General features: G+C 28.3%; 56 protein-coding genes (1 of these 56 cut by a window edge). 47 read left to right on the top strand and 9 right to left on the bottom strand.

What is annotated here, in order from left to right; all coding sequences use genetic code 11:
- The 3 genes from BR69_RS0117920 to katG all read left to right on the top strand — a co-directional run.
- Nucleotides 1-203, top strand: the end of a protein-coding gene (locus tag BR69_RS0117920; protein WP_027634439.1) for a helix-turn-helix transcriptional regulator. 760 nt of this gene lie to the left of the window's left edge; only the last 203 of its 963 coding nucleotides appear in the window; its start codon lies beyond the left edge, outside the window; its stop codon occupies nt 201-203.
- A 96-nt stretch (nt 204-299) separates the two neighbouring features.
- Nucleotides 300-929, top strand: coding sequence for a type 1 glutamine amidotransferase family protein (locus BR69_RS0117915; protein ID WP_027634438.1), 630 nt, complete (start codon nt 300-302; stop codon nt 927-929).
- Nucleotides 930-1127: 198 nt separating this feature from the next.
- Complete coding sequence (katG, locus tag BR69_RS0117910) at nt 1128-3323, top strand: catalase/peroxidase HPI (RefSeq protein WP_027634437.1); 2196 nt, start codon at nt 1128-1130, stop codon at nt 3321-3323.
- A 204-nt stretch (nt 3324-3527) separates the two neighbouring features.
- Here the strand turns inward: katG and BR69_RS22510 are convergent, their stop codons facing one another.
- The gene (locus BR69_RS22510; RefSeq protein ID WP_479723103.1) at nt 3528-3713 is read right to left on the bottom strand and encodes an IS3 family transposase; all 186 of its coding nucleotides are present in this window, start codon (nt 3711-3713) and stop codon (nt 3528-3530) included.
- A gap of 116 nt (nt 3714-3829) precedes the next feature.
- Between BR69_RS22510 and BR69_RS22505 the strand changes: the two genes are divergently transcribed.
- The 4 genes from BR69_RS22505 (at nt 3830) to BR69_RS0117890 (ending at nt 7039) form a co-directional block, all read left to right on the top strand.
- Nucleotides 3830-3946, top strand: a complete 117-nt coding sequence (locus tag BR69_RS22505) for a DUF6273 domain-containing protein (RefSeq protein WP_423219693.1) — start codon at nt 3830-3832, stop codon at nt 3944-3946.
- Between the two features lie 153 nt (nt 3947-4099).
- On the top strand, nt 4100-4576 hold the full coding sequence (locus BR69_RS0117905; protein WP_027634436.1) for a pyridoxamine 5'-phosphate oxidase family protein: 477 nt from the start codon (nt 4100-4102) through the stop codon (nt 4574-4576).
- 763 nt (nt 4577-5339) lie between these two features.
- On the top strand, nt 5340-6350 hold the full coding sequence (locus tag BR69_RS0117895) for a GNAT family N-acetyltransferase family protein (RefSeq protein ID WP_027634435.1): 1011 nt from the start codon (nt 5340-5342) through the stop codon (nt 6348-6350).
- Nucleotides 6351-6481: 131 nt separating this feature from the next.
- Nucleotides 6482-7039, top strand: a complete 558-nt coding sequence (locus BR69_RS0117890; protein ID WP_027634434.1) for a DUF1697 domain-containing protein — start codon at nt 6482-6484, stop codon at nt 7037-7039.
- A gap of 456 nt (nt 7040-7495) precedes the next feature.
- Here BR69_RS0117890 and BR69_RS0117880 read toward each other — a convergent pair whose 3' ends face one another.
- The gene (locus BR69_RS0117880) at nt 7496-7837 is read right to left on the bottom strand and encodes a winged helix-turn-helix transcriptional regulator (RefSeq protein WP_027634433.1); all 342 of its coding nucleotides are present in this window, start codon (nt 7835-7837) and stop codon (nt 7496-7498) included.
- Nucleotides 7838-8265: 428 nt separating this feature from the next.
- Between BR69_RS0117880 and BR69_RS0117875 the strand changes: the two genes are divergently transcribed.
- The 6 genes from BR69_RS0117875 (at nt 8266) to BR69_RS0117850 (ending at nt 13237) form a co-directional block, all read left to right on the top strand.
- Nucleotides 8266-9111, top strand: a complete 846-nt coding sequence (locus tag BR69_RS0117875) for an aldo/keto reductase (protein ID WP_027634432.1) — start codon at nt 8266-8268, stop codon at nt 9109-9111.
- A 493-nt stretch (nt 9112-9604) separates the two neighbouring features.
- On the top strand, nt 9605-10357 hold the full coding sequence (locus BR69_RS0117870; protein ID WP_027634431.1) for a GNAT family N-acetyltransferase: 753 nt from the start codon (nt 9605-9607) through the stop codon (nt 10355-10357).
- Nucleotides 10358-10634: 277 nt separating this feature from the next.
- Nucleotides 10635-11096, top strand: a complete 462-nt coding sequence (locus BR69_RS0117865) for a GNAT family N-acetyltransferase (RefSeq protein WP_027634430.1) — start codon at nt 10635-10637, stop codon at nt 11094-11096.
- Between the two features lie 363 nt (nt 11097-11459).
- Nucleotides 11460-12221: an endonuclease/exonuclease/phosphatase family protein gene (locus BR69_RS0117860; RefSeq protein WP_027634429.1), complete on the top strand. Its 762-nt coding sequence runs from the start codon at nt 11460-11462 to the stop codon at nt 12219-12221.
- Nucleotides 12222-12501: 280 nt separating this feature from the next.
- A complete protein-coding gene (locus BR69_RS22015; RefSeq protein ID WP_150112296.1) occupies nt 12502-12666 on the top strand; it encodes a hypothetical protein in 165 nt (54 codons plus the stop codon).
- A gap of 1 nt (nt 12667) precedes the next feature.
- Nucleotides 12668-13237 (top strand): ATPase, encoded by a 570-nt coding sequence (locus tag BR69_RS0117850; protein WP_027634428.1) that lies wholly within the window; start codon nt 12668-12670, stop codon nt 13235-13237.
- Between the two features lie 277 nt (nt 13238-13514).
- On the opposite strand, the gene BR69_RS0117845 is transcribed toward BR69_RS0117850, so the two are convergent.
- Nucleotides 13515-14912, bottom strand: coding sequence for a DUF4317 domain-containing protein (locus tag BR69_RS0117845; protein ID WP_027634427.1), 1398 nt, complete (start codon nt 14910-14912; stop codon nt 13515-13517).
- A 451-nt stretch (nt 14913-15363) separates the two neighbouring features.
- On the opposite strand from BR69_RS0117845, the gene BR69_RS0117840 reads away from it, so the two are divergent.
- Nucleotides 15364-16710, top strand: a complete 1347-nt coding sequence (locus tag BR69_RS0117840) for an FAD-binding oxidoreductase (protein WP_027634426.1) — start codon at nt 15364-15366, stop codon at nt 16708-16710.
- Between the two features lie 185 nt (nt 16711-16895).
- Here BR69_RS0117840 and BR69_RS0117835 read toward each other — a convergent pair whose 3' ends face one another.
- Nucleotides 16896-17447 (bottom strand): helix-turn-helix domain-containing protein, encoded by a 552-nt coding sequence (locus BR69_RS0117835; RefSeq protein ID WP_027634425.1) that lies wholly within the window; start codon nt 17445-17447, stop codon nt 16896-16898.
- A gap of 226 nt (nt 17448-17673) precedes the next feature.
- Here BR69_RS0117835 and BR69_RS0117830 point away from each other — a divergent pair, with 226 nt between their 5' ends.
- From BR69_RS0117830 to BR69_RS20805, 15 genes are all read left to right on the top strand, one after another.
- Complete coding sequence (locus BR69_RS0117830; RefSeq protein WP_027634424.1) at nt 17674-18261, top strand: hydrolase; 588 nt, start codon at nt 17674-17676, stop codon at nt 18259-18261.
- Between the two features lie 339 nt (nt 18262-18600).
- Entirely contained in the window at nt 18601-19749 is a 1149-nt protein-coding gene (locus tag BR69_RS0117825; RefSeq protein ID WP_027634423.1) for a hypothetical protein, read from the top strand.
- A 155-nt stretch (nt 19750-19904) separates the two neighbouring features.
- The gene (locus BR69_RS0117820; protein WP_027634422.1) at nt 19905-21317 is read left to right on the top strand and encodes a L,D-transpeptidase family protein; all 1413 of its coding nucleotides are present in this window, start codon (nt 19905-19907) and stop codon (nt 21315-21317) included.
- 509 nt (nt 21318-21826) lie between these two features.
- The gene (locus BR69_RS0117815) at nt 21827-22162 is read left to right on the top strand and encodes a rubredoxin-like domain-containing protein (protein ID WP_027634421.1); all 336 of its coding nucleotides are present in this window, start codon (nt 21827-21829) and stop codon (nt 22160-22162) included.
- Between the two features lie 377 nt (nt 22163-22539).
- Nucleotides 22540-23004 (top strand): VOC family protein, encoded by a 465-nt coding sequence (locus BR69_RS0117810; RefSeq protein ID WP_027634420.1) that lies wholly within the window; start codon nt 22540-22542, stop codon nt 23002-23004.
- A 488-nt stretch (nt 23005-23492) separates the two neighbouring features.
- Nucleotides 23493-23726: a hypothetical protein gene (locus BR69_RS0117800; RefSeq protein WP_027634418.1), complete on the top strand. Its 234-nt coding sequence runs from the start codon at nt 23493-23495 to the stop codon at nt 23724-23726.
- A 118-nt stretch (nt 23727-23844) separates the two neighbouring features.
- Complete coding sequence (locus tag BR69_RS0117795) at nt 23845-24216, top strand: YybH family protein (RefSeq protein ID WP_027634417.1); 372 nt, start codon at nt 23845-23847, stop codon at nt 24214-24216.
- Nucleotides 24217-24248: 32 nt separating this feature from the next.
- Entirely contained in the window at nt 24249-24758 is a 510-nt protein-coding gene (locus BR69_RS21285; protein ID WP_051623675.1) for a GNAT family N-acetyltransferase, read from the top strand.
- A gap of 158 nt (nt 24759-24916) precedes the next feature.
- Nucleotides 24917-25162, top strand: coding sequence for a hypothetical protein (locus tag BR69_RS21280; RefSeq protein ID WP_051623674.1), 246 nt, complete (start codon nt 24917-24919; stop codon nt 25160-25162).
- A 24-nt stretch (nt 25163-25186) separates the two neighbouring features.
- Nucleotides 25187-25504, top strand: coding sequence for a GNAT family N-acetyltransferase (locus tag BR69_RS20810; RefSeq protein ID WP_051623673.1), 318 nt, complete (start codon nt 25187-25189; stop codon nt 25502-25504).
- Nucleotides 25505-25539: 35 nt separating this feature from the next.
- Nucleotides 25540-26121 carry a GNAT family N-acetyltransferase gene (locus BR69_RS0117780; protein ID WP_341349683.1) on the top strand — a complete coding sequence of 194 codons (582 nt, stop codon included), beginning with the start codon at nt 25540-25542 and terminating at the stop codon, nt 26119-26121.
- Nucleotides 26122-26244: 123 nt separating this feature from the next.
- On the top strand, nt 26245-26583 hold the full coding sequence (locus BR69_RS0117775; protein ID WP_034850102.1) for a hypothetical protein: 339 nt from the start codon (nt 26245-26247) through the stop codon (nt 26581-26583).
- A 203-nt stretch (nt 26584-26786) separates the two neighbouring features.
- Nucleotides 26787-27284: an NUDIX hydrolase gene (locus tag BR69_RS0117765; protein WP_027634414.1), complete on the top strand. Its 498-nt coding sequence runs from the start codon at nt 26787-26789 to the stop codon at nt 27282-27284.
- A 93-nt stretch (nt 27285-27377) separates the two neighbouring features.
- A complete protein-coding gene (locus BR69_RS0117760; RefSeq protein ID WP_027634413.1) occupies nt 27378-28007 on the top strand; it encodes an HD domain-containing protein in 630 nt (209 codons plus the stop codon).
- 142 nt (nt 28008-28149) lie between these two features.
- Nucleotides 28150-28380 carry a hypothetical protein gene (locus BR69_RS20805; protein WP_242840716.1) on the top strand — a complete coding sequence of 77 codons (231 nt, stop codon included), beginning with the start codon at nt 28150-28152 and terminating at the stop codon, nt 28378-28380.
- A 298-nt stretch (nt 28381-28678) separates the two neighbouring features.
- On the opposite strand, the gene BR69_RS21930 is transcribed toward BR69_RS20805, so the two are convergent.
- Nucleotides 28679-28840 (bottom strand): hypothetical protein, encoded by a 162-nt coding sequence (locus BR69_RS21930; protein ID WP_162472306.1) that lies wholly within the window; start codon nt 28838-28840, stop codon nt 28679-28681.
- 379 nt (nt 28841-29219) lie between these two features.
- Here BR69_RS21930 and BR69_RS0117745 point away from each other — a divergent pair, with 379 nt between their 5' ends.
- The 12 genes from BR69_RS0117745 (at nt 29220) to BR69_RS0117680 (ending at nt 42392) form a co-directional block, all read left to right on the top strand.
- Nucleotides 29220-30038 (top strand): MerR family transcriptional regulator, encoded by an 819-nt coding sequence (locus tag BR69_RS0117745; RefSeq protein ID WP_027634411.1) that lies wholly within the window; start codon nt 29220-29222, stop codon nt 30036-30038.
- Nucleotides 30039-30105: 67 nt separating this feature from the next.
- Nucleotides 30106-30573 (top strand): SAM-dependent methyltransferase, encoded by a 468-nt coding sequence (locus tag BR69_RS0117740; protein WP_027634410.1) that lies wholly within the window; start codon nt 30106-30108, stop codon nt 30571-30573.
- A gap of 661 nt (nt 30574-31234) precedes the next feature.
- Nucleotides 31235-32044: a class I SAM-dependent methyltransferase gene (locus tag BR69_RS0117735; RefSeq protein WP_027634409.1), complete on the top strand. Its 810-nt coding sequence runs from the start codon at nt 31235-31237 to the stop codon at nt 32042-32044.
- Nucleotides 32045-32295: 251 nt separating this feature from the next.
- The gene (locus BR69_RS0117725) at nt 32296-32832 is read left to right on the top strand and encodes a GNAT family N-acetyltransferase (RefSeq protein WP_027634408.1); all 537 of its coding nucleotides are present in this window, start codon (nt 32296-32298) and stop codon (nt 32830-32832) included.
- Nucleotides 32833-33001: 169 nt separating this feature from the next.
- A complete protein-coding gene (locus tag BR69_RS0117720) occupies nt 33002-33700 on the top strand; it encodes a response regulator transcription factor (RefSeq protein ID WP_027634407.1) in 699 nt (232 codons plus the stop codon).
- Nucleotides 33675-34688 carry a sensor histidine kinase gene (locus tag BR69_RS0117715; RefSeq protein ID WP_027634406.1) on the top strand — a complete coding sequence of 338 codons (1014 nt, stop codon included), beginning with the start codon at nt 33675-33677 and terminating at the stop codon, nt 34686-34688. The genes BR69_RS0117720 and BR69_RS0117715 overlap by 26 nt, the downstream gene beginning before the upstream one ends.
- 141 nt (nt 34689-34829) lie before the next feature.
- Nucleotides 34830-35585, top strand: a complete 756-nt coding sequence (locus tag BR69_RS0117710; protein ID WP_027634405.1) for an ABC transporter ATP-binding protein — start codon at nt 34830-34832, stop codon at nt 35583-35585.
- The gene (locus BR69_RS0117705) at nt 35585-37660 is read left to right on the top strand and encodes an ABC transporter permease (protein WP_027634404.1); all 2076 of its coding nucleotides are present in this window, start codon (nt 35585-35587) and stop codon (nt 37658-37660) included. The genes BR69_RS0117710 and BR69_RS0117705 overlap by 1 nt, the downstream gene beginning before the upstream one ends.
- 515 nt (nt 37661-38175) lie before the next feature.
- The gene (locus tag BR69_RS21890; RefSeq protein WP_160169964.1) at nt 38176-38328 is read left to right on the top strand and encodes a hypothetical protein; all 153 of its coding nucleotides are present in this window, start codon (nt 38176-38178) and stop codon (nt 38326-38328) included.
- A 97-nt stretch (nt 38329-38425) separates the two neighbouring features.
- Nucleotides 38426-38815 (top strand): hypothetical protein, encoded by a 390-nt coding sequence (locus BR69_RS0117695; RefSeq protein WP_027634403.1) that lies wholly within the window; start codon nt 38426-38428, stop codon nt 38813-38815.
- Between the two features lie 560 nt (nt 38816-39375).
- Entirely contained in the window at nt 39376-40539 is a 1164-nt protein-coding gene (locus tag BR69_RS0117690) for an NERD domain-containing protein (protein ID WP_027634402.1), read from the top strand.
- Nucleotides 40540-41507: 968 nt separating this feature from the next.
- Complete coding sequence (locus BR69_RS0117680) at nt 41508-42392, top strand: hypothetical protein (RefSeq protein WP_027634400.1); 885 nt, start codon at nt 41508-41510, stop codon at nt 42390-42392.
- 234 nt (nt 42393-42626) lie between these two features.
- On the opposite strand, the gene BR69_RS0117675 is transcribed toward BR69_RS0117680, so the two are convergent.
- Entirely contained in the window at nt 42627-43862 is a 1236-nt protein-coding gene (locus BR69_RS0117675; RefSeq protein ID WP_084315566.1) for an alpha/beta hydrolase, read from the bottom strand.
- Between the two features lie 358 nt (nt 43863-44220).
- Between BR69_RS0117675 and BR69_RS0117670 the strand changes: the two genes are divergently transcribed.
- Nucleotides 44221-44880 (top strand): CatB-related O-acetyltransferase, encoded by a 660-nt coding sequence (locus BR69_RS0117670; RefSeq protein WP_027634398.1) that lies wholly within the window; start codon nt 44221-44223, stop codon nt 44878-44880.
- A 180-nt stretch (nt 44881-45060) separates the two neighbouring features.
- On the opposite strand, the gene BR69_RS0117665 is transcribed toward BR69_RS0117670, so the two are convergent.
- Nucleotides 45061-46251 (bottom strand): coenzyme F420-0:L-glutamate ligase, encoded by a 1191-nt coding sequence (locus BR69_RS0117665; RefSeq protein ID WP_027634397.1) that lies wholly within the window; start codon nt 46249-46251, stop codon nt 45061-45063.
- 317 nt (nt 46252-46568) lie between these two features.
- On the opposite strand from BR69_RS0117665, the gene BR69_RS0117660 reads away from it, so the two are divergent.
- The 3 genes from BR69_RS0117660 to BR69_RS0117650 all read left to right on the top strand — a co-directional run bounded on the left by BR69_RS0117660 (nt 46569) and on the right by BR69_RS0117650 (nt 51107).
- On the top strand, nt 46569-47453 hold the full coding sequence (locus BR69_RS0117660) for a LysR family transcriptional regulator (RefSeq protein WP_027634396.1): 885 nt from the start codon (nt 46569-46571) through the stop codon (nt 47451-47453).
- Nucleotides 47454-47853: 400 nt separating this feature from the next.
- Nucleotides 47854-49497, top strand: coding sequence for an ABC transporter ATP-binding protein (locus tag BR69_RS0117655; RefSeq protein ID WP_027634395.1), 1644 nt, complete (start codon nt 47854-47856; stop codon nt 49495-49497).
- Complete coding sequence (locus BR69_RS0117650) at nt 49494-51107, top strand: ABC transporter ATP-binding protein (RefSeq protein WP_027634394.1); 1614 nt, start codon at nt 49494-49496, stop codon at nt 51105-51107. The genes BR69_RS0117655 and BR69_RS0117650 overlap by 4 nt, the downstream gene beginning before the upstream one ends.
- A 132-nt stretch (nt 51108-51239) precedes the next feature.
- On the opposite strand, the gene BR69_RS0117645 is transcribed toward BR69_RS0117650, so the two are convergent.
- Both BR69_RS0117645 and BR69_RS0117640 read right to left on the bottom strand, forming a co-directional pair.
- Complete coding sequence (locus tag BR69_RS0117645) at nt 51240-52964, bottom strand: ABC transporter ATP-binding protein (RefSeq protein WP_027634393.1); 1725 nt, start codon at nt 52962-52964, stop codon at nt 51240-51242.
- Nucleotides 52965-53482: 518 nt separating this feature from the next.
- Nucleotides 53483-54352 carry a methionyl aminopeptidase gene (locus BR69_RS0117640; protein WP_027634392.1) on the bottom strand — a complete coding sequence of 290 codons (870 nt, stop codon included), beginning with the start codon at nt 54350-54352 and terminating at the stop codon, nt 53483-53485.
- 844 nt (nt 54353-55196) lie between these two features.
- On the opposite strand from BR69_RS0117640, the gene BR69_RS0117630 reads away from it, so the two are divergent.
- Together BR69_RS0117630 and BR69_RS0117625 are read left to right on the top strand one after the other, a co-directional pair.
- Nucleotides 55197-55472: a CD3324 family protein gene (locus BR69_RS0117630; RefSeq protein WP_027634391.1), complete on the top strand. Its 276-nt coding sequence runs from the start codon at nt 55197-55199 to the stop codon at nt 55470-55472.
- Between the two features lie 570 nt (nt 55473-56042).
- Nucleotides 56043-57599, top strand: coding sequence for an ABC-F family ATP-binding cassette domain-containing protein (locus BR69_RS0117625; protein ID WP_027634390.1), 1557 nt, complete (start codon nt 56043-56045; stop codon nt 57597-57599).
- The last annotated feature ends 72 nt before the right edge of the window (nt 57600-57671 follow it).

Raw genomic sequence — 57671 nt, 5'->3', positions numbered from 1 at the left:
GCCAACATTGGTTTTTAGGACATTATCTTAAAGAGCGAACTTCAAATCAAGCTATATTTCTACTTGAAGAGGAAATGATTTACACATATGTACCATCTTTACTTTTACCATATGGTAAATCTATTCAAGTAATTAAACCATTAAGTTTAAAGAAAAAAATTATTGAAACTTTACTAGGATTAATTAAATATTATAAAGTTTAACAACTTCACTGACCAAAACTGTCAGTGAAGTTGTTTTATAATAAGTTAAGTAAAAAGCAAAGTTATTTTAAATAAGATATAAAAGGAGCGTATATTATGAATACAAAAAAAGTTTATCTTTATGTTTTTGATACTATGTCAGACTGGGAAATAGGTTATTTAACTGCAGAGTTAAACTCAGGAAGATATTTTAAAAAAGGGGTACAACCTATACAAGTAATTACAGTAGGAAATAATAAAAGTCCTATTACCACAATGGGAGGGCTAAAAGTATTACCAGAAACTTCTCTTGATGAATGTAATCTTAAAACTAAAGATGTTCTAGTTCTACCAGGTGGATTTACATGGACAGAATCAATCCATGATACTATATTAGAAAAAACTGAAAAAGCATTAATGCAAGGTTCTGTAGTTGCAGCTATTTGCGGAGCAACAGTAGGACTTGCAAAGAGAGGATTGTTAAACTCTAGAAGCCATACAAGTAATGATTTAGAATATCTTAAAATGGTAGTACCTAATTATATTGGACAAAAATATTATAAGTTTGAATCGACAGTGACAGATGAGAACTTAATTACTGCATCTGGAATAGCACCATTAGAATTTACTATGCAAGTATTAAAAGTGTTAGATGTATTTAAATCAGAAACATTACAGGCTTGGTTTAATGTCTATAAAATTCAAGAGCCAAAATATTTCTTTGAATTAATGGATTCAATAAAATAAATTGGGAAGAAATTAAAAGAAAATCAATTTAACAAAACTCACAAAATATCATTTGCTAATTTACTCATAGTACTAGTTATATATTTATATAATTTACTGTAATAGTATTTATATGAGAAAGATTACATTATCCACATGTACACATATATTAAGTAGGTGTGCAGGTAGGTAAAGAAGTAGAGTAAGGAGAATGATGTTATGTTAGAAGGGAAATGTCCAATGACAGGAAGAGTAAGCAAAGGAATTGCAGGTGGAGGGACAACTAATGAGTATTGGTGGCCAAATCAACTTAAGCTTAATGTTCTTCGTCAAAACTCAGAACTAAGCAATCCTATGTCTAAGGGTTTTAACTATGCTGAAGAATTTAAAAAATTAGATTATTATGAATTAAAGAGTGATTTATATAAGTTGATGACAGATTCTAAGGAATGGTGGCCTGCTGATTATGGTCACTATGGACCATTCTTTATTCGTATGGCTTGGCATAGTGCTGGAACTTATAGAATTGGTGATGGTAGAGGAGGTGGAGGGCAAGGATTGCAACGGTTTCCACCACTTAATAGCTGGCCAGATAATATAAATTTAGATAAAGCACGTCGTTTACTTTGGCCAATTAAAAAGAAATATGGAAATAAAATATCGTGGGCTGACCTTATGATATTGACAGGTAACTGTGCATTAGAATCTATGGGATTAAAGACAATTGGTTTTGGTGGTGGCAGAGTGGATGTTTGGGAACCACAGGAGGATATTTATTGGGGTAGTGAAAAAAAATGGCTTGGAGATGAGCGTGATAAAGATCATAAAAAACTTGAAAATCCTCTTGCTGCTGTGCAAATGGGCTTAATTTATGTAAACCCAGAGGGACCAAATGGAAACCCTGACCCTAAGGCATCAGTCAATGATGTAAGGGAAACATTCTCTCGTATGGCAATGAATGATGAGGAAACTGTTGCTCTTATAGCAGGTGGACATACTTTTGGTAAATGTCATGGAGCTGCATCACCGACTTATGTTGGACCAGAGCCAGAAGCTGCGCCTATTGAACAGCAAGGGATGGGTTGGAAAAATAGCTATAAAGCTGGTAAGGGTCCAGATACCATAAGTAGTGGGCTTGAAGGTGCATGGAAAGCAGAGCCTACAAAGTGGACAATGGGTTACTTAAAAACCTTATTTAAATATGAGTGGGAATTAGTTAAAAGTCCTGCAGGAGCATATCAGTGGTTAGCTAAAGATGTAGATGAAGAGGATATGGTTGTTGATGCTTATGATCCATTAAAAAAGCATAGACCTATGATGACCACAGCAGATTTAGCACTTATTAATGATCCTATTTACAAATCAATAGCAAAGAAGTATCTAGAAAATCCAAAAAAATTTGCTGAGGATTTTGCCAAAGCTTGGTTTAAATTAACCCATAGGGATATGGGGCCAATATCAAGATATCTCGGACCAGAAGTTCCAAAAGAAAGCTTTATTTGGCAAGATCCAGTGCCAAAAGCTAATTATAAATTGATTAATAAAAAGAATATTTCAGAGCTTAAGAAAAAGATTTTAACTTCAGGCTTGTCAATATCAGAACTTGTTGTAACAGCTTGGGAATCTGCATCAACATTTCGTGGTTCAGATAAGCGTGGAGGGGCAAATGGGGCAAGAATACGGCTAGAGCCACAAATACAATGGCAAATTAATGAGCCGGAAAGGCTTAGCAAGGTGTTAAATGCCCTAGAAAGAATTCAAATGAGTTTTAATAGTTCACATTCAAAGGAGAAAAAGATCTCTTTAGCTGATATTATTGTATTAGGTGGATGTGTTGGTATTGAACAAGCTGCGAAAAATGCAGGGTACAACATTATTGTTCCTTTTACTCCAGGACGAACTGATGCAACACAAGAGGAAACTGATATAGGAGCATTTAGTGTTCTTGAACCTAAGGTAGATGGATTTAGAAACTATATAAAAGATGAATATGCAGTAACATCAGATGAAATGCTAATTGATAGAGCACAATTATTAACACTAACTATTCCAGAAATGACAGTATTAATTGGTGGTATGCGTGTGTTAAATACTAATTATAAACAATCAAAGGATGGGGTGTTTACAAAGAGAGAAGAATGCCTTACAAATGATTTCTTTGTAAATCTTCTTGATATTAATACACTGTGGAAAGTGTTACCTGAAAATAAGGAAAAATTTATAGGGTTTGATAGAGAAACAGGGAGTAAGAAGTGGACAGCAACAAGAGTTGATCTTATATTTGGATCAAATTCACAACTTCGCGCAGTTGCGGAGGTATATGCATCTAATGGCAATGGGGAAAAGTTCATAGAAGATTTTGTAGCTGCTTGGAATAAAGTAATGAATGCAGACCGTTTTGATGTTGAAGGATAATTGAAAATAAGAGATAATACGTAGAATATAAAGTTCCTCTGCCATAAGTTATAATGTGGTTGAGGAATTTTTCTATTTCAATGATTTACCAAGTAATTTATGTGAGATATAATTATATATAATAATTATTAATCAATTCATAGAAAATATAAATTAATTATGTACTCAAATATAGCAAGTCTTGCAGCATCATAATCAAAACACTTAATAATATGCTCTTCTATTTTCTTTTTTAGATGATGGAGACCTGTACTTTTTTATTGTTATAGATTTTATCCCTAATTTATTCATCAAACGTTGAGTTTCCTTTATGCTAATAGTTATCCTTTTTGCTTTTAGATCTTTATTTATCTTAGTTACTCCATAACGGTTTTTGATGTCTTTATGGATTTTTAGTATTTCTTTCTAAATATTTTGATTTTCTAATTCTCTATTATTAGGTTTCTTATGCAGATATTTATAGTAAGAACTTCTTGATTACCTATTACAAAGAAAGAAGTGTTTAAATGGAAGATATTATAGAACAACGTCCTTACCATGATGCTTATAAAGATATAACATGGGATGACTTATCGTTAAGAAAATATCTTAAGGGTGAATTTTATGACAATTTCAACATGTAAAAGCCGTGTACATCTTCGGGACTGACGGTAATATAGGTATCCAAGACAACAATATATTGAAAGGCAAAATCAGCGATGGCAAATATACAGGCGGCATTGGTACCGCTTTGTGGCTAAAGCTGGAATAATATATTTAAAAGGAGAGATTTTAAAATGATTAAATACGAAAACGCTATGAAACTTATGGAGGAACGTTGTGGAAATGGTAAAGAAGAAGTTATTGCCCTTGCCACAATATCACTATCCCCGAACGCTGCCGGTAATCCCCGCCCTGCTGTCCGCATGGTTTGCGCTTATTATGAAGACGGCGTATTTTATGTTTCTACGGACGCAAAAAAAAATAAAATGCTGCAAATTGAGAAGAACAACGAGGTTTCCGTTGGTGGGTTAGGTTGGTACGCTTTCCAAGGTACGGCTGAAAATCTCGGTTGGGTCAAGGACGAGAAGAATGCGGAAATCAGAGGGAAATTTAAAAAAATTTTTGATTGGTTCGATGAAGTTGGCGACGAAGACAATCCGAACTCAATCGTTCTGCGTATCTCCCTCACAGAGGGTACGGTTACTGACAACGAAAAAAAATACGGTGAATGTCAGTATGAAATTGATTTTATCAATAAAACGGCGAAATAAATCCGTGAAAAATAAGCAGTTTCTAACTTTAGAGCCTATAAAAAAAGTAAGAGATTCATCAAGAAAATATACAATGTCAGAAGATATATATAATGTACTTAGGAATTATTTTAGTTTAGATTGCGCTTGAGCATAAAAGCCGTGTTAGTAGATGATATAAAAGATATATATGATGCTTTAGCTATATTGCTTGTGTTTACTACTATATTAGCGAATAATAGTGAAAAAAGAGCTAGTGATATCCTTGATAGACTTTAATGTTTCAATGACATTATATATGTTTATTTGCATGATATTGCTATATTTTATAGCATCATACTTTGTATTAGCATATAAGCTATATAAACATCATAAAGCAATTAAAAAAGAACTTAATAAATTTAAGTAAGGTATATTAAAAATATACCTTCTTATTTTAGTTGAAGAAATATTAAATAAAACAAAAAGAGGATAAGAGGAGTTACCTAAAAATCGCACTTGATACCGATACAGAGAACCGTACCACAAGTAAATGAGGTTTATAGTATTAGGTATTCATATAACTTGCCTAAGGCTATTTTTATTAATAAGAATAATGAAATCTAAAAGCGTTTTAGTGGCATATATTCTGTACTTTCCTCTACAAACCAATATCCATTTTGCTGTATGTTCTCATTACAATCCCATGTGGTAAAAAACAATAATGAATTGTTGTTTGCATAGTTAATAGTAATTTGTTATGTTAAAATATGTAATATAATGTAAATTTGATTTGGAGGTAGAAATGAGCAAATATGAATTCAGATTAATTACTATTGATGATATATCTGGAATGGTTGATTTGCTAATAGATAGGCAAAATTTTGAGAGTAAAGTGTTTCCATTATTGAGGAACAGTTGCCTTAATACAAAATATATCACTGATTCACTTGAAAAATTGTTTACTAGTAGTAAAGTTATTGGGATAGGATCATTTGATAATGGTAAACTAGTAGGCTATATAATGGGAGAGGTAAAGAGTGATAATAGAAGAGGTAGGTATGTATGGATACCGTATGAGGGAATTGCAATCAGATTAGATCAATCCTCTGAGCTTATAAGGAATCTCTATGCGAAGGTCGCTATTTTATGGCTTGAACAAGGTTGCTTTATGCACTATACTATAATACCTCTTGGAAACCAGGTATATTATGAGGCCTTCTTAAAATTAAGCTTTTTTATTCAGCAAGTACATGGTGTAATGAACATAGAGGAATACAAGCCTTTTGAAAATGTATCTGATGCAGAGATTAGAGTTGCTAATAAAATGGATAGTGAAACAATGGGGAATATGTCCACTATAATCCAATCGTATCAAAATTCATCACCTTCCTTTGCACCTGCTTTACCTGAAGTAGTAACAGACATAAAGAACGGGTATAAGTGTGCTGTAGAGGATAATGACGCAATAATCTTTATTGCGGAAAAAGAATTGAAGGGGTTAGGATTTCAAGCATATTGGCCTATTACCCCAGATTTAATGGTACCTGATAATGGGGTGGAGTTGAGTATTGCGGGCACTTACTATTCCCAAATGGGAAATGGGGTTGGTAAAAAATTAATGAACGAAGGCTATAGGATTATGAAAGAAAAAGGGTATAACAGTATAATAGCAGATTGGAGAATAACCAACCTTACTTCCTCAACATTTTGGCCCAAGTGTGGATTTAAACCAATAGCTTACAGAATGGCTAGATGCATTGACAGTAATTTAGCATGGGCAAACTTTAACAACCCCAGTGTTAAGCAGTTGTAGCAAATTCATTTAACTGATTTTTATCATTTGTCACTGTTACGATGAACTGTATCATAAATAAATGCAGTTAAAAAAACTAGTGATAAAAATTATAAAGTGGATTAAATAAAAAAATTAAAAGGGGTAAATGGATGATTTATGTTGCTTTACTAAGAGGAATAAATGTTGGAGGAAAAAATAAAATCCATATGAAGCTTCTAAAAGAAACTTTTGTACGAATAGGTATGGAATCTGTTACAACATATATTAATTCTGGCAATGTGATTTTTAGAGATATGAAACATACAAAGTTAGAAATTACAACATTTATCCAAGAAGCTATATTTAGGGATTTTCAGTTAAAGATTAAAGTGTTGGTCCATAATATAAATGATTTTGAGAATATGATGAAAATCATTCCAGATAGCTGGAAAAATGATGAAAGCATGAGAAGTGACGTACTATTTTTATGGGAAGAAATCCATAGGGAGACATTGCTTGCTGAATTAAAAATTAAGCCTCAAATAGATACAGTTATCTATGTATCAGGAGCTATTTTATGGGCTGTTGATAAAGGAAATATTACAAAAAGTGGTTTGCAGAAGCTGGTGGGAACTTCCTTATATAAAAATATGACAGTGAGAAATGTCAATACTACTCGTAAAATATATGAAATTATGAAAGAGTTACATGAGATTTACTCAAAATAATAACAATGGTTTTGATTTACTAGACTCTTATAATGAACAAGAGGAGATTATTTTAGCATTTGAAGAACTTCATATAGTATAGATAATAGACTAATTAACTCACAAAAGAAATAATAAAAAACCTCACTTACTATCAATACAGGGAACTGTACTATAAATTAAGTAGATATTATGAACCCTAAAGAATCTTATCTAGATATGTTAGATTGGATCGTATCATAAATAAGCACAATTTATAATGAAATTGGATAGGGGAAGATAGAATAATATATAAATAATTTATATAAAATAATTATAAAGAAGTTAAACATATTAATTAAAGAAGCTAAATAAAAAAGTAGGCTTTCATAAAAGTTTAATACAAGAAAATAAAAGAAAAACTCCTATGTATGATGTGATTACATAGGAATTTTTAAGTTTTAATGAAAATCCAATGAAGAAGAAACATTAAGTATATTACTTACAACTACCATCTAAATCAGGATAATATTTAATAGACCAAGCTTCAAATTCTTTAATAAGTTTAGTAATTTCCTTCCCTTTATCAGTTAGATGATATTCAACTTTAGGTGGAATTTCAGCATATATTACCTTACCTATTAATCCATCTCTTTCTAATTCTTTTAAGTTTTCATTTAAAATTTTCTGGCTTATGCCTGTAACAATTCTTTGAAGCTCTAAAAATCTTTTAGGCTCATTATATAAACTACATAATAGAAGAGCTTTCCATTTACCACGTATAAAATCCATCGCAAAATCTAATAAACAAACATATTCTTTGTTATTGAAAGAAATCATAAAATTACCTACTTTCAAATATTTTTACATAAGACATTATACTAAAGTTATTAATATAAATAAAGAATAGGTATTATTTACATTAACAACTTATTTCCTATGTAAATAAGTTATTATAATAATTCTTACCTTTAGGTAAGACATCTAACTTAAAAGTGCGTACTTGTTAACTAGTATAGGTATTTATATAATGGGGACATAAGTGGGGAAATAAAGAAACACACATAAGTAGATTCAATATGAAGGTGGTTGCTTTTAATGGAAGTCCCAAAAAGAGGGGAATACATATAAATCAATAGAGCGTGTAGCAAAAGAATTAGAGAAAGAAGATGTTAAAGCACCAAAAAGAGAGAATAAGAATTTCATGAATTTCATAAGGTAAATATATTAATAAAAATAATTAAATGTTTGCAAGGAGAAGGATTAATATGATAAATAATATGAATAGTACAATTACTTTAAATAATGGTATTGAGATGCCAAGATTAGGACTTGGAGTTTTCAGAGTAGAGGATAGTTCAGAATTAATAAATGCAGTTAAAGTGGCAATAAAAAATGGATATCGAAGCATTGATGGTGCAGCTATATATGGAAATGAAGAAGCTATGGGAGAAGGAATAAGAGAAGGTATAAAGGAGGCAGGGATTTCAAGAGAGGACTTATTTATAACTTCTAAGGTTTGGAATGCTGATTTAGGATATGAATCAACTATAGCAGCTTATGAAGCAAGCTTAAATAGATTAGGTGTAGATTATTTAGATTTATATCTTATTCATTGGCCAGTAGAAGGAAAATATAAAGAAGCTTGGAAAGCATTAGAATATTTATATAAAGAAGGTCGTGTTAGAGCTATAGGGGTAAGCAATTTTCAGGTTCATCATCTTCAGGATTTATTAGGAGATGCTGAAGTAAAACCTGTTATAAATCAAATAGAATTACATCCTTACTTAAGTCAGAAAAATGTTAGAGAATTTTGTGAAGAAAATCATATTCAAGTTGAAGCATGGTCACCTTTAATGGCTGGTAATGGATTATTAGAGAATGAGATATTAAAAGAAATAGCTAAAAAGTATAATAAAACAGTAGCTCAGATAGTTCTACGTTGGGATTTACAAGGTCAAGTAGTAACTATTCCTAAATCTACAAATGAGAGAAGGTTAATTGAAAATATAGATATATTTGATTTTAATCTAAATAAGGTTGATATTGATAAGATAGATAGCTTAAATCAAGATTTAAGAGTAGGACCAGATCCAGATAATTTTGATTTTTAATTTATATTTTATTTTAGTAAGCTTAATCAGGATATACTGGAAGTGGCAAAGGTACTTCATATATTAAATGGTGATTTCATTATGCAGGACTTTGAAAAAATGGACGTATAAATGAAGAGTTTAGATATGTTCCATTTAAGGAATTAATGTGCTAGGAAGAAGCAAATGAGCTACTACAAGATTTTCTACAGTATGGGATAGGAGATTTACAGTATGAAATGTTAATTGATAAACTTAGAATAGAGCAATAGAGATTATTATATAAATTATATATGTTCTTAAAAGTTAAAGAACTAAATAGAAAACCACGACTAAAGTCGTGGTTTTCTTGATTTTAGGGATAATAGGTTATATTACTATAAACAAATATAGGTGAATGACATTTAGGCTCTCAATCCATTAATTGATTTATGTGTAAAATAATAGTAAAATCAAAGAGACTCATAAATATATTAAAATGGGTATCATAATTAAAGATTGAAGGTGAAAAAGTATGTACACGAAAACTGAAATAATTAGTATGGCAAAAAAGCAATTAGCTCTTGATTATAATTGTAAACCCTTAGACTTTGAAAAAGAGGGAAATACAATTACGGAAAATAAATGCCTAGAAGGTAGTCGTATATATGAAAGTGATGGATGTTTTCTAAAGATAATCAGTATAGGGGGACGTGCGGTAATCTTTGCCGATGAAAAAATAAGACCTTGGGTTGAAGAGAAAATTTTAAATCAGAATGCCAGCTGGTTATTTGACTATGGTAATCTTAGAGCTATAGATAATAAATTAAAAGAATTTGGGCATGAAATTGATGAGATGCCTCATTTTTATCTACCGAATCCAGTTGTTTGTGATGTAAAGCCCATTACGACAATAAAATGGTTTGAACAGCAAGATATCTTACAATTTAAGGGTGATAGAAGATTTAATGAAGCTTTCATTTTTAGTGATAATTACGCGGATGTTCTTGGTGTTGCTGCTTTTGATGGTGATATTATAATGGGGATGGCAGGAGCTAGTGAAGATAGTAAAAACTTATATCAAGTTGGTATTAATGTGTTGCCTGAATATAGAGGAAAAGGTATTGGCACAAATCTAGTTGCACTATTAAAACAGGAAATATTAAAGCGTGAAAAGGTACCTTTTTATGGAACTTCAGTATCTCATATAATTTCTAAGAATATTGCTATAAATGCTGGTTTTTTTCCAGCATGGGCAGAAGTGTATTCAAAAAAGTTAAAGGATTAAGTCTAATAATCTATTGGAATCCTATAAGGAAGTTACATTGAAAGATGAATTTAAAATTGATTATTTATTAATGTATCTTTTACTTTAAGAAACTTTATTGCCTTAGGAAGAGTTAATTTCTAGACTTTAGAAGGCTTTTACATTTAACTCTTAGAAATAGTTTATGCAATAATCATATGTCCTTTAAGAAATAACTTACAAAAAGATCTATGTTATACATAGAATATAAATATTTATATAAGGTACTTAATGGCTAAAACTCATGGTGGGAGGTAATATGATATATATTGAAAAAGCAAGAATTGAAGATGCTGAGAAAATTGTTGAAATTAAAAAGCTTGCATATAGTGATGAGGATATTAGATTTGGAGGTGGGGGAGGAGAAAATTTAAAATACATTGGAGATATAGGTTTTATTTCATGGTGTATGAATAGATATCTTCTTTATAAGATAATGTTAGATGGAATTATAATTGGAACATCCTGGTTAGATCATGAAACTGATGATAGACCTAACCATTTCGAGTTACAGGATTTTTGTATAAATCCTGAATACCATAATAAAGGGTATGGAAGTAAAGCTATTGAACTTATGGAAAATATACATAAAAATATTAACCTATGGTCACTTAATACACCGGTTTTTAGTGTTAGGAATCAATATCTATATGAGAAAATGGGATATAAAAAAATTGGGCAAACTAAGGACAAAGTATTCTATGAAAAAACTATAGAATGATGAGTATTATTGAAAAATGATTATGTAACTAAGGATTTTTTATTAAAGATAAAATATACCAAGGGAAGTGTAAGAAACTATTGAAGGAATATGGATCAGAAATAAACAAATATAAAGATAAAAAAGAAAAATAGATTTAAGCTACTACTTTTGTAATGGGTAATAGTTTTTTATGTAAAAAACAATATAGAAAAGTTTATTATCTTTTCTGTAAGTAATGGAAACTTTAAAATACTATTAAGAACATAATACATTTGTCATATAAAATACGATGTATTTGAGTTGTTTTTAAAATTAATATTATCTTTAATGAAGAGAGTTGTATGAGGTAAATGTATTAAATTAATAATTTAGGAGGAGAATATGAAAATCGCAACATATAATATTTGGAACTCCCAAAATGGAATGCCTGAAAGAGAAAATCAAATAATTGACGAAATAAACTCCTTGGATTCGGATGTTATTGTTTTACAAGAAGTAAGAAACAGAACCTTCAATGAAAAATTATTAGAATATACTGATTACAACAATTACTGTTTTGCTCCTCACAATGATGATGAAGAGGGTTTGGCAGTTTATAGTAAATATCCTATTATGTATTCTAAATACATTGACTATGCATTGATTGTTATTGTTGAACATATGGATAATTTGATTCTTTTTGTTAATGTACATTTACCATGGGATAGTATTATAGAAAAAGAAAAATGTATAGTGAATGTCATTAAAGAGATTTCAACTATCTCATCGGATTATAAATTTATTCTGGGAGACTTTAATTGTTCTGAAACATCCAGTATTCATCAATATTTATCGGGTAATAGAAGTTTAAAGGAAACAGAAGCTAGGCCATATTGGACTGATCTTGCGATGGTGGCCGAGGAGTCATTGGGTATAAAAAAAGAGATGACCTTGGATTTGATTAATAATCCTCGCTGGAAGGGAAAAAGTACAACAGATATTAGCTCAAGGGTTGATTGTATTTTTATACATGAGTGTTTTCCAAGACCAAATCCAGCATTGAAAACTTTGCGATATTTCGGAAAAGAGGTTAATGAAAAATCGCACATGTGTGCCAGTGATCACTATGGGGTATTTGTAAATCTTCAAATGCCATATGATTAAAATAAGGTTAGAATATATATAGCATAGATGCTATATATATTCTTAGGACATGATAGTAATAATTTTGATTATAGTAAACTTAGGGATATAGATAATAAATTAAGGGAGTTTGGTCATGCAATTGATGAAATGCCTCACTTTTATCTACCTAATCCTGTTCATGGTGAAGTGCATCTGTGGAGAACCCAAATTAGCAGGTAATTCAAAAGGGAGTAGGTTTATTATTTGATGAATTCGGTATATAATATTATATAAATAACTTTTTTAGGAGATAATTTATATGGAGAACAAGAATATTAATTTATACGATATTTTTAGAAGATATTCTTATAATGACATTATGAAATTACTTGAAAGCTCAAAAAGCAAAGAAGAACAAGATTTTTATGCGAATTTATCCAACATCATATTACAAAGAGAACAAATGAAAGTTATAGGTAAGTAGTATGAGAAATTATACTATATTTGCAGGGGTTAATGGAGCAGGAAAAACTTCTATATATCAATCTATTTATTATAATGAGAATATAGATGAGAAAAGAATAAACACTGATGAAATGGTTGCAAAAATAGGTTCTTGGCAAGATAATGATATTCAAATTAAATGTGCAAGAGAAGCTGTAAAATTAATAAAAAAATATATACTTGAAGGGATATCATTTAATCAAGAAACTACTTTATCAGGGAAGAGTATAATTAGTAATATAAAAATGGCAAAAGAGAAAGGATTTTATGTTACTATGAATTATATAGGGGTAGAAAGTGTTGACATTGCTAAAGAAAGAGTTTCAATACGAGTGAGCAAAGGTGGTCATGGAATATCAGATGAGGCTATAGAAAGAAGATATGGAGATTCATTAGCAAATTTGAATAGAGTAATAGGTATTTGTGATAAAATTAATATATATGATAATACGGAAATGTTCAAGTTAGTAATGGTTATTAACAATAGAGAAGTAATTTGGGAATATATGAATATTCCTAATTGGTTAAATATAGATTTATATAATAAGTAGTAAAAGTTCAGCAAACTTTACTGCTTATTTTTTATGTGAAAATTAATTAGAACTTGAAATTAAAAGATTATTCATTATATTGTATATGGGAAAATATAAAATTTTTACTTATGGTAAGGAGAACCATATCATAAGTGAATATAATTAAAAGCATAATTAACTGATACGTAAAAGTCAAAATCATTATATAGATATAATTTTAATAAACGAGAAAAAGTAAAGAAAATAGCAACTTTTAAAAAGAAAGTTTGCTATTTTCTTTATTAATTTATATACATTAAATTAAATCATCTAAGCCATTAACTGTAGTTTGTTCATCCTCATTAATAGGAATAACTATGCACTTTTGTCCATCAATTATTTGAGATTTTATTTGAGGTATTTTTTCAGGTTTTACTTGAAGTATAACGTCATAGTTAGGATTAACCTCATTATCTTCTAAATTTGTATCCTGAACTTCATTCGAGCTTGTTTCTAAAGTTTCTTCTAAATCAGTTTTTGAAGCTTCCTCTAAGTTAATATCTTCATTTTCTTCTAAGATTACATTGTCATCATTAGTTTCTGCAGGCAACTGGGTTTCATCGTCTACAGCACTCTCTTGTTTAATTTGTTCAAGTCTAGTTTGAAGTACTTCTACTTGTTTTAGAAGATGCTCTTCCTTTTTTCTTTGCTCATTTGCTTTAAGTGCTTTTGGGTCAATTAAGTTTTCAGCTAAAGGAAGATCATCACCAAAGTTTTCTACATAGGATTTTTCAATCTTAGTAGCAATTTCTTCGGGAACTCCGCTTTCTATTAAAAGGTTTTGTATATCCTTATTTGTTAAGCTTATAGGTTCACAATCTGTATCATCATACATAGAGTTGTATTCATCTATCATATTATTTAGATTTTCTTGTATTTCCATAAAAGTTTTATCAGCCTTATTTTCATCAGTACTAAAGGAGTCCTTAATAATTGATTGGAACGTCTCTTTTTGTACAGTAGCAGTTTGTCTTGAATAACAACCTAAAGCATTTTCCATTAATTCAGGATGGGTATCCTTTGCATTTTTTGTGTAATACATAATAGAGTTAACATCTGAACTACGGTCAATAAAAGCAGGAAATACAAATCCATTAGTTGGGGGATCCACCACCCAATCTCTAATACGTGCTTTTATCTTATTTTCTTCTTCAAAGTATCTAAGACCAGGACCAGAAAGAGAAACAGGGCATATAGCACATAGTACATATTCATATACTTCTTCAGATTCATCTATCTTTGAATTATCCTTAGTTTTAGTAATAACATCATAAGCATCATGAAAAATAAGTATTAAAAAGTTACCAGTATAATCATAATTATTTATAATCAATTCATAGAAATCATCAAGAAGAGCATCATCCTTTAATTGGCTATTTTTAAGCTGCATAAGGGAGACTTGTCTTTCATTTATAAGGTCTTCATTAGTTGGAAAGTTAAGTTCTAAAATATTATTTCCAATAGTTCCGGACAGTACTTTTTTAGCGATTTCTAAGTATTTAAAGTATTCATCCTCATCTAAATTTAGAAAGGTTTCTCTAAATTTTAAAATAGTATGTTTTTCTCCATTAACATAGCATCCGCACATCTTTGTGAAGGTGCAATGATCTTTCTTTAGACGTTTTTTTAACTCAAGTATATCTTTTTTTCTCATATAACCTCCTCAAGTTAGTATTTAATTAATATATTATCATTATTTAAGTATAGTATCTTTTTTATATTAATCAAAGGTTTTATTTAAGGTAATTTAAAGAGATAGTGTTCTTTCCACCATCTGAAGGTTAGAAGAGTTAATCTAGAGGTGTTAAAGTTTATAGCCATCAGATAAAGAGAGAAAGATAATAAATTTCAATAGAAAGTATTAGTATATATAAATAGGCGCATAGGTGAAGTCTTATGAGAAATGAGGAGAGAAAATAAAAAAATATACTTTTTTAAGAGCAGATTTAAATAAGTTAAAAATTATTTTATGTCATAAAAGTTTAAGTTAATCAGAATATATATGACCATATAATAGGAGAAAGCAATTCTTATATCCTCATATATTAATAGTAGTAGATAGATTTATTGTAAATCAGAATATTCTACTACAAAGGATGAGAATCATGGAATTAACTAAGGATTTGTGCTTTAATGGTGAAATTGTAACCCCTAATGACATGGAATATGAAGAAGATAGACAAATATGGAATAGGGCAATACAAAGGTATCCAATAGCTATATTATATTGTACTGGAGTAGAGGATGTTATAAGTGCCTTAAGGTTTTGTATTATAAAAAAACTTAAGTTTCGAATAAGGTCTGGCGGACACAATTATGAAGGTTATTCAATTGGAAATAATCTTATAGTAATTGATGTAAGCAGAATGAATAAAATAATGATAAATGAATCTAAAAGTACAGTAAGAATACAATCAGGAGTAGAAAATAGTGAACTCTATGAATATTTAGGTACAAGAGGATATCCTTTTCCAGGAGGGACTTGTCCAACTGTTGGAGTAGCTGGATATACCCTAGGTGGGGGATGGGGCTTATCTTGTAGATTATTTGGATTAGGTTTAGATAATGTGCTAGAATTTCAGATGGTAAATTATAAAGGGAAAATAATTACTGCAAATAGAGATTGTAATAGTGATTTATTCTGGGCATTAAGAGGTGGTGGAGGAGGAAACTTTGGAATAGTTACTTCATTAACCTTTAGATTACCACCTAAATTAAATAGGGTAACTTTTTTCACAATATATTATCAAAACACAACTGCTTTAGAGCAAGCAAATCTCATGGATGTCTTTCAAAATTTATATGAAACCCTAGATAGACGTGTAAATATGAGAGCCAGTTTTTATAATGCTGAGGATGAAGGGGTGGCGGCATTCTTTATAGGAATATTTTATGGAGATATAGAAGAACTGAAGGAGATATTAGAACCATTACTAGTAATACCAAAGGCTGAAGCTGAATTTGAATATACAACTTTCCTAAATGCTATAAAGCAGGTTGAAGCCATATATCCAGATAGTCAAAAATTTAAATCTACAGGTGGCTTTGCATATAGAATATATTCAAAGTGTGAGTTGTTAGAATTAGCTTTATCTATTCAAAGGAGACCTATAGGGTCAGTTTATGCCGCAGTTACTTTTTATGGATTAGGTGGGGCAGTAAAAGATAAAGGAAAGCATGAAACAGCTTTTTATTATAGAGATTCTAATTATATTATAGGAATACAATCAGTATGGGAAAACTCAGCTTATGCTGAAGATAATAGAGCATGGGTGGCTAGTAGATTAGATTATATAAAAACCATAACAAAAGGATTTTTTGTTAATTTCCCATACAGTCCATTAAGAAATTATGAAAGAGAATATTATGGTGGAAATGCATGTAGGTTACAATGTATAAGAGAAAAATATGATCCATTTAATGTGTTTAATTATCCACAATCAATAAAATAAGAATTTAATTTTAGGTGAGTTCTTATAAGAAAATATATATTAAGAAGATAATTTTTGTATTGTATGCAGAGATTATCTTCTTTATTTTGAAAATTTTCATAGTATCTTGGCATAGATTACATACATATTTAAGTTAGTAAAAATCAAATTAAAATTTAAAACTTAATAATAATCCTGTCTAATTACTAGACAGGATAAAAGTTTGTTACTGTAGCTTTTAAGGTATCACTTCCATTATTAGAATATATATGCTGATTAGAAGGGGAGAAGCATATAGAATCGTTAGGATTCAATTTATAAATTTTATTGTTTACTTCTAGTGTTAATTCTCCCTCTAACACCATAATATATTCCTGGGATTTTTCAGAGTGACCTAATGATGTATATGAATGACCTTCATCAAGTTCAATTTGAAAAAGTTCAAAATTACGGTATGGTGTACTAGTGTAGTAACAATATACCCTATAATGACCTTCATCACTTAACTGCACTTCAATATCACTCTTCTTTATAATAGAAGTTTCTTCTTCCTTTTGTTCAAGTAATGAGGTATAAGGAACTTTTAACCCATTGGCTATTTTCCATAAAGTATTTATAGTGGGGTTAGTACTACCTTTCTCAATCTGAGATAGCATGACTTTACTTATATCAGACAATTCAGCAAGCTGACCCAAACTTAAATTTCGTTCAGTACGTAGTCTCTTTAAGTTTTCTGAAATAATAAAATTTATATTCATTTAATGGGTAACCTCCTATAAGTGTATTGACAATTATAATTAACAAAAGTAAAATAAGATTAACGTTAAATATATTTAACGTTCGTAAAATATTATATAGTAATTACTTAAAATATACAAGAAAAATGAAAAATTTATTGTTACATTGAAGGATAGCATGATACAGTATTTAACTAAAAAGTTATTCTAATATTATATGTTTTAATTTTTAAAGGAGGATATTCTTATGATAACAAGACAAGAAGCATTGAACTTACTTACTGAATATAATAAAGAGGCATTTCATATACAACACGCCTTAACAGTTGAAGGTACTATGAAGTATTTTGCAGAAAAACTTGGATATGGAGATGAGGCTGAGTTTTGGGCTATGGTTGGATTACTACATGACTTAGATTTTGAAATGTATCCAGAAGAGCATTGTACTAAAACTCAAGAAATTATGAGAGCAAAAGGAATTGATGAAAGACTAATAAGAGCAGCAGCTAGCCATGGACATGGACTTTGCAAAGGAGATCAACCTAAGCCAGAGCATGAGATGGAAAAGGTATTATTTGCTACAGATGAGCTTACAGGACTTATTGGAGCAGCTGCAAGAATGCGCCCGTCTAAAAGTGTTATGGATATGGAACTTTCAAGTCTTAAGAAAAAATTTAAGGATAAGAAGTTTGCAGCTGGATGTTCACGAGATGTAATTAGGCAAGGAGCAGATATGCTCCAGTGGGAATTAGATAAGTTATTTGAAGAAACGATTTTAGCTATGCGTTCATGTGAGGAATATGTTAATAATGAAATGGAGAGCTATAATAACTAGAATGAACTTCTAGATACTAGTTATATAAACATAAAACAAGACTATCTTAAAAATAATTTTTATTTTAAGATAGTCTTGTTTTTTAAATAGATAATCTAATGGAAATAATAAAACTTATTAAATGAGATTTCTACCTCTAAGTAGAATTTTATCAAAACATGTGGTGAATACACTGATTTATTATATTGATATAAGTCAACTGTTTTAGTAATATATTACCAAAGAATGTTAATTTAGTTTAAGATATAATAACTTTTACTTTAATGTAAGTGTTAAATTTAAAAAATAAATAGTGAAAGATAATTTTATTTTCTTTAAAAAAGTCTAGGGGGGATAAAAATGTTAACAAAGTTAATTTCAAAAGTTTGTCCAATCTTTATGGTTCCTGAAAATAATCCAGTTAATGAGAAAAAGTATTTAGGAGATAAAAAGAATGATCCTTCAATTTATGAGGATAAAAATAATAAATATATTTATCCACTAGTTACCTTTAAGGATGATCAAGTAATAATTGAAAAACTTTGTTTAATAGATTTTAAGGGAGATAATATTTATAAAGGAATAGAATTACAGCAAGTAAAGCAGGGGGACATTATATACTACATTGTACTTATGGGAAGATGGGATGAGGAATCAGATATTTACTATACAAAAGGGGTAAACCTTGATGAAAATAAATACAAGTCATTACTTAATAAAGTAACATTATATGAATCTGACTCTATAAATGTAGAATTTTATGTGAATGAAAAAGGAATAGATGTATATCTATCTTTAAGGGATAAGGAAAATAGACTTATAGAGTTTAAAATAAAGGAAAATAAGAGGAAAGTAGATAGTTTTGGACTTATAGCGCCAGTAGGAATTATGAGTAATAATCCAGATAAGTTTCCTATTATATATCTAAGAAAGTTTAATATGGTGGAGCAGAAGGGGACAGATATATTTGTAAAAGTAGATGGAAAGAATTTGGATCCTATTAAGCTTTTTCCTTTATGTAATTTTAAAAAGGTTTATTTAGCTAGGTATTCTTATTTTAATAATATTAAAGAGCTAAATCATAACTTTAAAGGTATCATGGAACCGATAGAAATTAATAATGATGTAGATGAAATAAATATAAATCAGTGTATTTATTCAATTAATATGAATAATGGACATCCTGAAATAAAGTATGTAAAAAGAGTTAGTAATAATAGTGAGATGAGGATAACTTTTTCTCCATCTATACCAGATATTATTTCACTAAAGGATAATTCAGAAGTAAGAGGACATTTTTCAGTATCAGATGATGAAGTTAGAGGCATTATGGGAGGAGTTTATTTATTAAAGAGAAATAAGGATTCAATTAATTTTCAGATTAACCCCCAAAAGGGATGGCAACCAATGCCAGGTAAGCTGTGGATGAAGACTTACTTATGGAATTGTGATATAAAAATCCTAGATGAAAAATTACAAGTAGAATCAAAGTGGAGTCGTATAAGTTAGTTTAACTATTTAATTTGGGATAGTATGAGCTATTAACTTATCAAATGATAAAAATGAAAGAGCATAATTGCTCTTTTTTAGTTTTAAAATCAAAAACAGCAACATATTATAGATTAGTTACTATGCTTGCATTTTTGATGAAAGGTTAGAATGATATGAGAAATATTAATATAAAAAAGTTCTTTAAAACTAGGATTATGGGAAATATTATTATTTTACTAGCTTCAATTGTATTGATATATTTACTTATCTCAATATATTTTACTAAGTATTACTTCTTTAATACCGTAATCAATGGTGTTAATGTTTCATTAAAAGCACATGATGATGTAGAGGATAAAATTAAAAGTTATATTAAGGATTATAAGTTACAGTTAATAGAAAGAGATGAGGAAGTAGAAGAAATAATAGGACAAGATGTTCAGCTAAGATTCAATGAAAAAAGTAGTATTTCTAAGATTTATGAAAGTAAAAACTCATTTAAATGGATAAGTTCATTATTTAAGAAAGAAAAATATTATATAGAGGATTTATTTGATTATAATAAGGAGACCTTAAAAAAGAAAATAAATGAATTAAATTGTTTAAATAAAGAGGTTATAGAACCTAAGAATGTAAACTTTAAATATTCCAATGGTTCCTATGAAGTGGTCAAAGAAGTATATGGAAATAAGGTAAACAAAGATAAGTTAAAGGAAAATATAGAAAGTAGTATTTTAAGAGGGGAAACAAAGTTAGATTTAAATAAGAATCTTTGTTATGAAGATCCTAAGTATACCTTGGAGTCTCATAAAACTCTTGAAACTAAGAACTTACTAAATAAATATATAAAGACAAGGCTAATCTATGTGTTTGGAGAGGAAGATGAAGGGTTAGATAAAAATGAAATATTAGATGGAAATATAATAAATCAGTGGCTTACTGTTGATGAAGAATTAGAAGTAGTAATTAATGAAAAAGCAGTTTTAGGATATGTAGAAGAACTAAGTAAAAAGTATAACACAGTTGGTATAGTGAGAAATTTTAAAACAGCTTTAGGCAAAATGTTAGAAATTAAAGGTGGATTTTATGGGTGGAAAATTAATATTAGTGATGAAAAAAAAGAGCTATTAAAAAATATAAAACAAGGTGAAGTCATTGAGAGAGAGCCTATATATATTCAAAAAGCTATAACTAGAGGAAAAGACGATATAGGTATTACCTATGTAGAGATTAATGTAACAAGACAACATTTATGGTTTTATAAAGAAGGAAGAGTTATAGCTCAAGGAGCTGTGGTAACAGGGAATCCTAATAGAGGAAATTCTACAAATCTTGGAGTTTATATGCTTAACTATAAACAGAAGGGTGCCACCTTAAGGGGAGCGAATTATGAATCAGAAGTTACTTATTGGATGCCTTTTAATGGAAATATAGGTATACATGATGCAAGTTGGAGATATTCCTTTGGTGGGAAGATCTATAAGAGTAATGGAACTCATGGGTGCGTAAATACCCCATTATATTTAGCTAAAACAATTTTTGAGAATATTGAAGATGGAACTCCTGTTATTTGTTATGAAGAATAGTTACATGATTAAAATATATCCTTAGAAATAATTTGGATAATTATATGATGTTCAAATTCAAGTGTTTATTCTAGAAGATTCCGCAGAATTATTTTTATAGTCCATAGTGGGTTAGTATCTGTGTATATTTTTGTTTATTGAGTGAATAATAACACAGAATAATACACTATTGATTTTTATATTTTTTATTAGTTCAATTTTATTTTATCTGATGGTTATAAGCTGTAACATCTCCATCCTCGTGTAAGGTTTGGGATGGCAGTTGCTATGCCCCTAGATTAACGCATCTAACTTCAGGTGGTGGAAAGAATACCACATGAAGGAAGATTCGTTCTATAATCAGTCTTTAGCTTAATTTCATTTGAAGAATAGTATTTTATAATATATAAGATAAATGAAAGTATAAATAATAATAATTATTATTTGACAATGAATATAATTTGGAGTAGTATATAAGTATAATAATTGCAGAAAAAAGTAAAATATATAGATATTAGGGAGAGAAGATTATGAAAAAGTTATTTAGATGTAATGTTTGTGGATATGTACATGAAGGACTTGAAGCACCAGAAGTTTGTCCAAAATGTAATTTAGGAAAAGAAAAGTTCGTTGAACTTAGCAGCGAAGAGGCAGAAAAAATTTATGCTTCAGATAGAACTAACAGTATCCATGCGGAAATCATTTTATTAGCAGAAAAGATTGCTAAGCTTTCAAAAGAAGGTATAGAGATAAACCTAGATCCAAAATGTGTATCAGGTTTTGAAAAAGCAAAAAATGAAGCTTGGGTTATAAAACAAAGATGTAAAGCAGAACTTGCAGGACATATAGCTAACGGTAAGTGGTAAAATTATATTAGGACTGTATATTGTAATATTACAATATACAGTCCTTTTTTATTTGCTTATAATTAAGCAAAATTCAATATTTTAAAGGTAGATAAAAAAGTGATGAATTGAATTTATTTAATTAATAAGTATCACTAAAAGTGAAAATTAAAATCTTTGATTTTTCCATTGGAAATTTATGGGAGTAGGATTATTTATAATATATATGGATTAATAAAGTAAAAAAACTCACTTATTAATAGGTGGGGAGAACTATATCACAGGTAATAATATTAAATGATTTCAATATACAATATTTACAAAAAATGTTATACTCAGTAATAGATTATGTGTTGTAAATCTACATTCTAAATATAAATTTGAAAAGGAGAATTAAGGTGAAATATTTATGTACTGTTATATCTGTAAGAGATATAAAATCATCTAGAAAATTTTATGAGGATTTATTTGGATTAGAAATATACCAGGATTATGGGATAAATATTGCTTTTACATGTGGTTTAGCATTGCAACAAGAATTTGATTGGCTTGTAAATCTTCCGAAAGAGAAAATACTAAAAAGACCTAATAATATTGAACTATGTTTTGAAGAAGAAAACTTTGATGACTTTTTGAATAAACTTGATGGGTATCCTGATATTCAGTGCTTAGGAGATGTTATACAACATAGTTGGGGGCAACGTGTTGTGAGATTCTATGATTTAGATGAACATATTATAGAAGTTGGGGAATCTATGAAAGATGTTATTAATCGTTTTATATCTTCTGGTGTATCTATGGAAGAAATCTCAAAAAAAATGGGTGCATCAATAGAAGATCTGGAGAAACTCTTAAATAGTTAAATTCCAATTTCTAGAGGAGCGAAGAGTGATGGGAAGTAAGAAGAAAATAGTTCTCGTAGCAAACTTAGTTTTACTGTGTTGGTTCTTTTTAGATATGATTGGAATGAGTTTTGGCACCAGTATCTTAGTTACAAGGTCATATCAAGATGATGGAATTTTCTTTGTAATCTTTGTTATAGTTATTATGTGGTTTTGGAAAAGCGAAAGAACTGGCAAATATGTTTTATCAGTATGGCTTATACTATGGTTCTTTACACAGTTCTTTTCCCATTGGTATTTTTCGATTTTCGGACCGTGGTATGGGAAAAATAAATATTTTTCAGGAACATTAAAACTAGTACCATCTAAAGAGGTTTATATTCCTGATTTATATCATATCATTTTACATTTATTAATTTTAGTATCTTTCATTCTAACCGTAAGATATCTCATTTATAAGAAAAGACATTGATAAGTTCTAATTTAGTGATGTAATGGGAGGATGGGAAATGAATCCAATAGAAGATAAGCGTAATAAATTTGAGGAACAAATTTTTTCTTATAAAGTAACAAAGGATAATAAGGTATTTATATATTGGTATAAAAAACAAGTTACTATTTTAAAAGGAAAAGAAAGCATAATGTTTTTAGACAGAATAACAAAGGCAGATTTTAAGGAATCGCAACTAATTATGGCAAAAGTAACTGGAAACTTTAAGCATGGAAACGAAAGGAAGAAGTAGGAATAGGATTGGTAGTGGTAATAGGAATTATACAAATATCACTCATTCATAATAATAAAAAGATTGGACTGTTTTTGTAATAAATAGATAATTAAAGTTTATAAAGGGAGGTAAAAATATGAGGTTCATAGATGCTTTAAAATTACATCTTAATTTTATTCAGAATAGGGATTTAGCTAGCTTTAGTTCTACAATTAGCGAAGATTCAATAACTTTAATAATGATGAATGGTGTAATAATTGATAATAGGGATAAATTTATTGAATTTCATAGGGAGTGGTTTAATGATAGGGATTGGAATCTAAGTTATAACATAATAAAAGTGGATGAAACTGAAAATATGGCCTATGCACTGCTAGATGTTAATTATGAGGATATTGATATGGAGGGCAGACCAGTATATATGAAGTATTATTTAAATTTAATTTTTAAGAAGTATGGTGATAATTGGCTTTTAGAATTTGATCAAAATACCAGTTTTAAGTATTAAAATTTTTTAAATAAAAAGGGGGATAAATTAATATGTTATCAGATAATATTATTACTGAAAGATTAATTCTTCGCGATATGGTACAAGGTGATGCTAGAGATGTTTGGGAGATATGGAGTAGTAGTGAGAATGAAAAATACATGAGCGATCCTGTTGAATCGCCAGAAGAGATTATATCTATATGTGAGAAAAACAAAAATAGTAATGTATATTTAAAAGCTGTAACTTTAAAATATACTGGTGAGGTTATTGGGACTTGTTGTTTCGGTTGCACAAATAAAAAATATGAGTGGGGATTTGGATATTCAATTAAAGAAAAATGTTGGGGGAAAGGTTATGCTACTGAAGTCATAAAATCAGTTATTGAGTTTGGATATAACTTAGGAATAACAGATTTTATTTCAGATTGTGCTATAGAGAATATTGCATCTGGGAAGGTTTTAGAGAAATGTGGAATGCATATAGACCATAAAAGTAGCTTTAAGCAGCCTAAGACCGATATAGTCTATGAATCACATGTTTATAAGTTACATTTGGATTAGCATTGAACTTTTCACAGAGATGTGCAAAATTGCAATTTTAAATTTGAGTAATATATATTATATGAAGAAATTAAAGAGCATGATATAACATAATTATTTGAGACTTGATAATATAGAGAAAGTAGTAAAATACATAGATTATATGGGATATGGAATTAATGAAAAATATCATGATAATAAAATATTACATAAAATTATGTAGACCTATTAAGCAAGTGGCAAAAGAAGAGGGATTAGAGAGGATAATAATTACATGTAATCCTGATAATTATACATTATTAGGAAAGAAGGTGTTGCTTAGTATGAATGAGATTTCTACAAGTGAGTATTTAGATTTACAAGTAAAGTTACCACAGGGAATTTTCATTAGACAGTTCAATGAAAGAGATTTTCCTTTAATTTAAAATTTGTATGAACAAGAGGGGTGGATGACTTTTATAAATAGAGAACATGAGGCATTGCAAGCGTGGAAGAATTCAACTATAACACTTGTTGCTCTTGATGGTAATAATGTAGTTGGATTAGTTCGTGCATTAAGTGATAAAAAAATAACTACATATATAGCTGAAATTATAGTTGATATTAACTATCGTGGGAAAGGTATAGGTAAAGCATTATTAGAAGTATGTCATGATTTATATCCTAGCACAAGGTTTGATTTATTATCATCTGAAGATTCAGATGAGTTTTATAAAAATAATAAGTTCAGAATATTTACAGGGTTTAGAAAGAGCACAAATAAATGATAAGCAAATTTTTAAGTATAAGATAAATAGTAAATTTGAAAAGGAAAATTAATATGGATAGTGTATATGTAAGTTGCCCCGAATTTGAAAATAAACGATTTAATTTAAGATTTATTTCTACAAATGATTGTGATGACTTGTTAAAGGTATATTCTGATAAAAAAGCAGTTCCTTTATTTAATAGCGATAATTGTGGTGGAGACGATTTCTACTATAATACACGTGAGAGAATGAAGCAGGCTCTTGATTATTGGAAATTTGAGTATGAACGAAAAGGTTTTGTAAGGTGGTCTATTATAGATAAAAAAGATAATACTGTAATAGGAACAATAGAATTATTCCATAGAGAATCTAAAGATTATTTTAATAATTGTGGACTTCTTCGTTTAGATTTGAGAAGTGATTATGAAACAAAAGCCAATATAATAGATATTTTAGAATTAATAATTAATAAAATTTATCAATTATTTGAATGTAATATAATAGCAACAAAGGCACTTCCTATTGCAAGTGAAAGAATAAAGGCTTTAGAGGAATTAGGTTTTTCATCTACTGAAAACAAGTTGATTGGTCATGATGGGAGGGAATATTCATCATATTATCTTAAAAAAAGATAAATTTACTAATTGAGATTGATTAATATAAATAGTAATTTGTAGAGATGGTAGAAATGAATAATGTTATAAAAATGTTATCAAAAAATAAAGATTATTGATTAGATTTAGAAAAGAGGTATTACTATGAATGATATTAAGGTAATTACAATATGTGGGAGTATGAGATTTTCAAAAGAAATGATGAAAATTTCAGAGGAATTAGAATTAAAAGATGGATATGCAGTAATTCAATGTGTCTATAATGCGGATGGAGAAAAATATGAAGGTCTTGACACTGAATTATTAGGCAAAATCCATCGCAGAAAAATAGATATAAGTGATGCTATTTATTTAGTCAATGTTAATGGTTGCATTGGTAATAGTACAAAAAATGAAATCATATATGCAAGGTCATTAGGTAAAGAAATATTATCGCTTGAACCATTAGAATTGGAAGGAGTAAAAATACCCCAATGGGTGTGATGGGATAATTCTGATAAGTAATACAAATTACAATTTATGATTGAGTAATATAAATAGTGAAGTTTAGGGGGGAATGAATGCCTAGCTATAGTGAACAAAATAAAAAGCTTGACAAACACCGTATCATAAGTAATAAAATAACTAGGTTTAGCATAGAAGATTTTTAAAATATGTTATGAATTGAAATTTGAAAGGATATAGTTATGGAATTATGGGATGCATATAATGAAAATGAAATTAAAGTGGGAATTGACTTAATTAGAGGTGAGAAAATAGATAAAGGACTATTACATGCTGTAGTTATAATTATTGTTTTCCATGAGGATGGAACTTATCTATTAACGCAAAGAGATTGGAATAAGTCCAAGTTTCCAGGTCTTTGGGAGGCTGGTGCTAGTGGCTGTGTTTTAAAAGGTGAAAGTTTTTTAGATGCGGCAAAAAGAGAGTTAGTTGAGGAAACAGGCATAGTCACTAAAGATTTGAAGTTGCTTTATAGCAGTATTGATAAAGATATAAATGTATTATACAAGGTGTTTTTATGCACTTGTAATATTGATAAAAGTAAGATTGTACTGCAAGAAGGAGAAACTATTGATTTTAAGTGGATTTCTTCAAAAGAATTGATTGATATTATAGGTTCAGAATATTTTATAAATCCTTCACCAAAAGAATTAATTCAGTATGTTATGTCTAATCAATAAATTTCTAATTTTTAGAACAACTAAATAGATATTTAAGCAAGGCAGGTATAGAGGGACAAGTAATAATTTAAAATATACATATAGGAGGATAATATGTTTCCCAATAGAGAAATAGCTGAAAAGGAATTAGAAATAGCAGGAAAACTAAATCATGGACCATGGATAGAACATTCTATGAATGTAGGATTAGCGGCTCAAATCATTTCTGAAAAATGTGGTAATCTTAATCCAGATAAGGCATATGTGTTAGGACTTCTTCATGATATAGGTAGAAGATATGGAATAAGTGCAAGGAGACATGGTATTGACGGATATAAATTTATGATAGAAAAAGGTTGGAATGAAGTGGGTAGAATTTGTTTGACACATTCGTTTCCAGTTCCTGATTTTCACAAAGAAATAGGCAAAAATGATATGAGCCACGAAGAAAGCGAATTTGTAAGAAAATATTTGAATTACATAACTTATGATGATTACGATAAACTGTTGATTGTTTGTGATTCACTTGCAGATGCTCAAGGTTTTTGTATATTAGAAAAGCGATTTGTTAACACAACAAGACGCTATGGAACATTTCCATTTACTGTGGAACGTTGGAATGCAACATTTGAAATGAAAGAGTATTTTGAACAACAAATGAATTGTTCTATATATGATATTCTTCCAAATGTAAAAAACACTACATTTATAGATGTGCCACTATGGACACCACCAGTAAAATAGAGAAACTTTAATTAAGAACTCATTAATATAAATAATAAAAGCTTAGTGCTCAAAACACTAGGATAAGTCTTATAGTATTTACTCGGTTTTAGAGCTATTGGTTAAAATAGGTAATTATCATAAAGTTTTAGCATCACATGTAATGTACAAAGCAAAAGATGATGAGCCCAAATACTGGTTGATTGGTATTAATAGTGGAGGATTTTGGGGAGAAAAGTCAATTGTACTTGGTTGGTATAGTGATGAAGAAAAAATAACAAAGGAAATGGATGAAATTGCAGAAGCAATTAATAAGGGTGTACCAGCATATGAATTAAAATATGGAGTAAAAGTTAAGAATAAGATATTAAGAGTAAAAATAGATGAGGAGTAACTAAATTTTTATATGATAAATGAGAATAATTTAGAGTTTAACACACCAATTTTATATTATTGAAATTAAAGTTTTTAAATAGAAAAAATTATATAGGTTTATTTTTTATAAAAATTTGATATAATAATATTAGAGAAACTCCACAGTGAATCTGAGGAGTACAGAATTCTAAAGAAACAAGTTTCTAAGAATTCTAGTAAGAAAAGCTTAGTGCGCTAACACTAAGCAATCCTTAGAACATTTATTTTGTTTTAGGGCTATTGGATTAAATTAATTAAAGATTAATTAAGAAAAGGTGCTACTCTTTGCAGGATGGGGCACTTTTTTCTTTACTTTTAACTTCTATATCAAGACCAAGAAATTTAATCTTAATTCTTAAATTATATATAAAAAGATTATGTTTTAGAATTAATCTAATTATATAAATAACTGATATACACTTTATAAAAGTATCAAACATATCCAATACCACCCCCTAGCTATAGTGAAGTAATTCACCAATAACCCAGGAGGATAAAATGCTCAAAACCCCCGCAGCCATCCACTACGGAATTCTTAATTTCTACTTTAGAATTATACCATAATTATGAAGAATATATACAGAGGAATAAGATGGAAAAATATCGTTTAGATAAGATAGAGATAACTATATCTTAAGCAAATAAGGTTCATGGCCTTAGACATTCATATAACTTGTCTAAGATTATTTTTATACTTAAAAAGCCGCATTATAAGCAAGGTGTTATTTACAGAATATGTTATAATTAAGAGGTAATAAATCCTTTATGTATAAGATAATTAGAAATTGTAGTTTGGAAATTTATCTTGGAGGGATATTGGTGTTTAAGATTGGGGAATTTTCAAAGTTAACTCAGGTTTCTATTAGGATGCTAAGGTATTATGATGAGATTGGACTATTAAAACCTGCTGAGGTTGATTTATTTACAGGATATAGAATGTACTCTGCAGAACAGATACCCATACTACAAAAGATTGTTTTATTAAGAGATACTAAATTCACCACATTAGAAATAAAGGATTTAATACAAAGACTTAAGGATATAGACATATTAAATGAATTAAAAGAAAAGAAAATACAGATTAATAATGAAATAGCAAAAGAAAAACAGAGAATAGATAAGATAGATAGTGCAATAAGAGAAATACAAGAGAAAAAATTTAAAATACATTGTAATATAAACTTTAAGAGGGTAGATAAGATGCTTATACTATCTATAAGAGATAGTATGCCAACATATTTTCATGAAGGACTCTTATGGGATAAACTATTTGATTTTATTAGAAGAGAAAATATTTCTGTAAAGCAGGATATGTATAATAATATTGCTCTTTATCATGATATAGAGCATAAGGATAAAGATGTAGATGTTGAGGTTGGAGTAGTTGTAAATAAAATTGGAGAAAACAAAGAAGGATTTATATATAGAGAAGTTGAGGTTGTTGAAAAAATGGCTTATGCAATGGTATATGGACCATATACCAATTTATCAAAAGCATATGAAAAACTAGCATATTGGCTTGAAAATCATAATGAGCATATGGAAGATAAACCTTCTAGGCAAATATGCCATATAGGCGTTGATGATGTAGAGAATCCAGAAGAATATCTTACTGAAATACAAGTTCCATTAAAATAATCATATTGACTCTCACATTATGTGAGGGTCTATTATCTATTTATAAGATAAATAGGAGGTATTAATTATGGAGTTAAAAGAAATTGGTAGGATTAAAGTTCAAGGAGAAAACATGTTTCTTAAGCTTAATAAAGAGTATATAAAAGGATTGCAAGGGCTAGAATCTTTTAGTCATATTAATGTGATTTGGTGGTTTGATAAGTGTGATAATGGTAATAGTAGAAGCATTTTAGAAGTAAATAAACCTTATAAAAATGCACCTGAAAGGCTAGGAGTTTTTTCTACTAGATCTCCTGAAAGACCTAATCCATTAGCCTTGTCTATCACTCAGGTAACACATATAGATTATGAAAAAGGAATAATTTATATTACCTATATTGATGCAATGAATGATAGTATTATTTTAGATTTAAAACCTTATACTCCAAGTTTGGACAAGGTAGAAAAGGCTGGTGTTCCAAAATGGTGTAGTCATTGGCCATTATGTTATGAAAAGTCTGGTGAGTTCAATTGGGAAAATGAGTTTTTATTTTAATGAAGATAAAATAGCTTATAAAAATTTAGTTTTATAGAAGATTTAATTAGGGATGAAGCACTATATTTGAAGTATAGGTGCTTCTTTTCTTTCGAAATTAACTGTTCTGCTATAGCTATCCATTTAGAAGTTCTAACATATTAACTTAATCTATTGTACTATTTAAGTCTTAAATAAAGTAGCTAGAATTTACGTTTTTAGATTATAAAGTTTTAAAATAAAAAATCTACTAACTTAAGGATTTTAATTTAATCAAGACAAGAAGTTAATTTAGAATTATATCATAATTATACATAACTTTTTAAGTTTTATCATCAGTAGATAGTTGCGTTAAGAAATTAAAACTACAAGGATAAATCCATAGAGGATTATTTGTTAAGTATGGTATAATTGTAAATATAATACGATAAATTGTAAAAATTGTATGATATATTTTTATAATTTATTATTAAATTTATATCATTCTTAGGAGGTAGTTAATAGGAATGGAATATCTGTTAGCTATTACCTTGAACATACTTTATAGAAGTAAGATCATATCATTAATAAAATCTTATGCACTATATAAGGTAGACAAGTAATTGACCAAAATTGAAAGAGTTTTAAAGTATAAAATTATATCTATCAAACTTACAAAAAACTTATAATTGGGAGGGTCAAAATGAGCTATAGTAAGACTAATCAGGAACACTGGGATGCAGCGGCTACTATACACGAAAATTCACCTAAGGGGTATTATGATATTGAGGGATTCAAGAATGGTGGATTATCACTAAAAAGGACTCATATTGATGAACTTGGGGATATTAGAGGTAAGAAAATTTTACATTTATTATGCCATATAGGATTGGATACTTTATCATTAGCTAGATTAGGAGCTGAAGTTGTTGGAGTTGATATCTCACCTAAATCCATAGAAATTGCAAAAAAATTGGCTAGTGAGAGCAACTTATCAGCAACATTTATTTGTAGTAATGTCTATGAAATTACAAAACTATTGGATGATAAGTTTGATATAGTATTTGCATCACATGGGGTAATATGCTGGCTAGAGGATATTAAGGAATTTATGAGAATTGCAGAGGGCTATTTAAAGCCAAAAGGTTATTTTTATATGATGGATGGCCATCCAATAAGTATGATTATGACTAATGAACCTAACGGTAAAGATTTGAAGGTGGAAAGGCCTTATTATAGATACAGTAATGAGCCAATACATTGTGAACCATCAGAGGATTATGCTAATAAGGAAGTGTTAGTAGATGCACCTACATATGAATGGCAGCACTCTTTAAGTGATATTATAAATGCAGTATGTTCAAGTAATATGAGACTAGAGTATCTACATGAATTCCCATTTTGTGATGATAATTATTATATTAATATGGAGAAGGATAGTGAAGGTTGGTGGAGATTTAAATCTGGAGATATGATTCCATTAATGTTTTCTTTGAAAGCTACAAAACTTTAGTATTTATAAGATAGTTATAGTGATTGTTTATTTTTTATGAGAAAGGTTCCTATATACCAAGGAAAGATGATAATTATAAAACTTGGGGAGAAAAAAATGGTACAAAGGATATTTTATCTGATTTTAAGTAGACATTATAAGTTGAATCTTAAATCTTATATAGTGTCTTATTTTTAATCAGCATGCTAGTTAAATAAAAATTAGCATGCTATTTATTTACACTTATATTATAAAAATAGGGGATGAGATTTATGGAAATTAAAGTGGTTTTAGCAAAAGAGGAAAATAAGAATATCATAAAAAACCTTTATCCATTATATTTGCATGATTTATCAGAGGTTTATGGAAATCTACCAAATGAATATGGTATTTATGAAGAGGAGCCTATAAAAACATTAGCTGAGCAATATGATGTTCAGAATATTTGGTTTCAGAATCCTGAATATTTATTTCCCTTTATTATAATGGTAGATGGAAAGCCAGCAGGATTTGACTTAGTTGCGACTGGTAAATATGCACCTAAAGGACTAGATTATTACGTTTATGAATTCTTTTTATTAAGACCCTATAGGGGAATAGGGATTGCCCCTAACGCAGCAAAGCAGGTATTTGATAAGTTTTATGGTAAATGGGGGTTATATGTAGCACCCTCAGGGAAAAATCTAAGAGCAGAGAAGTTTTGGCGTAAAACTATTAGTGACTATGCAGATGGAGTCTTTGAAGAAAAGCAAGGCCCAACATTTGATGGGGAGAGATTAATATTTACATTTAATAATACAAAAGTTTAATTATATAGTGTATAAATAGATAACAATTTAATCGTATAATTTAATTATTACAAAGATATATAATGAATTTGCCATAAGCTATGTAAAGTTTATATAATATAAATAAGAAATACAGAAAATAAAAGGTAGGGTACTGAAGTACTCTACTTTATGCATATAGGAGACAGGAATGAGAATTTTATTAATAGAAGATGATATAAAATTAAAAGGATATATTAGTGAATATTTAGAGGCATATGATTATAAGGTTACAACCATTGATGACTTTGATAATGTAATGAGGACAGTAGAAGAAGTAGAGCCTAATCTAATAATATTAGATATAAATCTACCTAAGTTAGATGGATTTTATTTTTTAAAACTCATTAGAAAAAGTTATAATACACCAGTGATTATACTTTCAGCTAGAAGTGATGAAGGTGAACAGATAAGGGGAATGGAGCTTGGTGCAGATGATTATGTTACAAAGCCTTTTACTATTGGAATATTGCTTGCTAAAATTAATGCATTACTAAGAAGAACAAATGAATATATAGATAGTAGGGAAAAAATTAAAGAGACAAGTATCAAAGATGAAAATATATTAACACTAATTCATGAAAGTATGAAACTAAAATATAAGGAAGAAATTATTGAACTTACAAAGAATGAATACAGGATACTTAATATACTTTTAAACAATGCAGGAAATATAGTAACAAGAGAGGATATACTTGAAGCTTTATGGGATGATACAACATTTGTTGATGATAACACCTTAACGGTTAACATGACAAGGGTTAAAAAAAGACTAAGCAATTTAGGCATTGAAAATGCAATTGTAACTAAAAGAGGAGTTGGGTATGTATTTAATGGAATTGATAATTAAAGTAGTAAGGATAAAGGCTAGAGATCTAATAATACTTTTAATAAATACATTAGTAATAATAATGTTTTATTATTTACTATTTGAAGATAGTGAAGTTATATATCCATTAATGCTAAGTGCTTTTGTTATTTTAGTTTATTTTGTTATTGAGGTTATTAAATACAAAAGTTTTCAAGAAAAATTAGAGGATAGTAAGAGAAGTCCAAGTTACACTAATTCTAATCTAAGTTCAAATGAAGAAGAGGTTTTAGAAGCAATTAGTACTATTCATAATGAGTATTTAAATAGATTACATACATTAAATCAGGAGATAAGAAATAGAGAGAATTTATTCTCCCAATGGATCCATAATATGAAGACTTCCATAACAGTTATAGATTTAGCTTGTGAACATAGTATTTTAAGTAAGGGAAATGACAGATATATTGAAGATATAAAAGAAGAGAATAGTAACTTAAAAAAGAACTTAGAAGAGTGTTTAAATATATTGAGATTAGATGATTTTTCTAGGGATTATATAACTACTTCTTGTAACCTAAGAGAATTAGTTAATAGTGTAGTTAGCTCAAAGAAAAGAGACTTTATATATAAAGGGGTATTCCCTAAAGTGGATATTGATGATAATATATCAGTTTATACTGATAAAAAATGGGGTTCATATATGTTATCACAGATAATATCAAACTCTATTAAGTATTCTGATGCAAATAAGAATAACAAAGTAGAAATATTAGCTATAAATCACAATAATGATGTTGAATTATTAATAATAGATTATGGTATTGGAATAGCTAAAGAAGATTTACCAAGAATATTTGACCCATTCTTTACTGGAAACAATGGAAGAAAAGAAAGAAATTCATCTGGAATTGGACTGTATATGGTAAAGATTATAGCTGAAAAACTTGGTCATGAAATTAAAATAGAATCTGAAATAGGTATTAGAACAGTAGTTAAAATAAAGTTTAAAAATGAAGGTATTATTTAAAAAATTGATAACCTTTCAAAAATGTAAGGTTATGTAAGGGGAATCCATTAGAGAAAAGTGGGTTTCCCTTTATACTTATATTATAAAATATGTAGATACTTAAGACGTAGTATAAACTTAATATAAGAGAGGTATATAGATATGAAGAGTTTAAAGGTAAATAATTTGACTAAGATTTATAGTTCATATAAAGGAGCTAAGGAAGTTACAGCTTTAGGTGGAATTAATTTAATGGTTAATAATGGAGAATTTGTTGGGGTAATGGGACCTAGTGGTAGTGGAAAAACTACTTTACTTAATATACTGTCTGGGGTTGATAAGAGTACTTCAGGAGAAGTTTTTATAAATAATAATGAGATAAGTAAAATGAAAAAAGATGATTTAGCTTTATTTAGAAGAAAAAACATAGGATATATATTTCAAGATTTTAATCTTTTGGATAGCTTAACTCTTGAAGAAAATATATCATTACCACTTATTCTAGATAAGAAAAATCCTAAGGAAATAGAAAGCAAAGTTAGTGAGCTTATGAATTTCTTTAATATTGGAGAGCTAAAGAAAAAATACCCATATCATATTTCAGGAGGACAAAAGCAAAGAGTAGCAGCCGCAAGGGCGTTAATAAATAATCCAGCTATAATATTTGCAGATGAGCCAACTGGAAATTTGGATTCTAAGTCATCTAACAATATAATGACAACTATAAGTAAAATGAATGATGAAATAAAGAGTACTGTTTTAATGGTAACTCATGATCCTTTTGCTGCATCTTTTTGCAAAAGAATTATATTTATTAAAGATGGTAATATAAAAATGGAGATTACATCAGATGGGGATAGAAAGAAATTTTATGATAAAGTTCTTGAAGTTCAAGGGTTTATAGGAGGAGAGAACTAATGACTTTTTCTTCTATAATACGAAAGAATTTTACTTATAATTTTAATAAATACATATCATTTTACTTTGTAAATTCATTAATAATAGCCATGCTATTTATGTATGGAAGTTTAATATATAATCCAACTATAATAAATGATATAGGGAAAACATCAGTATATGAAACAGTAAAAATGGCCTTAATGGGGATAATAATATTTTCAATAATTTTTATTACCTATACTAATTTGTCTTTTTTAAAAAATAGAGGTAAAGAGTTTGGAATGTATTTGACCTTAGGTATGACTACAAAAGATTTAACAAAACTTATATTTGTAGAAAACTTAGGAGTAATGGTAGCATCATTAGCTACAGGGATTTTAAGTGGAGCTTTGTTTGGCAGATTATTTTATATGGGACTTAATAAAATATTAGTAGGAAGTAATATTCTATATAAACTTAACTACAAGAGCTTCTTATTAAGTGTAGGGATTTTTGTATTAATATTTTTAGGAAATGTTATATTTAATATATTTTATATAAGAAGAGTATCTATAATTGATGCTATAAAGGCAGATAAGAAAAAAGAAGTTGGAAAAACTAATAATATAATAGGATTTGTATCATTGGTTCTACTAATAGTGTCTCTGTATTGCTTACCTAAAACCTTATTAAAAGAAATATTTAAGAATCAATATTATATGACTGAAGTGTTTATAGGTTTAATAATTGTATCTACCTATGTGGTAATTGGTTCATTAATTGTTTTAGTAAAGGGGATATTTAGTAAATCTTCTAAAGCCTATAACAGAAACTTATTAGTATTATCAAATCTATCTCATAGATTTTTAGCTTATAAAAATATCTTATATATGCTTTCATTATTGGTAGCTGGAGCCATGTTCTTTGTTGGATATAGCTACTCTATGTACTCTTCAACAGTAGAATATGTAAGTATGGATAACCCTTATGATATTATGTTTGTTGAGACAAGTGAATATAATAAGGTTGAGAAAAACAAGGTGGAAGAAGTTATAGGGAATGGAAAAGTAGAAAAATATAAGGTATTAGAATATCTAGAAGTACCTGTTTTTAGAGAGGATGGAGATAGTCTTTTATTATGGAGTAATAATCAGCCCGTAATAAGTAAATCAAATTACAATAAACATATGGGAGAAAATGTAGAGATTAAATCAGAGGAGGCTATTAATATAACAATATATAATGAAAAAAGAAATTATGAGTATCCATCATCTATTTTAACAGCTATGGATGAAAAACAGTCAGAGAAAATTAGAAATATAACAGTAGAGAATGATTATAAATTAAGTAAAGAAGAATATGAAAAAATTCTTGGAAAAAATACTAAGTTAAAGTTAGAAAAGAATAATATAAAAGAAGAAAAAGGAATCCCATTTACAAACCGTAGAGATACAAAAAACTACTCTTTAGGAACAGCATTAGTTGTAAGTGATAAGGAGTATGAAGTATTAAAGAAAAGCACAAGAGTATCTTCAATAAAAAAACTTCATCTTATTAATGTAAATAATGGAGAGGAAGCATTTGACGGATTGATAAGTTATTTAAGGGATGAAAATGGATTAGACAATTCCTATTGGAATGAAGGAAGTCTCTCAGGATTAACATCTAATGATGAAAGAGGGGACAAGGAATCATATAGACCAGTGTATAAAGGTGAAATTTTAAAATTAAGATTAAATGATAATGGGATGATATTATTTACTATGATGTTTATAGGATTATTATTTATATTAGCCAATGGAATAGTTTTATATTACAAGGTATTATCAGATATAGAACATGAAAAAGAGAGAATCACATCATTAAATAGAATCGGGGTTTTAGAAAGAGAGATTAAATCCATAATTAGCAAAGAACTAGCAATAACATTCTTTATGCCTATTTTTATTGGAGGAGGCTTAGGTATATATTTCTTATATGTAATGGTATCTAACTGGCAAATCAATGGATTACTCATTAAAAAAGCAATAGTAGTGCTTTTAATAGGTGCCATAATTCAAGGAATAGTATACTTAATTAGTAGAAAAAAGTATATTAAGGAAATGGTTAAATAGTATTAGGTTAGAAGCTTCATTGGTGAATTTATACAACATATTAATAGTGTATTAGTAATGTAGTAAAAATTTTTACTTATAGGGTTTTAAGTTTTAAAGTTGATTTATCCATCTAGGTAAATCAAGACAAGTCAATGATCTTTTTAATGGATAAGTTAAGGGATTATATTAAAATCCTATATATTAAATGTTACCCTATAGAACAGGCAATAAGAAGTATGTTCTATAGGGTATTTTTATATAATTAAATTAAGGTCTCTAAATTTTCTTATGTATTTTTACATACATAGACTTATTTCTTTAATCCTCCTTTAGATCCCCAATATTCACGTTCGCACTTTTTTACTATAGCTAATGGTGTTGTAGGTTATTACTGATTAGTAAAATATAGTATATAATAAAAAGAAATGAACTGGGGTGGATAGTGTGATTACAATAGGGAGAAGTATAAGGTGGTTTAATGACTATAAAGAGGAGGTTCAACAGATAAAAGATCTGGAGTAGAGCATGAACATTTGCCATTAGGTATGGGGGATATAGATTATAAAAAAGTTTTTTCAGAATACTTAGGGGGTTTTGATGGTAGGATAATTCTTGAAATCGTAGAAAATGATGAAGTAATTATAAATTCTAAAGACTTAATTTTAGACATATTAAACGCAAAATAATTTTAATGCTTCAGAAATTTATGATTTATTAGTAGAAAGCATTAATTATATTATAAAGATTAGAATTAATTGAAAATACAATAAGGGGTAGTGAAATATGAAAAAAATTTCAGATGTTATGAGTTGTGTAGGTATGACTATATTTATGATTATAATATGGTGTTATGGGATGCTAGTTTCTAGTGATAGTCCAGTGAATGTAACTTTTAATGAATTACTTACAATATTGATTTTACTAGTTGTATTTCTTATAATTTATAGTTTATATGTTAGGAAAACAAGATATCCAATAGTAAATCTTATATTTTTACTATTTCCATTAGAGTTATGGTATATAGGTATGACGCAATCATTGAAATATAATTATCATCCATATACAACGGTAGTTGATATTAGTGGATTTTTTATAAGCCTAATTGCTTTTGTGCAATGTATTATAAGAAAATTTAAAAATATAAAAGGGAATAGGGATTTAAGGCAGGGGTAATTAAACATATAAGGGGGGATTACTATAAAAGATAAATTAACATTTATTTTGATGTTTTTAGGGTTAATAATTTTATGAGTATTCACGACCGAAAGCCATGAGTTTTTACTTTGGCTTATGCTATTCTCGTGTACTTTTATGTGTATATAATCGGAAATGAAAATATAAAATTAAAATATGTTGTTATTGGATGTATCCTTAAAGGAGTAGCTATACCAGCTAGTTTTATTATGGGGGGCTATTCTGATTTATATTGGATCTATTAGTATTCTTAGAACTATAAGAATACTAATAGTCTTTATAAATAAAAAGTTCTACTAAGAAAGATGTATCCATATCCATTATAACTTTACTTTTAGTGTTACAATTCTTCAAAGAGAACATGGCTTAATATCTGTTATAGGTTCGTATGGAATAATAGATATAATTATATATCCCGAATTTTAGTGCAAGTTAGAAGTGTCAAATATAATAAAGTGTCGATTTTGTTAAGAGATATCACAAAATATGGTATAATATTGCTTGATGTGGAAAATAATGTACTAATTGGGGGATAGAGTATGTCGTTCTTAAAAGATTTATTTAATATTAGATATATTGAAAAGCCAGAGTTTTATAAGGAATTTAGAGATGGTAGTAATCAATTAAATGATTTAGAAGACCTTTATAAGAAAGTGAAAAGTGAAAAAAATAAACTTATTATGCGAGACATAAGAAATATTAAGATAGGGTTAGAGGGGGAAAAGGCTGTATATTATGAACTTAAAAAATCTTTTATACCAATGATATGTTTTCATGATATTAGAATAGAAGATACTGGACATGTAGCCCAAATGGATTATATTTTAATAACTGAGTATTTTATTATGGTATTGGAAACTAAAAAACTGAATGGTGATATAGTTATAAATGAATTAGGTGAGTTTATAAGACGATTTAAAACAAAAGAAGGTAGAGTGTATAAACAAGAAGGAATGTATAGTCCTATTTCTCAGAACTTAAGACATGTAAGAATACTAGAAGATTATCTTAAGAAAAATAAAATGATGAAGAGCATACCAGTTTATTCTTCAGTAATTATTGCTAATCAAAAGTCTATTATTAATAGAAGCAAAGCTCCATATACAATAAAAAATAGTATCTATAAATATGATCAGATAACAAATATTCTTGAAAAACTTATAAAAAAACATGAAAAAGATGGCAAGATAATGGAAAGCCAAATGATTAATATTGCAAATTTTTTGCTTGAAAGTGATAAAGAAATAACTTATGACTATTATTCAAAATATGGATTAGTAGAAGAGGATTTTACATATGTAAATAATGAAATCAAAGATGATAAACCTAAGTCAATAGATATTGAAGGCAAAGTCGTAGAGACTAGTTTAATAGGAGAAAATAATGATGAAGAAAGTTTAGTAGAAGTAGCTCCGAAGGAAAATAAAGGATCTATACAAACAAATTCATCTAGCAAGACAAGAGAAGAAGAGGAAGACAATGATGGGGAGTTATATGAGAAATTAAGACGATATAGGCATAAAAAAGCATTGGAAGAAGGGAATAAACCTTATTTTTTATTCAATAATAATACTTTAAATGAGTTAGTAAAACTAAAGCCTAAAAATAGAAATGAATTATTTAAGATATATGGTTTTGGAAGTGTTAAGGTAGAGAAATATGGAGATAACATTATAGAAATTATAAATAAATATGTAGAATAAAATTTTAAGAAAATTATGTTAAACTATAGCATAATTTTCATGAAAATAATAAAAAAGCTATGTACCTTAAAACGTATATAGCTTTTTTATATTATATGGATTGTATTAAAAAGTTCTCAAATAATATTAGAAAATAAAAATATATGTTGGATAATACAGTGAGTTTGTGGATATTTATTTCAGCTAAAGATTTAATCTAATTTACTACGTATTGATATAGTCCTATATATTTTATATAAATGGTGAATTTACAGTATTAATGAAACTATTCCTAAAGTAAGAAAAGAGCTAACAAATAAAGTAGTAATAATCGATGGTAATATAGCTATACCTTTACTAATTTTACCTTTTTCACTTAATCTTTTAAATATAAAAAAGTATGCAATTATATATGTAAATACCCAGCAGATTGTAGGTATCATAAAGTTTAAAATTTTCATCATAATATAATAGCCCTTCTTCTTTGTAATGTTGATATGAGAAATGAATTATATACTAGTGAATTGTTTTCAAATGATAATTATAGTTTTTTTATGAACTGCAGTAAGTATAAATAAAAATATTACGTAATTTTAATAAAATGTATATGATAGAAACTATTTATAGAGAAATTAAATTTTATATAAGAGAATATTAATGTATTTATATAAGTACAAGAAAGTAGAGACTATAGAAATAATAGGTGGAGAAATTATATAATTATTGAATTACAATTAAAATAAAAAAATGGAAAATAACGATTGATATATGGTATTATATAACTTATAATATAATAAATGATATTAGTAGTTGCAAATAATATTTATTATAAAAAGTTTATCCTAATATTAGATAAGATTAATTAAATCTTAGGAGAAAGGAGATTGATAAATCTTGAAGAATATGATTTTCTTTTTTAAATTATAAGTTTTAATTATACAATCCAATTTTAATAAAGGTTAAACTATAAGAGGGAGGAAGGGTAGCATATGTATAATATGAATACAATAACAATTTATTTTATTCTAGCTGTTCTTTATTTCTTAGGATTATTTGTTTATAAAGTTGAAAGGGAATCAATATTATTTGGAGTTAGGATACCACCTGGATATAAAGATAGAAAAGAATTTAGTGAACTAAAAAGAGAATATAGGAAGAGACTTAGCTTAGGATATCTTCCTCTTGTTTTAATATATATTATTTTAAGTCTAAAAATCAATCCAGTATGGTCTGTAGTCTTAGGTGATACATTAGTGTTTATAGAGATGATCGTAGTAGGTGCAAACTACTATAAAATGAATAAAACAATTAAATTATTAAAAGAAGCCGAAAAGTGGGAAGTGATAACTGAAGATAAGTCTATAGATGATGAGGATTATATTATGGGATTCATATATTACAGCAGAAAGAATCCTGCCACTTATATATTTAATAAAGAAGAGGGGAAGCTTTATTTCAATTTTGCAAAACCATTAGTTAAAATATCAGCTTTATTTTTAATAGGAGTATTAATTTTTATATTTTCAACAACATTAACCTTTCCATGGATTTTTAAGGATAGAAAAGTAGAGATATTAGATAACAGAATAACCATAGAGGGGAAATGGGGAGTTACTCTTAATAAAGAAGAGATAAGTAAAATATCATTAGAGAGGAATCTGCCAATGCGTATTAGAAGAAGTGGTGGAAAATCTATCAACAAAATGATAATGGGTAGTTATAAAGTTTTTAATTATAAAGAAGGACATTTTTATATAATGGATAGGAGTAAACCCTTTATTTCTATAAATACAAAAGATAATAAGGTTATAGTTATAAACTATGAGGATACAAAAGAAACAGAGAGCTTATATGAGTTATTGAATAATAGGTAATTAACATAAAGTTACTTAAGAGTAGGAGTTGGGTTAATGATGATTGCTATAATTCTAGCTTTATTTTAAAAAAAGATTACACATTCCAGGTAGGGCTTATATTTTTGATTCAAACATACCGACGGTTGGTTTTAAAGGGAATAATAATTTCTATTTAAATAATTATATGATTTTATAAAGTGAAAAGACCATTGTATATAGGATTTAATACCTATATACAACGGTCTTTCATATTTATTTATTAAGATAAATTAATCCATTGGCTAAGGTTTCACCCCAACTTAAGTAATCATGTCCACCCTTGAATTCTGAGTATTTTAAATCATAACCTTTTGATAGAAGAGTATCTCTCATATTTATACTTACTTTTCTCATACTTCCCACAAGGAAATTCTCAAGAACTCCAGCTTCTAAATAAAACTTTAAATCTAGTTTTTCCTTTTCCATGACTAATCTAGCCATCCAAACTGGTTCTTCGTAGTCATCCTTAGTAGAGTTATTTGGAGACCACCAGAAGGATCCAGATTGGGATAAAACTTTTCCAAAAGTATTAGAATAATTAAGACCTAAATAAGCAGCAGTTAAACCACCAAGGCTTACACCAGCAATTATACTATCTTGGGCATTATGTGAGATATTATAATTACCCTTAGCCCAAGGCATAAGTTCATCAGTAACAAATCTGCAGAAATTCTCATTACAGGATAGCATCTTAAGTCTATTATTTTTACTATCTATAAAAATTGTCACTGTCGGAGGAATTTCTTTTCCATAAGTTAGATTATCTAATAAAGTTGGAGTATTAAGAGCATTTATATATTCAAACCCATCAGTTAAAACCAAAGTTTTGTAAGGGTTAGCTTTAGTTGAATAATTTACTGGGGTATAAACCCAAACTCTGTAAGAATCATTTAAAATATTGCTTTTAAATCTTATTAATTCTATATTTCCTTTAGGAGTACCTTCCTTAGAGATTGTCCATTTTTTAGGATCAGCATTGCTTAGTTCAACAACGTTTCTTATAATATCAGGTCTTTTAGGATTTTCTTCATCTCTAGGAATAATGACTTTGTGGTTTGCAAGAGGGTCAGGAACTATGCTCTTCATCTTTTCCATACGATTATCATTTAAGGGGTGGTTTACACATAAGTTATAATCAAATCTAAGATCATTTCTTGCCTTAAATGATTTATACCAAATATTTGTATCTAAAAGTTTTTCCATCATACCTAAATTATGGTCATATAAGGAAAGCCCTGATAAGACCACAACGTTTTTAGTATCTTCATTTCCTTTATATAAAAACGTTACTATTACATTATCATCATCACCGTCTATTTCTTCAATAATAGGGGTATGATTTTTTTCAACATAAGTCCAAAATTCATTTATTTTATGTATATCTTCTTCTAATATATATTTTTTAAGCTTATTAATCTTATAACTTTCTATAGTAGTTTTATTCATCATAAAATCCTCCTCTTATAGTGCATATATGAATTAACATTATAGTTAAATTTTAAAATTTATTTTATACTATAAAGTCTATAAATAAGTATAGAATCTAATTGATATTTATTAAAAAATCATACACTTTAAGCGTGATTACATATAGCAATTAGGGCATAAGAAGATTATAAGAGTTACGAGAAATATATTAGTATATACCTATATTTATAATCCACTTTGATACAGAATTGTTTATCACCTTGAGGCTTAGTAAAGTAAGGTGATATGATTTTCATGTAGTTAGCACACAATAATAAATTGATTTTTGAAAGTATAAAACAATAAAGATTATATAAAGTATATGAGAGGTAGATGGGGAATGAAGAATGATTTTGATACATGGCTAAGAGGAAAAATGTTAAAGGAAGATATAACAAATCCTAATATTAAAGTTGGGGAGTTTACATATTATTCAGGGTACTATCATAAAGAAAGATTTGAAGATATTTGTGTAAGATATCTTTTGGGAGACGGAATTACTAAAAATTATAAAGGGATTTTTGGAGAAAATTATGAGTTTGATAAATTACAGATTGGAAAGTTTTGTTCCATAGGTTCAGGAGCAACATTTATATTAGCTGGAAACCAAGGACATAATCCTAAATGGATTTCAGCATATCCCTTTGATCCTAATATTTTTTCAAATTCTAGAGATGGATATAAGGGAAAAGGAGATACTATTATAGGCAATGATGTTTGGATAGGGACAGAGGCTATGATTATGCCAGGAATAAAGATTGGAGATGGAGTTATAATTGGAACAAGGGCAGTGGTAACTAAAGATGTTGAACCCTACACTATAGTTGTGGGAAACCCTGGAAAGTCAATAAAGAAAAGATTTTCTGAAGAGGAGATTAAAATGCTCCTAGAGATTAAATGGTGGGATTGGACTGTAGAGAAAATAAATCAGGGAATTCCTTATATTTGTAGTGAAGATGTTTTGGGATTATATAGTTTTTATAAAAATAATATAAAATAACATAAAGGTTTCTAAGTGATAATTATGAAAAGGTGAAGGGAAGAGAGAAGATAGATTCTCTTTTGCTAAAAGCTATATATCATGTCAAAGTACTAAATAATAATAAAAAAACTACCACTAAATGAGGGGTTAACTCAGATTTAGTGGTAGCTATTTTAATATCTTTATGAATAGAAATTACTATTTTGTATAGTTATCAAAATATCCTTGAATATATATAATAGGGGTTCCCTTATCTCCGCTTCCTGAAGTTAAATCAGAAAGAGAACCAATAAGGTCAGTAAGTCTTCTAGGAGTAGTACCTTGAGCTTCCATGCTTCCTACAAGGTCTTCTTCCTTATTTTTAATATATTCAGATATAGCTTTTTTAAGCTCTTCTCCCTTTAAGTCAGCAAAGTTATTATCAGCAAGATATTTAAGCTTTACTTCATTAGGAGTACCTTCAAGTCCAGCAGTATAAGCAGGGGATACCACAGGGTCAGCAAGTTCCCATATCTTACCTACAGGGTCTTTAAATGCTCCATCTCCATAAACCATTACTTCAACAGTTTTTCCAGTCTTTTCTTTTAAGGTAGCTTGTATTTCATCAACAACAGGTTGACAGTTACGTGGGAAAAGCTTAACGCTTTCTTCAGTAGCCTTATTTGATCCTAAAAGACCATATTCAGGATTGAATCCACTTCCATCAATAGATTCTGATAATATATCATCAAGGCTATATATTTTTTCTCCACCGTTTGCTTTTAGTATTCTCTTAGTTCTCATTCTTGTGTGGATATCACAAGCAAGAACATTTTTAGTATAATCTAAAATAGTTTTTGGGTTATTTGAGAATATTATTTCACATTCAACACCATATTCTTCTATTAAGGATCTGTAGTAATCAATATAATCAACACCTGTAAATGTATGTTTCTTATATCCAAAGTGATTACGGAAATCTTTTTCTGTTAGAACGTCAGTCCAAGGATTAACACCTTTTTCATCAAGTTCATCTATATCTACTAAGTGGTTACCAACTTCATCAGATGGATAACTAAACATTAATACGATTTTCTTAGCTCCCTTTGCAATACCACGTAAACATATAGCAAAACGGTTACGGCTTAATATAGGGAATATAACACCAACAGTGTCATCACCAAACTTTGAATTTACATCCTTAGCAATTGCATCTATACTTGCATAATTTCCTTGAGCACGAGCAACTACTGATTCAGTTACAGTAACTACATCTTTGTCATTAATAGAAAATCCTTCTACTTCTGAAGCTTTTAATACGCTATCTACAACGATATCAGCTATATTGTCACCACTATTTATAATTGGTGCACGAAGTCCACGAACTACAGTTCCAACTACTCTTTCCATTCTAAAACCTCTCCTTATTAATTCTATGTAGCTAAGACTATATAGAATTTATTTAACTATTTAAATTATATTTTTATAAACATAGTAATCATTTATAGTGTCCATATTATTAATCTTATAATAATGGACATCATGTTAATGGTTAAGTGCTTCTAATCATAATTATGACTAAGAGGATTGTCCCTCTAGTAAGTTAACACTTAAGTCTATAATAAAATAAATTTCAATTAAAAATTTACTTCTATACTTTTACTATATACATTTTTATGATATAAGTAAAATAAATAGATATTATATTAGGTATAAGGAGTACTTATATGATAAACAAATTAGATTTATATAAGATATTTTGTAAGGTAGCTGAACATAAAAGTTTTTCTAAGGCAGCAAAAGACCTTTATATGACACAACCAGCTGTTAGCCAAGGTATTATGCAGCTTGAGAATCAATTAGACATGAGACTTTTTACTAGAATACCTAAGGGGGTTACCCTTACTAAGGAAGGACAAATTTTATATGAATATACAAGCTCAGCTATTAATTTAATTAGTGTTGGGGAGAAGAAACTACAGCAGGTTAAAAATTTAATGGTGGGGGATCTACAAATAGGAGTGGGGGATACAATTTCAAGATATTTTCTACTTCCATTTTTAGAAGAGTTTCATAATAGATATCCAAATATTAAACTAAAAATAATTAATCGTACTACACTAGAGCTTTGCTCTATGTTAAAGTCAGGAGAGATTGATATTGCCATTGGAAATTTGCCTATTAAAGACTCATCACTAGAAATAAGAAAGTGTTTAGATATTAGCGATATTTTTGTATGTGGAGAGAAGTATAAAGAGAAGTTTTCAGAACCATTAAGCTTTAAAGAATTATCAAAACTTCCTCTTATATTACTGGAACCCAACTCAAATTCAAGAAAATATGTAGAGAAATATATATTATCAAAAGGTGTTAAAATAAGTTCTGAAATTGAGCTTGGATCTCACGATTTATTACTAGAGTTTGCAAAAATAAACCTAGGTATATCCTGTGTAGTTAAGGAGTTTTCTAAGGAATATTTAGAAAAAGGACTAGTTTATGAAGTTAAATTAGAGGAAGATATACCAAAGAGAAGTATAGGTATTTGTTTTTTAAAAAATATATCTCTATCACCAGCATCCACAAGGTTTGTAGAGATATTAGAGGAAAAGTAAAATTCAGATGGATCAAAGTTTCCATCTGAATTAATTTTAATTACTTTAATTATAATGAGAGATTATTGTGGGAGTTTTACTATACTACAAAAGGTGTAAATAGTTAAAAGTGTATTTATAATCTTTATAGAATTTGCTTAAGATACTCACAGAAAGTATGTAAATTAAATAACACTTAGGTATGTAAATATTTACTTTTAATACATTATAATCTATTATATTTCTTTATTATAACAGTTATATTGAGTATAATATTTATATTAATACTTTATATTTTTTCTATAACTTAGAGATATAAGGAGGGAATTATTTTCAGTATAGAGTGGTGTAGACAGGGGATATTTATGTTTTTAAAATCTATTGTATATTTAAAGCTTGAAAGAGTAAGGGGGCGGATAAATTGAAGGAGTTATTACTTAAAAGAAGGGGACGGTTTATTCTTTATGTAATTGCTTGTTTTATACCAGTTATAGATCAGATGCTATTAAATACTTCTATGGCATTACTTATAGGAAGTATAGAAAAAGGAAGTATGGAATACTTTGTAAAAATATTTCTATTTTCTATTGGAGTAGTAATTTTAGGATCAATACTGTATATTATCTCAAGGTTCATGAGGATATCCTATATGAGGGATACTCTTTTAGATATTAGGGTAAAAGCCTTTCATAAGATATTAAAATCTTCTTATAAAAACTTTAGTAAAAAATCAAAGGATACCTATATATCAAACTTAATTAATGATATAAATATTTTTGAAAATACATTTTTCCTTAAGCTAATAAATATTATATTTTCTAGTGGAATGTATATTTGTTCTACAGTTATATTATTATTTATTGACTATAAGTTCGCTATAGTTATGACTGTTATTTCTATAATATTATTTTTTGTAGGCAAGGCTTTTGAAAATAGGACTGTTAAATTCCAAGAGGAAATTTCAGAATATAATGAAAACTTTGTGGTGGATATTTCAAATACCTTTAATGGATTAGAAATACTTAAGCTTAATAATATAGAAGATAAGTTTTTATCAAAGGTTTTAAAATCCACAATTGGACTGGAGAGAAGGAAGTTTAAGTATACAGTTTTCACTGATGTTCAGCAGAGAATAATGAGTTTTTTAGGGTATATGGTTTTTATTGGTACTTTATCTTATTCTTCACTTTTAATTTATAATGGAGCATCTATAACTAAAGTTGCCTTTTTAATACAAGTATCTAATGGTTGTGTGTGGCAACTTCTCACAGTACTACCTTTGTTAAATGAGTTAAAGTCAGCATCTAAAATATATAATAAGATTACATTTAGCGAGGAAGAAAAGGATGATAAAGAAAATAAAGAAGATTTCTCTTTCAAATATGAGATTTGTGTTAAAGATTTATATTTTAATTATGATGAAAAAGAAGTGTTTAAAGGGGTATCTTTTAAAATAGAAAGGGGTAAAAAATATCTACTAAAGGGGGCAAGTGGAGCAGGGAAGTCAACCTTAATTAAGTTATTATCAATGGTATATGAAGATTATGAAGGGAGAATAACTATAGATGGAGTAGATTATAAAAGTATAAAAGAGAGTAGCTTAAATGAAAATGTTTCTTTTATATATCAAGATGTTTTCCTATTTGAGGATACCATATTTAATAATATCGCTTTATTTAAACCCTTTATGGAAGAAGAAGTTTTAGAAGCAGCTAAAAAGGCGGGTCTAGAAGAATTTTTAAGTAAAAAAGAGAATGGACTAAATGAAATGTTAATGGAGAACGGGAAAAACTTATCTGGAGGGGAAAGGCAGAGAATATCTATTGCTAGGGCAATAGCTAAAGATTCTAAGATATTATTTGTAGATGAGGGAACCTCAAGTTTAGATGAAGAACTTGGAAGGAAAGTTGAAGATACAATTTTAGATATTGATAGCACAGTGATAGCTATTTCTCATAGATATTATGAAGGAATTACTGAAAAGTATGATTATGTTTTAGAGGTTAAAAATGGAGAGGTAAATCAATATAGTGCTGAGGAATACTTTGAGGAGGTGGCAATATGAAAAAGTTAATTTGGAAAGCGACCCCTTTTTTAGTATTAGCTTTAGGTGTAGCTCTTTTTAATCTAATAATAGAGGGTATGATTACCATCTATCTTATGAAGATAATTGATACTGCTATTTCAGGAGATAGAACCTTACTTTTAGAATTTGTAAAAAAGCTTTTATTTATGGCAATAATTTTTCTACCTTCAGGGATTTTATTATCATATACTAAAGGACTTTATAAGGTAAAAGCTTTAACTTCAATGAAGAAGGGATTTATAGATAAGGTTTTCCATAAAAATATAAATGAGTTTCAAAAGGATAACAATGCTAAGTATGTGTCTTCTTTAACTAATGATATGAATACAATTGAAACCAATTACGTTGCTGCAATTTATGAGGTGGGATATAATATTATATCTTTCATAGTTGGGTTTATTGTAATAGCATATGTTAATATTTACGCATTAGGTTTGGGTATTCTTATTGGAGCTATTACTACAGTAATATCTATATTTATAAGCAAGCCACTACAAAAGCATCAAAAGCATAGAAGTGATTTGTTTGAAGGGTATACTACTTATATAAAAGAAGTACTTAGTGCATTTCAAATTATTAAAGCAAATAACTTAGATACTAAAATTCAAGAAGAGTTTTATAAGAAAAGCAAGGATATACAAAATAAGGGTTATGTTATAGATAAAATTCAAACATACATCTCATCTGTAGAAGGTCTTATAATTAAATTATCTTTTGTTTCACTAATAGGGGCAGTAGTTTTTATGACCATAAAGGGAGATTTAACCTTTGGAGGAACCATTCTTATACTTAATAATATGGAAAAGGTATTAATGCCATTAATGACATTTTCTGAATGGCTTCCTAAGGTTTTATCTGTAAAGACTTTATTTAATAAGTTAGATGAGATTTTAACCAATCATTATAATTATGATGAAACAATAAATTTAGAATCTTTTGGAGAAAGCATTGAATTTAATGATGTTGCCTTTAGTTATGAAAATAATGAAGTTCTTAAAGATGTGAATTTTAGAATTAATAAGGGTGGAAAATATTTAGTGGTAGGCCCTAGTGGTGGAGGAAAATCTACCCTATTAAAGCTTCTTAGAAAATACTTTATTCCTAATAAGGGAGATATTTTAATAGACGGAGAAAACCTAAAGGATATAAAAAAAGAAAGTTACTTTAATCATATATCAAATGTAGAGCAGCAAGTATTTTTATTTGAAGATACTATTAGAAATAATATAACTTTATATAAGAATTATAATGAAGAGGATATCTTAAGTGCCATAGAAAAGTCAGGATTAAGTGATTTTCTACAGAGCTTACCAGAAGGGTTAGATACAATAATTCTTGATAATGGTAAGAATATATCTGGTGGAGAAAAAAGTAGGGTAGCTATTGCAAGAGGACTATTGAGAAAAACAGATATAATATTTTTAGATGAGGCATTTGCTAGCCTTGATTCTTCAGTGGCAAGGGAAATAGAGAATACATTGCTTAGCCTAGAAGGAATCACTGTTATTAATGTGAGTCATGTTATATTTAAAGAAACTAAGAAGAGATATGATAAGGTATTTGTTGTTAAGAATAAACTTGTTTGTTAATGAAAAGGTAGTTTAAGAAAGTTAAGAAAAGGGACTGTGGTACAAAGAATAAAAACTACACTATATTGTATTAGATTTCTAAATTCTAGTACAATATAGTGTAGTTAGATTTCTTAATGCCATAGCTCCTTTTTATATTTTATTGTAGTCATCATAAAGTATTAAATTTCTATAATCAATATAATTATTAAGTAGTCCTTTATGTGTTCCAATATAAGAGGTGTTATTATTAATAAAAATTACGTAATCTAGTTTTTCTAAAAGTTCAAAGTTATGGGTTACAAATACTATTGTGCTATTAAGAGATAATAAGTTATTTAATATAATATTTTGAGATTCTACATCTAATGAGTTTGAAAATTCATCTAAAAGTAATATCTTAGGATTTCTAATTATTGCTCTTACAAGAGCTAGCTTTTGCTTTTGACCACCAGAAAGGTTTTTTCCGTTTTCATGAAGCTTTGTTTCTAGGGAATTTTCTAGCTTTTCTATATCAATAAGGAAATTACAAGTTTTAGAAACCTTTAGTATATCTTCGGTAGTATAGTCTTCACCTAGAGATATGTTATTGAATAGGGTATCAGTGTATATATATGGTTCTTGAGGTGCATAACTTATGTTTCTTCTAAGTTGATTTTCTTCTATATTTTCAATATCTACCCCATTTATTGTAATATTTCCGCTAGTAGGCTTGTACAAACCTACTATAAGCTTTAATAGGGTACTTTTTCCAACACCATTTTTACCAACTATGGCAAGTTTCTTTCCGCAGGGAATATTCATTGATAAGTTGTTTATCAGCGGAGTTTCTTTATAAGAAAAGTATATATTATCTAGTTGAATACACCAATCATCCTCATTTATATTAGTTTTATCATTAGGAGATTTAGGGATATCTTCTTTGAATATATTATTAAACCTTGCTAAGGAACTTTCTAAAATATTAAAAATCATAATATTATTAAACACGTCCATTATAATCATAAAGATACTTCCAGAGTATAGTAACAATGAAGTTATATCTCCTGATTTAACCAAACCATTAGAATTTATAGCTATTATTAATATTATAGCTGTGATAACTATACCAAAGGAACTCAAGGATAAAAGGGATAGGGAAGAAACTATATTAAATTTAATCCTACGTTTTTTCCAATCATTCTCAAGGGATTTATATTTATTAACTGTATAGTTTTTAGAGTTGAAAATTTTTATAACGTCAAAACTTGTTACAATTTCTTGGATAAAGTCTTTAACATTAGATCTTGACTCTATTTCATCTTTTGAGAGGATTTTTTGTTTCTTAGATATGAATTTTGTTAAAATAGCCATTAGTATTATAAAAGGTATAATTAGTAGAGTTATTAATTTATTGATTTGTAACATAAAATAAAAGGTGAATATGAAAGTTGCTAAGGATTTTCCTAGCCAGTCTACAACATTTAGTATGGCCTCAACTAATTTTTCAATAGCTTCAAATATTCTAGTAACGTATTGAGTTGATTGTAAGTCTTTTAGTCTTAATAATTCCATGGGAAGTAGCTTTTCAACAGATTTAACTCTTAAAAGATTCTCTAATTCAGATTTAACAACTTCTTGAAAAGAGTTGGATAAGAAGGTTAGAAGTAGGTTTATAACTCTTATAAGAATATATAGGTAGACTAAGTTTAGGGCAACGGAACTTAGTTTATTATTGTCTTTAATTGAATCAACTACGAGTCCAATTATTTTAGTAGGATATGTTCTAGTAAAAGAGATAGCAATAAAGATTATTATTATAATTATTAGTTTAAAAGTATATTTTTTTATTATATCCTTAAAATCTTTGTCTAGGTTAGTTATTTCATTTAATCTCATTTTAAATAATTTCACCTCTCTATATTATATTTTAAGCTTTATATGGGATTTATTTAAATTAAAGGAAAAAAATACAATAGACATATGAATAGGATATAGATTTAAAACAATGATGTCAAGGGATTTATATTACTCACTATTTATTATTTTTTTATATGTAGTTTTTTAGGTAGATCTACAACATGAATTTAATATTAGGAATGAAATTAATAATTCATATAAAAGAAATGAAATTGTTAATGATTAAGAGGATATGAATATTAGAAGTAATATTATTCAGTTATTTAATTCACTAATGAGGATAAGTTTGACTATACAATAAGGGCTGTCACACTAAAGAATTTACATACAATATATTGATTTGAAAATTTAAAATTAACACAATATATTGTAGTATTTATTCTTAGTGTCACAGCACATTCTTTTCTAATAAAAGTAACAATAACCAAAGGATCAAAATTAGAAAATAATTTAGTGAAACTTTTTATTATATACTATAATGAGTTCTATATTAAAAATTATTTACTTATTATTTCCACACCATCTTCAGTTACTAATAACATATGCTCCCACTGAGCAGAAAGAGATCTATCTTCAGTAAATACTGTCCAATCATCATCAGAGTCTATTACTATCTCATAAGAACCAGCATTTATCATAGGCTCTATGGTAAACATCATACCAGGTACTAACATCATACCAGTTCCTTTTTTACCACGATGAGATACAAAAGGTTCTTCATGGAAGTCAAGTCCAATACCATGACCACCAAAATCTCTTACTACTGAATAGCCATGCTTTTCAGCATGCTCTTGAACAGCAGCTCCTACATCTCCTAGGAATCCCCAAGGCTTTACAGCCTCTATTCCTTTATCTAGGCATTCTTTTGCAACTTCTACAAGTTTTTTTGCCTCTTCAGAAGCTTCCCCAATTATAAACATTCTTGAAGCATCTGAATAATATCCATCTAATATTGTAGATATATCTACATTTATTATGTCACCATTTTTTAAGATAATATGATCACTTGGAATACCATGGCATACTTCATCATTTATTGATGTACAACAACTTTTAGGATAGCCCTCAAAATTAAGAGTTGCTGGTATAGCTCCTTGAGATACTGTGTAATCATGTACTAATTTATCAATTTCAGAAGTAGCCATTCCCTCTTTTATATTTTCAGCAACTAAATCTAATACAGCATTATTAATTTTAGCACTTCTTTTAATAGCCTCAATTTGTTCCTTTGTTTTAATAATGTTTCTTGAAGGAACTAAAAAACCTTGTGCTTTTAAAGATGCTAATTTTTCATCAAACTCAATATGACATTTTTTATATTTTGCTCCACTTCCGCACCAACATTGGTCATTTCTATTTAAATTCATATTAATCTCTCCTAACTTTGTGTATTTTTTAGTTATATAATAATGATATCTAAGTTCATATTTTAATATATGAAGTGATATAAAAATTTTAACTTAAAACTTATCTTATATAATGCTTAAAAGCTATATCTCTAAAGATTCAAGGTATGCATGAGTTAAGCTTTAATATTAAATACTTATGCTATAACTAGTACCAATAATATTTTTAGGTATCTAATTATTTTTTCAAGGTACAATTTTAATTATACCTCTATAGCTCTAAGTTTTAAACATTGAGAAGGAAATTTATTATTAAAGCTTCTTTAAAGACTGAATAAATTAAGGAGTAGAGAAGGAATTTCATTTTGTAAAATATACATATATATTTACTTTATATGTATATATGATAAAATCAACTTGAGGTTAAAAACTAGCTTAATAATTAAGAGGGGCATTGAAAAAATAAAGTTATCTATAGATATACCACATGATAATTTAAACTAAATCACCATTTATCATTATTTAATGTGTATTAAAAGAGTGAGTCTTAAGGTGGGTTATCTATAATAAGAGAACTTTATTTGAATATCTAAGAACAACTTATAACAATGCTTAGATATATACCTTTAATTTTAAAAGTTAAGGTATTATAAGAAGGGCTAGGAAGAAAGATTTATAGGAGGTGTATATTATGAGAGATAAAACACAATTAACTGCGGTAGTAGGCTCTGTGCAAAGACCACATGAAACAGAGAGAACAAACTTTGTTCAGAGCCTAGATTTAGTAAATTAATTTAGGATAATATAGTTTTGTGTGGTTTTTGCTTCATTATTTACAGATTAAAAGTAGATAGGAGCAATAGCTATGAGATATGAAAAAGCACAAAATATATTGCCACAGCATATAATTGAATTGATTCAAGAATATGTAGATGGAGGATATTTATATATACCAATAAAGAATGAGAATAAAAAAGCTTGGGGAGAAAATAGTGGTGCAAGGGATAGCTTAAAGGAAAGAAACAGAGAAATTTTTGATAAATATAATGAAGGTATTTCTATTAAGGAGCTTACTGAGCAGTATTATCTTACTGACCATAGCATTAGGAGAATAATTAGACAAGAAAAGCAAGAAATATAAATACGAATGGGTATTTTTAATGATAATTAAATATAAAGCTTTTAATTATAGGATATTATATTTTTACACTAATATGTGAAAGTATAATATCCTATTTTATTTAATAGGTAATAGCTAAGATTTTATTATATCTAGGTAAGGGTTATATCTTGATTTAAAGTATAAGAAGGAATTATTTATTCTAGGAATATAGTGTTTATCTTATGTATATAAGCTTTAACACCCCCCATTCTCTAAAGGTTGAGGATAACAGTTGCAACAACCATAGATTGACTCAACTAACCTTCAGGTGGCGGAAAGAACACCATCTGAAGGAAGATTCATTATATAAGAAAGTAATATAAAAGGTTTAAAATCTACTTCTATACAGAATCAACTATGAACTTGAGGGTATAGAAAGTAGGATGCTATGCTTTTATTAGAACATTTAGTTATTTAGGAGTTTATCATGGTTATATTTATAGTTATTATAAGTAATACAAAAGATTAAGTCTTAAGATATATGGAGAAAATCGGTATATCATATGTAAACTAATATGTTCTTAGAAGGAAGATATAAGGAGTATAGCAATGAGTATTTTAACTATAAAAAATATGAGTCATAGTTTTGGAGATAGAGTAATATTTAAAGATGCTTCCTTTAGATTTCTAAAAGGAGAACATGTGGGACTTGTAGGAAGTAACGGAGAAGGAAAATCCACATTTATGAATATAATAACTAATGAATTAATAATTGATGATGGAACTGTGGAATGGAGTAGTAAAGTTAAGATTGGATATATGAATCAAAATATTGATTTTCAAAATGAAAGCACCATAAGAGAGGTTTTAAGAGAAGGATTTTCAGAATTATATGATATAGAAAAGAATATAGAAGATTTATATAAATCTATAGAAAACCTAAAGGAAGAGGATATGATAAAAGCCATTAATAAAGGAACTAGGCTTCAAGAAATTTTAGATAATAATGAATTTCATTTAATAGATTCCAAAATAGATGCTGTAGCAGGAGGACTTGGACTTAAGGCTGTAGGTTTAGATAAGAAGGTTAAGTATTTAAGTGGGGGACAGAAAACTAAGGTTTTATTAGGTAAGCTTTTGTTAGAAACACCAGATATACTTTTATTAGATGAACCTACAAATTACCTGGATGAAAACCATATAAGATGGTTAAAGGAATATTTAAAAAGTTATAAACAAGGATTTATATTAATATCCCATGATACAGAGTTTTTAAATAGTGTGGTCAATGTAATATGGCATATTGAGAATAAAAACTTAACAAGATATATAGGGGATTATGATAAGTTTATAAAGGATTATGAAATAAAAAAGGATTTAATAAAGGGTGAATATGAAAGACAACAAGAAGAGATTAGAAAGCTTGAGGACTTTGTTAAGAAGAATAAGGCAAGGGCAGCAACAAAGGGACTGGCAAGTGCTAGGCAGAAAAGGTTAGATAAAATTCAAAGAATAGAGATTTCAGGGAAGAAACCAAAACCACACTTTAACTTTAAAATATCAAGACCTTCAGGGAAAACAATTTTTGAAACCCAAGATTTAGTTATAGGATATGGTGATCCTCTAAGTAAGTCATTAAACCTAACTATGGAAAGAGGACAGAAGATTGCTTTAATTGGAGCTAACGGTATAGGAAAATCTACTTTGTTAAAAAGTCTACTGGGGTTAATTAAACCATTAAGTGGAGAAGTTGTATTAGGAGAATATCAAGATATAGGATATTTTCAGCAAGAGGATAGGGAAGTAAGTAATAAAAGTGTCATGGAGGAAATGTGGGATGAATTTAAGGAATATAATAGATATGATATAAGAAGTATTTTAGCTAAGTGTGGATTAACTAAGGAACACATTGACAGCTCAGTAGACAGATTAAGTGGAGGAGAGCAGGCAAAGGTAAGACTATGTAAGCTTATAAATAAACCTACAAATATATTGATTTTAGATGAACCAACAAATCATTTAGATGTGGAAGCTAAGGAGGAACTTAAAAAATCTCTAAAGGAATATGAGGGAAGTATATTATTAGTATGTCATGAAGCAGAGTTTTATAGGGATATTGTAACACATATATGGGATTGTGAGAGATGGGAGAGTATTCTACTCTAAGGATAGAAAATAGAGTTCTTTATATTGAAAAGTAGTTTTAAATTAATATTTATCTATATGGATATTATTTTA

The sequence above is a fragment of the Clostridium hydrogeniformans DSM 21757 genome, from assembly GCF_000686705.1.
GTDB lineage: Bacteria > Bacillota > Clostridia > Clostridiales > Clostridiaceae > Clostridium_Z > Clostridium_Z hydrogeniformans.
Note: the sequence above shows the minus strand (reverse complement) of the source record. Positions and strands in the feature narration are given on the sequence as shown.

What these genes read in the sequence shown, in the direction of transcription:
- BR69_RS0117915 (WP_027634438.1), top strand. Translation starts at nt 300, where the DNA reads ATGAATACAAAAAAAGTTTATCTTTATGTTTTTGATACTATGTCAGAC.
- katG (WP_027634437.1), top strand. Translation starts at nt 1,128, where the DNA reads ATGTTAGAAGGGAAATGTCCAATGACAGGAAGAGTAAGCAAAGGAATT.
- BR69_RS22505 (WP_423219693.1), top strand. Translation starts at nt 3,830, where the DNA reads ATGGAAGATATTATAGAACAACGTCCTTACCATGATGCTTATAAAGAT.
- BR69_RS0117905 (WP_027634436.1), top strand. Translation starts at nt 4,100, where the DNA reads ATGATTAAATACGAAAACGCTATGAAACTTATGGAGGAACGTTGTGGA.
- BR69_RS0117895 (WP_027634435.1), top strand. Translation starts at nt 5,340, where the DNA reads ATGAGCAAATATGAATTCAGATTAATTACTATTGATGATATATCTGGA.
- BR69_RS0117890 (WP_027634434.1), top strand. Translation starts at nt 6,482, where the DNA reads ATGATTTATGTTGCTTTACTAAGAGGAATAAATGTTGGAGGAAAAAAT.
- BR69_RS0117880 (WP_027634433.1), bottom strand. Translation starts at nt 7,837, where the DNA reads ATGATTTCTTTCAATAACAAAGAATATGTTTGTTTATTAGATTTTGCG.
- BR69_RS0117875 (WP_027634432.1), top strand. Translation starts at nt 8,266, where the DNA reads ATGATAAATAATATGAATAGTACAATTACTTTAAATAATGGTATTGAG.
- BR69_RS0117870 (WP_027634431.1), top strand. Translation starts at nt 9,605, where the DNA reads ATGTACACGAAAACTGAAATAATTAGTATGGCAAAAAAGCAATTAGCT.
- BR69_RS0117865 (WP_027634430.1), top strand. Translation starts at nt 10,635, where the DNA reads ATGATATATATTGAAAAAGCAAGAATTGAAGATGCTGAGAAAATTGTT.
- BR69_RS0117860 (WP_027634429.1), top strand. Translation starts at nt 11,460, where the DNA reads ATGAAAATCGCAACATATAATATTTGGAACTCCCAAAATGGAATGCCT.
- BR69_RS22015 (WP_150112296.1), top strand. Translation starts at nt 12,502, where the DNA reads ATGGAGAACAAGAATATTAATTTATACGATATTTTTAGAAGATATTCT.
- BR69_RS0117850 (WP_027634428.1), top strand. Translation starts at nt 12,668, where the DNA reads ATGAGAAATTATACTATATTTGCAGGGGTTAATGGAGCAGGAAAAACT.
- BR69_RS0117845 (WP_027634427.1), bottom strand. Translation starts at nt 14,912, where the DNA reads ATGAGAAAAAAAGATATACTTGAGTTAAAAAAACGTCTAAAGAAAGAT.
- BR69_RS0117840 (WP_027634426.1), top strand. Translation starts at nt 15,364, where the DNA reads ATGGAATTAACTAAGGATTTGTGCTTTAATGGTGAAATTGTAACCCCT.
- BR69_RS0117835 (WP_027634425.1), bottom strand. Translation starts at nt 17,447, where the DNA reads ATGAATATAAATTTTATTATTTCAGAAAACTTAAAGAGACTACGTACT.
- BR69_RS0117830 (WP_027634424.1), top strand. Translation starts at nt 17,674, where the DNA reads ATGATAACAAGACAAGAAGCATTGAACTTACTTACTGAATATAATAAA.
- BR69_RS0117825 (WP_027634423.1), top strand. Translation starts at nt 18,601, where the DNA reads ATGTTAACAAAGTTAATTTCAAAAGTTTGTCCAATCTTTATGGTTCCT.
- BR69_RS0117820 (WP_027634422.1), top strand. Translation starts at nt 19,905, where the DNA reads ATGAGAAATATTAATATAAAAAAGTTCTTTAAAACTAGGATTATGGGA.
- BR69_RS0117815 (WP_027634421.1), top strand. Translation starts at nt 21,827, where the DNA reads ATGAAAAAGTTATTTAGATGTAATGTTTGTGGATATGTACATGAAGGA.
- BR69_RS0117800 (WP_027634418.1), top strand. Translation starts at nt 23,493, where the DNA reads ATGAATCCAATAGAAGATAAGCGTAATAAATTTGAGGAACAAATTTTT.
- BR69_RS0117795 (WP_027634417.1), top strand. Translation starts at nt 23,845, where the DNA reads ATGAGGTTCATAGATGCTTTAAAATTACATCTTAATTTTATTCAGAAT.
- BR69_RS21285 (WP_051623675.1), top strand. Translation starts at nt 24,249, where the DNA reads ATGTTATCAGATAATATTATTACTGAAAGATTAATTCTTCGCGATATG.
- BR69_RS21280 (WP_051623674.1), top strand. Translation starts at nt 24,917, where the DNA reads ATGAAAAATATCATGATAATAAAATATTACATAAAATTATGTAGACCT.
- BR69_RS20810 (WP_051623673.1), top strand. Translation starts at nt 25,187, where the DNA reads ATGACTTTTATAAATAGAGAACATGAGGCATTGCAAGCGTGGAAGAAT.
- BR69_RS0117775 (WP_034850102.1), top strand. Translation starts at nt 26,245, where the DNA reads ATGAATGATATTAAGGTAATTACAATATGTGGGAGTATGAGATTTTCA.
- BR69_RS0117765 (WP_027634414.1), top strand. Translation starts at nt 26,787, where the DNA reads ATGGAATTATGGGATGCATATAATGAAAATGAAATTAAAGTGGGAATT.
- BR69_RS0117760 (WP_027634413.1), top strand. Translation starts at nt 27,378, where the DNA reads ATGTTTCCCAATAGAGAAATAGCTGAAAAGGAATTAGAAATAGCAGGA.
- BR69_RS20805 (WP_242840716.1), top strand. Translation starts at nt 28,150, where the DNA reads ATGTACAAAGCAAAAGATGATGAGCCCAAATACTGGTTGATTGGTATT.
- BR69_RS21930 (WP_162472306.1), bottom strand. Translation starts at nt 28,840, where the DNA reads ATGTTTGATACTTTTATAAAGTGTATATCAGTTATTTATATAATTAGA.
- BR69_RS0117740 (WP_027634410.1), top strand. Translation starts at nt 30,106, where the DNA reads ATGGAGTTAAAAGAAATTGGTAGGATTAAAGTTCAAGGAGAAAACATG.
- BR69_RS0117735 (WP_027634409.1), top strand. Translation starts at nt 31,235, where the DNA reads ATGAGCTATAGTAAGACTAATCAGGAACACTGGGATGCAGCGGCTACT.
- BR69_RS0117725 (WP_027634408.1), top strand. Translation starts at nt 32,296, where the DNA reads ATGGAAATTAAAGTGGTTTTAGCAAAAGAGGAAAATAAGAATATCATA.
- BR69_RS0117720 (WP_027634407.1), top strand. Translation starts at nt 33,002, where the DNA reads ATGAGAATTTTATTAATAGAAGATGATATAAAATTAAAAGGATATATT.
- BR69_RS0117715 (WP_027634406.1), top strand. Translation starts at nt 33,675, where the DNA reads ATGTATTTAATGGAATTGATAATTAAAGTAGTAAGGATAAAGGCTAGA.
- BR69_RS0117710 (WP_027634405.1), top strand. Translation starts at nt 34,830, where the DNA reads ATGAAGAGTTTAAAGGTAAATAATTTGACTAAGATTTATAGTTCATAT.
- BR69_RS0117705 (WP_027634404.1), top strand. Translation starts at nt 35,585, where the DNA reads ATGACTTTTTCTTCTATAATACGAAAGAATTTTACTTATAATTTTAAT.
- BR69_RS0117695 (WP_027634403.1), top strand. Translation starts at nt 38,426, where the DNA reads ATGAAAAAAATTTCAGATGTTATGAGTTGTGTAGGTATGACTATATTT.
- BR69_RS0117690 (WP_027634402.1), top strand. Translation starts at nt 39,376, where the DNA reads ATGTCGTTCTTAAAAGATTTATTTAATATTAGATATATTGAAAAGCCA.
- BR69_RS0117680 (WP_027634400.1), top strand. Translation starts at nt 41,508, where the DNA reads ATGTATAATATGAATACAATAACAATTTATTTTATTCTAGCTGTTCTT.
- BR69_RS0117675 (WP_084315566.1), bottom strand. Translation starts at nt 43,862, where the DNA reads ATGATGAATAAAACTACTATAGAAAGTTATAAGATTAATAAGCTTAAA.
- BR69_RS0117670 (WP_027634398.1), top strand. Translation starts at nt 44,221, where the DNA reads ATGAAGAATGATTTTGATACATGGCTAAGAGGAAAAATGTTAAAGGAA.
- BR69_RS0117665 (WP_027634397.1), bottom strand. Translation starts at nt 46,251, where the DNA reads ATGGAAAGAGTAGTTGGAACTGTAGTTCGTGGACTTCGTGCACCAATT.
- BR69_RS0117660 (WP_027634396.1), top strand. Translation starts at nt 46,569, where the DNA reads ATGATAAACAAATTAGATTTATATAAGATATTTTGTAAGGTAGCTGAA.
- BR69_RS0117650 (WP_027634394.1), top strand. Translation starts at nt 49,494, where the DNA reads ATGAAAAAGTTAATTTGGAAAGCGACCCCTTTTTTAGTATTAGCTTTA.
- BR69_RS0117645 (WP_027634393.1), bottom strand. Translation starts at nt 52,964, where the DNA reads ATGAGATTAAATGAAATAACTAACCTAGACAAAGATTTTAAGGATATA.
- BR69_RS0117640 (WP_027634392.1), bottom strand. Translation starts at nt 54,352, where the DNA reads ATGAATTTAAATAGAAATGACCAATGTTGGTGCGGAAGTGGAGCAAAA.
- BR69_RS0117630 (WP_027634391.1), top strand. Translation starts at nt 55,197, where the DNA reads ATGAGATATGAAAAAGCACAAAATATATTGCCACAGCATATAATTGAA.
- BR69_RS0117625 (WP_027634390.1), top strand. Translation starts at nt 56,043, where the DNA reads ATGAGTATTTTAACTATAAAAAATATGAGTCATAGTTTTGGAGATAGA.